Here is a 57261-nt window from a genome sequence, read left to right on the forward strand (position 1 = left end):
TGAAGCCGTCGGTTACCACGTTCCGCAACACCACCTCATAGATCGTGCGATCGAGCTGGGTATCGCTGAGTGCAATAAACCGGGCTTCAGAAACATCGTCGCTGGCACCGGGCCAGGTCTTGAAGGCGAACGGCTGGGTCACCCGCTGAATGCCTTCACCATCCTTGGTGAGCACGTAGTATTCGTAAAGGGTATTGGATACCAGCCCGGTGAGCTGAGCCCGATACACCAGGCCATCGCTGGAATGTACTTCACCGCCCACCTTGTGAAATTCCTCGCCGGAACCGAACGGACGGGCCCACACCTCAGGCTCGATGTTTCCGGTCTCGAACATCACAGTCATGGTATCGGTGCCTGCAGGTAAGGCCCGACAATGAACTCTGGCGTAAAATCAGCCTGGGGAGCGGGCACAATGACTGGGTCTGGATCACCCGGCAGTTCGGTGGGCTTTCCACCACCAGTGTCCGGATCCGGGCCAGCCACTGCCTCGGAATCCGAGGAAGAGCCGCCACAACCCGCCAGCACCAGGGCGGAGAGCCCCAGGGCCAGCGCCGCGCGATTAGGGATGAACATCGAAATCTCCTTTGGTCTATACCAGAAGTGGTACGTACCAATCTAGGCACTTAATATTTCAATGTTTTGTATTATTTATTTAAGATTTATTAACAAATTATTTCATCTGGAACGTACCAGTTGCCCAACCTACATATCCGCTAGCCAAGGTGTCATAATTCGCGGAACCATTCATTGATCAGGGAAGCCATGAACTCACTCACCACCTACCACAGCGTGGCTGCCAGACTGCAGTCTTCGATTCACTCCGGGGAACTGGCCTCCGGCAGCAAACTGCCTTCCGAGCGAGGTATTTGTGAACAACTGGGGGTGAGCCGGGTTAACGCCCGGGATGCACTGCACTTTCTTGAAGCACAGGGACTGATCTATCGGCTGAACCGGATTGGCTGGTTTGTCTCACCGGCGCCGTTCATATACGACCCGACACAAACCCACAGTTTGCGGGATGAAGCCAGGGCACAAAATCGCCAACTTGAAACCGAACTGATTTCGGCCAACCGCACAGCGGCACCCGCGGTGATCGCCCGCAAGCTGGAACTCAGTGCAACTGCCGCAGTACTGAATGTCGTCCGCAGGCGATCGGTTGACGGTCGCTGGGTGTTGCTGGAGTCCTGTTATTACCGGGAAGAGGACTTTCCTGACTTGCTCAGCAAGGACCTTACAGGCTCACTGAATGCCTTGGTACGTGACGCCTATGGTTTCAAGAAGCGCCGTCAGGATATCGGCATTTCATCGAAGCCCCTTAATCAGACTCAAGCCCAGCAATTACAGGTTCGGGAAGGTTCACCGGCATTGAAACTGTCGCGGGATCTGATCGTCGATGGACGCTGCATCGTGGCGGAAACCGAACACTGGTTGCACGATGCGATCGAAATGAGTATTCGCGGGCGCACGACCGCCGGGTAGGAAGGACCGTCCCTCCTGCCCGGTGCAGTGGACTGGAGGGGCTCAGGCCTTTTTGACAAACTCGGACTTGAGCTTCATGGCACCAATGCCATCAATTTTGCAATCGATGTCATGATCGCCATCCACCAGGCGGATATTCTTCACCTTGGTACCAACCTTCACCACAGACGATGAACCCTTGACCTTGAGATCCTTGATGACCGTTACGGTGTCGCCGTCCTGCAGCTCATTTCCGTTGGCATCACGAACCACCTTTCCACCGGATTCTGCTGCATCGGACTCGTTGGCAGACCACTCGTGGGCGCATTCCGGGCACACCAGCAGGGTGCCGTCTTCATAGGTGTATTCGGAACCACACTGAGGGCAAGGAGGAAGGTTGGACATGGGCGACCCCTTTTAGTTGAACAATTTTCGGGCAGCCATCATACCAGCATTCATCCTTTTCGGGGCGAAATACCCCAAATATTTTGTGGCACTCATCAGCACATCGCCCTGAAAATAACACCTGATTCCCAGAGGAAACGCCAGAGCCACTACTATCAGGCACTACTGGACCAGTCTGTTCAATAAAACTGGATCAGTTTTTCTGATCGAAAAATCGCTCAATCTGTCGGGCGTGGCTCTGGGCATCCTGGTAGCCCAGCTTGATCAACTCGGCAGAGAAGCGGCGATCAAACAACAGGTAACTGGCCAGGCTGCCACCGGTGAATGAACGGGGCGCTGCGCCTCCCACAAGGTTTCGCAACACCATCGGCATGCCATCCATATAGCGGGCAGCGATTTCGTCAATACGCTCACTGGGCGAGATTTCGAGCAACTCAATCGGTTTCAGGTCCAGCCCTGACGCCTCGAGCACATCGTTTGGCACCAGGCTCACAAGCTGATTGATTAGCCGCAGGCGGTCAATGTCATAGTCCAGAGTATCCAGGAACATGCCATTGAACACGTGCGCAATGATCTGGGCGAAGGCCGGCGCCTCCTGCCGGCTGGGGCGCTTTGACGGACACATACTGTTGGCGCTGACACCCACCACCATTACCCGGTCCGCCCCCAGCCGCAGGGCCGGGCTGATATGCGCCATCTGACGGGTAACGCCATCACCAAAGTACTCACGGTTGATCTTCACCGGCGGGAACACAGTGGGAATGGCCGACGACGCCAGCACATGCTCCAGCGCCAGCTCAGTGCGGGCGCCCGCCCGCTGGCCGACGGACCAGCTCTTCAGATCGTCGCGGCCATCGAAGAAGCAGATATTCTGCCCGGTGGCGTAACCACAGGCGTTGACACCCACCGCAGAAATCACCCCCTCGCCGATGCGCTGACGGACCGCATTGAAGTCGACTTCCCGTGCCAGCAGTTCACGCAATGGATCGTTATTGAGCAAGGAAAGTGGTGCCTCCCGGTTGCCCCCTGCCAACAACCTGCGAGCGACCGAGGTCATGTTGCGAAGAATATCGTAAGTGTTGCTGCGATACACATGCTCGGTTTCCAGCTCACTCCACAACTGCTCCAGCCGGGAAACGCTGTGACGAAAAATCGCGCCACCGCTGGCCAGAGCCAGGGCATTGATGGCGCCAGCCGACGTACCAATGATCACCTGAAAGGGGAACCCCATATCCGGGTACATATCGGATATCGCCCGCAACACCCCCACCTGATAGGCCGCCCGTGCCCCACCACCAGTCAGTACCACGCCCACATCAGCCATACGCGATTCCTTACATTCCCCTTGCACCATCCCGTGACCGCGTTACCGCCACTTGTCGGGCGGAACGCGCCACCAAACCAACATCACCAGCAGTGCAAACACCGTATAGACCAGGACAAAGAGCCACCCGGGCGCATCGTAGTACAGCAGCCGTTGCAACCAGTGTCCGATAAAGCTCCCACTGTAACCCGGCGCACCCGCCTGCTCCCTGAGCCACATTTCCAGTGTAGTCAAGGGACACACCACGCCAAGCCAGGCCTGAAGCACCACGACCGCGATGGCGACCAGGTGGCTTATGCGAAACCAGCGATTACGAACCCATAACCAGCCCCACACGCCACCGGTCACCGTCAGCAGCAGTCCCAGCACCACAAACAAAACGACGGCAACATGAGCAATCAGCACACTGTCTGCGAGCCATTGGTACAACATCACTCATTTCCCGGGGATCTTTATCACAGCATCGCATACCCTGCCCCAAGTGCCAGTTTTCCCTCACCTCTGCCGTTGGCCCCACCAGACATTCCCGTTGCCCCTTGCATCCGTCTAAATTGGCTGAATGAACATTCATTCACACAAGAATGCCGATGAGTTGATGCCATGACCACCAGCCCTGACCGACCCTCACAAGCCGCCACGGACAAACGTCAGCGCATTCTGGATGCCGCCCTCAAGGTATTCGCCAGTCGCGGCGTCCATGGCACTCCGGTTCCGCCCATCGCCAGGGAAGCAGGCATCAGCGTCGGCAGCCTTTACCGCTACTTTGAGAGCAAGGAAGCCCTGGTGAATACCCTGTTCCGGGAAACCAAACAGTTATTGGCTGAACACCTGCTGGGAAACCTTCCCATACAGCCCCCCAGCCGTGCCCTGTTCAATGAAATATGGAACCGGTTGTGCACCTTTGCCCGCCAACAACCGGATGCTTTCCGTTTTCTGGAGATGCAGGACCACCACAGTTACCTCGACGAAGTCAGCCTGGCAAGCGAATACCAGTTGCTGTTGCCGCTGCGCCAGTTCATTGAGCTGGGACAGCAATCCGGTGTGCTTGGCACCCACATGCGACCGGAAGTTGCCATGGCCCTGTTTTGGGGAGCGATCGTCGGCCTGTTCAAAGCGGAAAGGCTGGGCTATCTCACCCTATCTGACCATGACCTTGAGCAGGCCTGCACAGCCTGTTGGAGAAGTATCACCAACGACGCAAACACAGAGAGCAAAGCATGAACCCTCAACACATCCTCATTACCGGTGCCGCAGGCGCCATTGGCAGCATGCTGGCAGCGCAATTCCGTAACCATCACCCATCGGCGAAGCTCACACTGGTCGACATGAATGAGTCCAGCCTTGCGGATATCGCCAATCGATACGGTGGCCACCCCGAACGATGCGACCTGACCGACATCGAGGCCCTGCCCCGTTGGTGGCACTCACTGACGGAGCGCCAGGGTCCGGTCGATGTGTTGATCAATTGTGCCGGCATCATGGACATCATGACCATTACCGGCACCGGATGGGAGCGGGGACAGCGATCGCTGGACATCAATTTAATCGCGCCCATGCGGCTGATGGATCTGGCGCTGCCTGACATGCTTGCGAAGCGTCAGGGCTGCGTGATCAATATCGCCAGCATGGCCGGGCGGGTCCCCATCCGGGGCTGCAGCTACTACGGTGGCGCCAAGGCGGGCATCGGTATGGCGTCCGAAATCGCCCGGCTCGACCTCAAGAAACAGGGCATCAATGTCATCACAGTCTACCCGGGCCCCATCTTTTCCGGGCTGGAAAACCACGCCCGCAGCCAGGTAAAACAGGGCCCTATTTCCCGACTGATCCCGACCGGAAAGCCGGACGTACTGGCCCAACGGATTTACCAGACCTTCCGAAAGGGCGGCGCTCGGGTGATCTACCCGGATATCTACCACCTGGCCAAACAACTCGCCAACCTGGAGTTGACCACCCATGTAATGGACCGCTTCAGTCCGCAACCCAATCGATAACAAGGTGAATGCCGTGACGCAAAAAACGCACCCTCCAATTTATGACGTTCTGGCCATTGGCGCAGGCATCAGTGGTATCGGCCTGGGTATCCGGTTACTGGACGCCGGGATCGATAATTTCGTGATCCTGGAAAAAGCCAGCGGATTGGGCGGCACCTGGCGAGACAACACCTATCCGGGCTGTGCCTGCGATGTCCCTTCTGCCCTGTACTCCTACTCCTTTGCCCAGAAGCCGGACTGGACCCGGGCCTTCGCCGGCCAGGCAGAAATCCTGGACTACGTACGCGGCGTTGCTGAACGGTATGGTATCGATAACTACATTCACTACGATCAGCCGGTGGCACGGGCCCAATGGCGGGAAGCCGACCTGTTGTGGGAAGTGCAAACCCCTGACCGGCTCTATTTTGCCCGCACCCTCGTCGCCTGTTCCGGCTACCTGCATGAGCCGATCATCCCCGATATCCCGGGGCTCAGAGACTTCCCTGGCAAGCTGTTCCACTCCTCCCGCTGGGATCATGGCCACGACCTGACGGGTGAGCGGGTGGCGGTCATCGGGACCGGGGCGTCAGCGATCCAGTTCGTGCCGGAAATTCAACCGGCGGCAAAACAACTGACCCTGTTCCAACGTACCCCCCAGTGGATATTGCCGAAACCAGACCACACCATTCCCGATATCGAAGCGAAGTTCTTCCGCCTGCCCGGAACCCTCAAGGCCTGGCGCAAGATACTCTATGCCGGCTTTGAAGCGTTCGGCATCGGCTTCCGCCAACCCGCCATGCTGCGCCACATTCAGAAATTGGGGCTTGCCCACCTCAGAGTCGCCGTCACGGACCCCGACCTCCGAGCCAGGCTAACCCCGGACTACACCCTGGGCTGTAAACGGGTTCTGCTCAGCAACAACTACTATCCGACCCTGAACGAGCCAAACGTGGATGTACGTGCAACCGGCCTCAAGGAAGTCCGCGGACAAACCGTTGTAGGCCAGGATGGCTCGGAACAGGAAGTGGATACCATCATTCTGGGTACCGGTTTCCATGTGACCGAACCACCGATTGCCGAGCACATCTACAACGATGCCGGAGAGTCCCTGTCCCAACTCTGGGAGAACGGCATGCAAGCCTATCGCGGAACCACCATCAGCGGGCTGCCCAATGCCTTCATGGTGCTGGGACCGAACCTCGGCATTGGCCACAATTCCGCCTTCATCGTCATCGAGTCCCAGCTCAACTACATCGTTGACGCCCTCACCACCATGCGGGACCGACAACTGGCGCGATTCGACGTACGCCAGGACGTTCAGGACCGATATAACCGCAAGGTGCAGCGGGATCTCCAGAGTACCGTCTGGAATACCGGCGGTTGCTCCAGCTACTACCTGGACAAAAATGGCTTTAACAGTGTGGGATTCCCCTGGAATACCCTGAAAATGCAGCGTTTGCTCAAGACATTCGATGCCGACAGCTACCACCTGACACCGGCCACCCAACCCGTCATTGGAGAACAGCCATGAACACCACCAACCCCAAACGAGCACTGGTGCTGGGATGCGGGGGCGTTGCCGGCGGCGCCTGGACCATCGCGATGCTGGCCGAACTGGAGAAACAACTGAACTGGGACGCCCGCAAAGCCGATGTCCTCGTCGGCACGTCGGCCGGCGCTGTCATCGCAGCGCTGTTGGGGGCGGGCACGCCGGTATCGGCCCTGCTCGCCTGCCAGCACGGCACCTCCAAACAGTGTCAATGGAACCACGACACCGACACCGGGGGCGCACTACCGCCGTGGCCGGCGGCACAGTTCACTGGTAGCCGGCTGATGACCCGAGCCTTGCAGGGCAAGGCTTCCGCACTCACCGCCATCAGCGGACTGCTGCCCACCGGCCAGTTCAACATGGCGCCGTTCCGGGCGCTGATTAACCAGGTCGTCCCCACAGGAAACTGGGTTCCCCACCCTGCTACCTGGATCATGGCGGTGGACACCGACTCTGGCGAGCGGGTGGCCTTTGGCAAGGAGTTCGCACCGGCAGCGGCGCTGAGTGACGCCGTTTGCGCGTCGTATGGCGTACCAGCCTGGTGCCCACCGGTGGATATCAATGGTCATCGTTATATCGACGGCGGCGTGGCGTCCCCCACGTCGGCCGATCTGTTGACCCACCAGCCGGTGGACGAAGTCATCCTCCTCGCCCCCATGGCCTCACGCCAACCGGATCGTCCGCTGTCACCGCTGAAACTCGCAGAACGACAGATCCGCCGCTACATGACGGCCATCGTGGATCGGGAGGAGAAACAGCTGAAAGCCGCAGGGAAACGGGTCATTCGTGTGGAACCGGGGGCCTCCGACCTGACGGCTTTCGGCTATAACATGATGGACCCGAGCCGGCGTCAGAGCGTGCTGACCAGGGCATTGCTGAATGCGCCCGAGGCTGTGGCGGCCGCCATCGCGGCTGCCTGAGATCAGCTCACTGGCCCATCACGTCTGGACGCGGGGCCTGTTACCGGAACGCGCCCGAAGTGCCGCTTCAAAGGCGCGACGGGCCCAAACCACGGTCTGATCGGGATCTTCCAGCAGCTCTTCCGGGGCCTGGTAATAGGACATTTTGACCAACTGCCCATTCCTCGGGTATTCAAACGGCGGCAATCCCGCCTGTTCGAACGCCCCACGACTGTGATGATCCGCCTTCAGGTAGAGCACATCATCAACCACCAGCGCAAACATCAGCCCGTCGTGGTAGAGACCATAACCGCCGAACATGCGCCGGGCACGGACCGGGCCGAACGGCTCGAACACTTCCTGAAGGTACTCGATGTATTCACTCACGATGCCACCCCGCGCTTTTGGAACAACGCCACATTCTTGACCGGCACCACCAGTGTCCAGCCAAACCGTCGGGCAATATGAGCCAGGGTTTGCTCGCGGTAGAACACCACGTGGGTCGGATCACGACGATAATGCCAGTTGGCAAAACGCTCATCATCGGTCTGGAAACAGGTCATCACTCCCAGCCAACCGCCCGGTTTCAGCAGGCGATCAAGCTGGGCAAACACAGACCAGGGGTCGTGCAGGTGCTCGACCACTTCAGTACAGGTGATGAAGTCGTAGGATCGAGACAGTGCAGATTCATCCGGATGAAAAAACGGATCGTAGAGGGATACCCGGAATCCCCGCTGTTGCAGGATATCGGCCAGGGCGGGGCCAGGACCACAACCGAACTCCAGCCCCTCCGAGCCCGTGGCCAACCGCGCAGCTAACGGCTCGCCAAGTCTGTTGAGGAATTGGCGATAGCCCGGATCATCCGGGTTGTTATCGTGGAGTTCATAGACCCGCTTTTCACCCTCCGGGTCCAACCAGCACCCAGGGTCCATCAGTGTCGCCTCGCACTGGGGACACCGCCAGTAGGGCACATCCCGCACGGTCAGGAAGTGACGCAACTCCGTCTGGTGGCAGACCGTACAGCGCTCGGGAGGGAACAGGCTCATAAGGGCATCCGGGAACTCATTGTGGGCATCACCGGATCATTGATTCTGCGGCATCGGTTCCATGTCCATACCGGAATGGTCCATGGCGCCGTGATCCATCTGACGTTGACCCATGGGCATGTCGCCGCCATCCAACGGCTCAACCGCCAACTCCACGTTCATGGAAGGCGCGTTGTCGAACTCCAGGGTCAGCGGAACCCGTTCACCTTCCATCAGCTGGCCACTGAGCTGTTCAAGCATGAGGTGGTAACTATGCGGTTTGAGGTTCACCGTGGTACCGGCAGGGATCACCAGGCCCTGTGGCAATGGCTCCATGCGCATGACACCACCGACCATAGTGCTTTGGTGGATCGACACCTGGCCAGCGTTCGCTGACTCAGCGGCGATCAGGGTCACGTCAGTATCGCCGTTGTTGCTGATGGACATATAACCGACACCCACGGTCACGCCGGGCGGTGTCGGACGGCTCCAGGGATGATCCACCCGGACGGATTCCCGGGAATAGTCATGGGCGCTGGCAAGCAACGGCGTCATCAGGCCGGTCACGGCCAGAGTCAAGGTCTGAGTCAGGGCAATCAGGCGTTTCATGGCATCTCACGTTGTTGATGGAACGAGAATTTCCGAAAATGCCGCTAGTCTTGCCTGACTCGGACACAATCGCAAGTGTCAGGGTTTGCCCAACGCCGCCAGCATGGCGGCCATAAACCGGGCCGCCTCCCCCCCGGTTGCAGCCCGGTGATCGAATGTCAGCGACAGAGGCAGTACCGGCCTCACCGCCGGTTTGCCTTCATGAGGAACAACCTTGTCCCGGATACGCCCGGCGCCGACAATGGCCACCTGAGGCGGACTCACCACCGGGTTGGCATACTGACCCGCCATGGTGCCAAAGTTAGACAGGGTAATGGTCCCTCCCTGCATTTCGTGGGGTGGGATGGACCGATTGGCCACGGCCTGACGCAGATTTTCCAGGCCCTGTCGCAAGTCTTTCAGGGTACGGTGGGTCACGTCCCGAAGGACCGGCACAAACAGCCCGTCAGGCGTATCCACGGCAATCGCCACATGGACCTCGTCAAGCAGGCGCCGGCTCAGATTGTCGCCATCGAACCAGGTATTGAGCACCGGGACAGCCTCGCAGGCCTGGGCGATGGCCTGAACCAGGCGCATGGTAATGTCCGCGCCCTTTTTCCAGTCGCCAATATCAACATCCTCGAAAATCGACACCGGCACCACCTGGGCGTGGGACAGCGCCATGTTCCTGGCCATGGTGCGGCGCGGCCCCCGCAGAGCCTCGGCGTCACCCAGTGCCTTCTGGTGGCTGGCCTGGCGGTGTACGTCGTCGTTGGTGACCAGCCCTCCCGGCCCGCTTCCGGTAATCGACGCCAGGCTGACCCCAAGCCGTTCCGCCAATGCCCTCACCCCCGGCGTGGCGCGATGGTGGCGGGCCTGGCGGCTGGAGGCGGCCGCGCCAATAATAAACTGATCCTGTGCGGTTCCGGCGTCAGCTCGCTTCAGCTCCCCAACCACCGTGCCGCTGTCTTCATCCTCACCTTCAAACCCCAGTAACGGCTCGCCGGTGTGGATGATATCCCCGGGGTCGCCAAACAGCTTGGCCACCACCCCAGCCATCGGTGACGGCACTTCAACAATGGCCTTGGCCGTTTCCACCGACACCAGCACCTGATCCACCGCCACGGAATCACCGACGTTCACATGCCATTCGACAATCTCTGCCTCCGGCAGCCCTTCCCCCAGATCCGGTAATCTGAAATGTTTCATAGCGCTATCACCTGTTCCACGGCATGGACCACATCTGCCACCTGGGGCAGATAGCGTTGTTCATTGCGGTAGTAGGGCATGACCGTGTCGTAGCCCGTCACCCGGACCAACGGCGCCTGCAGGTCGAGGAAGGCACTTTCCGCCAGCGAGGCGGCGATCTCGGCACCCACGCCGCCGTTGCGGCAGGCTTCGTGAACAATCACCGCACGCCCGGTCTTGGCCACGGAACACAGCAGGGTCTCCCGGTCCAAGGGGCTGATACTGGCGACGTCAATGACTTCAGCCGATACCCCCTGTCCGGCCAGCTGGTCTGCCGCCGCCAGGGTTTCCACCAGGGATGCCCCCCAACTGATCAAGGTGACGTCGTCACCTTCCCGCAGCGTGAAGCAGGTATCCAGGGGCAAGGCTTCACCGTTGTCCTCCACCGGTTGGGTGACTGCCCGGTAAATGCGCTTCGGCTCCAGGAAGACCACAGGGTCCGGGTTGCGGATTGCAGCCAGCAGCAGGCCGTAGGCTCGCTGGGGTGAGCTTGGAATCACCACCCGCAGACCGGGGATATGAGCAAACAGCGCCTCGGTACTTTCGGAATGATGCTCCGGAGCATGGATGCCGCCCCCGAATGGCGCCCGGAATACGGCCGGACAATGCAATCGACCACGGGTACGGTTACGCATTCGTGCGGCGTGGCAGATGATCTGGTCCATACCGGCATAGATGAAGCCCATGAACTGGAACTCCGCTACTGGCTTCATACCCTGTACCGCCAGGCCCACCGTCGTCCCGGCAATCAGGTTTTCCGCCAGCGGGGTATCCATCACTCGCTTGCAGCCAAAACGTTCCTTAAGCCCGACCGTCGCCCGGAACACCCCCCCATTGGTCGCAACGTCCTCACCAAGGACCACCACCGATTCGTCGTGGGCCATTTCCCAGGCCAGCGCCATATTGACGGCTTCGATCAGCGTGACATCGCTCATTGATCACCTCCTGGCTTGCCCTCGAGACGGTCCCTCTGTTGCTGCAGGGCCACCGGCAGGGATTCAAACAGATAGTCAACAATGGCCGTGGCCGGCTCCGGTTCGGTGGCCAGATACGCTTTCACCGCGGTTTCTACAAACCCCTTGCAGTCGGCCTGCAGTTTCTGTTCTTTTTCGGCATCCCAGAAGCCTTCCCGGTGGAGGTAGTTCTGCATCCGCTTCACCCCGTCCCTCTCCCAGGCATGCTTGAGTTCATCGGCGCTGCGGTAACGGGTGGCATCGTCGGCGGTGGTATGATCACCCAGACGATAGGTGACAGCCTCGATCACCGTTGCCCCTTTGCCATGACGCGCCCGGTCAAGGGCCTGCTCCAGCGCGGAGGTCATTGCAAAGAAATCATTGCCGTCCGCAATCACCCCGGGCAGGCCGCCACTGATCGCTTTCTGGGCAATGGTTTCACAGCCACTTTGCAGGCTGCGTGGGGTGGATATCGCCCATTGGTTGTTGTTGACCACAAACACCACGGGCAATTGCCAGGCGCCGGCCAAGTTCACACTCTCGAGAAAATCGCCCTTGGAGGTGGCACCGTCACCCAGACAGCACACCACGGCCCGGTGCTCACCACGGATACGAAATGCAGCTGCCACACCGACGGCATGGCAGCATTGCGTGGCAATGGGCACCGCAATTGGCAGGTCTTGCGGACAGTGAGCCCAGGCACTGCCCCGCTCATCCCCTCCCCAGTAAAGCAACAGCTCCGTGAGCGTTACCCCTCGCTGGATCTGGGCGGCCTGGTCCCGGTAATAGGGTACCAGCACATCATCCCGCGCCATGGCCTGGCCAATGACGGTACCAATCACCTCGTGCCCGAGGACCGAAGGATAGGTGCCACACTGGCCGGTGCGCTGCAGGGCAATGGCTTTGGCATCGAAGGTACGGGTCAGCACCATATTGGCATAGGCGGCCAGCAACCGCTCGGTGTCTTCGGCGACATCCGGCAGGTCACCCAGGGCGTAACCCTGATCATCGAGATAACGCAGACTGTCCACGCGGAATTCGTAGTGGTCTTTCATCCCAGCCTCCCTCACACCACAACAGAAGTCAGCTTGTGGCGGACCTGTTCGCAGTGCCTGTTGGATCGTTATTATTGAGCGCGGATCACACGCCCTACTTGGGACGTTCTGATTAATTTTTAGTCGCTGCTGCCAAGATATTCAACCTGACGATCTTGCGCTGATCGCGGCGATGGGTATGCTTACAAGCCTCTTTAACTGCCAGGAAACCGCACCATGTCTATCTGGGTCGATGCCGATGCCTGCCCGGTAGTGGTCAAGGAAATTCTGTGTCGGGCCGCCGACCGCTGGAAGATCCAGACCACCTTTGTGGCTAACCAGTCCATCCGGGTACCGCCGAGCCCGTTCATCAAAACCCGTCAGGTCATGCAGGGATTTGATGTCGCCGACAACGAGATTGTCGAGCAGCTCAGCGCCGGAGATCTGGTGATTACCCAGGACATCCCGCTCGCGGCCGATGCGATCGACAAGGGTGCCGATGTGTTCAACCCACGAGGCCAGGCCTTCACCCGGGAAAACATTCGCCAGCGTCTGGCAATGCGCAACTTCATGGAAGAGATGCGTAATGCCGGCCAGGTCACCGGAGGACCCGCGGCCTTCTCCCAAAGTGATCGCAAGGAGTTCGCGGACCAGCTTGACCGCTGGCTGCAGAAGAATGCCCGATAAAACGATAATGATTCTCTTTTAAGGTCAATGAAAATCGCGTAACCTTGCCGGTTTCCGCCCGGACCGGAGACCCTCATGCCCATCACCCCCAGGCCTTCCACCAGCAGCTTTGCCGCCCTGGCCCGTTTACTGCGCTATGCCCGTGGCTACCGTCGCCAGATCCTTGCGGCCACCAGTTGCTCGATCATCAACAAGCTGTTTGATATCGCCCCGGAGATCCTGATTGGTATCGCCATCGACGTGGTGGTCAATCAGGAAACCAGCTTCATGGCGTCCATCGGTTTCGACTCGGCCCAATCCCAGATCCTGGCACTGGGTGCCCTGACCTTCTTCATCTGGGCCGGGGAATCCCTGTTTGAATACCTGTTCCAGATCCTCTGGCGCAATCTCGCCCAGCGCCTGCAGGCAGACCTGCGTCAGGATGCCTACGAACATGCCCAACGGCTGGACATGAGCTTTTTCGAGAGCCGCAGTTCCGGGCAACTGGTGGCCACCATGAATGATGACGTCAACCAGCTCGAACGTTTCCTGGATGGCGGCGCCAATGCCATGATCCAGGTGGTGGTGACCGTCCTGGCGGTCGGCGCGGTGTTCTTCATCATCTCGCCACTGGTAGCGCTGCTGGCCTTTACCCCCATTCCGCTGATCATCTGGGGCGCCTTCTACTTTCAGCGCAAGGCCGGCCCACTCTACGCCGACGTCCGGGAGAAGGTAGGCGACCTGGCCACGCGACTGGCCAACAACCTGGGCGGCATCGCCACCATCAAGAGCTTTACCGCTGAGGAACGGGAGGCGGAACGCCTGCGCGCCAGCAGTGAGGCCTACGTCAGCGCCAACCGCAAGGCGATCCGTGTCAGCTCTGCGTTCATTCCGGTGATTCGCATGGCCATTCTGGCCGGTTTTCTTGCCACCTTTACCGTAGGCGGCATGATGGCTCTGGAAGGCACCCTCAACGTTGGAGCCTACGGCGTGCTGGTGTTCCTGACCCAGCGCCTGCTTTGGCCGCTGACCGGTCTGGCCGAGGTGGTGGATCTGTTCGAACGTGCCATGGCGAGTACCCGACGCATCCTCGACCTGTTGGCCGAGCCGGTACGGGTCATCGACAACGCCAGCCAGAACCTGCCCGAGACGGTGTCCGGCAACGTGGTCTTTAACCGCGTGTCGTTCAGCTACCCCAATGGGGTTACCGGCCTTCGCGACATTTCCCTCGACGTTTCAGCCGGGCACACCCTGGCGCTGGTTGGGACCACCGGCTCGGGCAAGTCCACCCTGATCAAGCTGCTGATGCGCTTCTACGACCCCCAGCACGGTGACATCACCATCGACGGCCAGTCCATTTCGGCCATCAGCCTGAAATCCCTGCGCCAGGCGATCGGGCTGGTCAGTCAGGATGTTTATCTGTTCGAGGGCAGCATTCGCGACAACATTGCCTATGGCCGCCCGGAGGCCAGTACAGAAGAAATCATTGCCGCCGCTCAGCAGGCGGAGGCCTGGAGCTTCATCGAACAACTGCCAGAAGGGCTGGATACCCCGGTTGGCGAGCGCGGCGTACGGATGTCCGGAGGCCAGCGGCAACGATTGTCACTGGCCAGGGCGCTACTGACGGATCCCGCCATCCTGATCCTTGATGAGGCCACCAGTGCCGTCGATAACGAAACCGAAGCGGCCATCCAGCGTTCGCTGCGTCATATCCGTCACAACCGAACGGTGATCGTGATTGCCCACCGGCTCTCCACCATTGTTGACGCCGACACCATTGCGGTTATCGACAATGGCCAGGTGCGGGAATTGGGCAGCCACCAGCAGCTGCTGGCCGAAGACGGCCTCTACGCGGCCCAGTGGCGGGTACAGACCGGGCGGGCGGATGATACGGTAACAGGCTGATGGCTGACGGTTGACTATACAGCTGCTAAGGTGACTGACAGTGGAGTGTGCACGGCACTCCCCCCGTCACCTGGAGACTCAGCAACATGCTGAACGCCCTCAAACTCACCGCCATGGCCTCGGTGCTTGCCATGGCTACCGCCTGCACTGCTGCCCCGGACGTGTATCACTCGGCCCACGCCAGCTTTCGTCTGGAAACCATCGCCACCGGACTGGAGCATCCCTGGAGCCTGGCCTTTCTGCCGGATGGCTCCATTCTGGTCACCGAACGGGCCGGTCGTCTGCGCCTGATCCGCAATGGCCAGTTACAGGCTGAACCCATGGCCGGAGTACCAGAGCTGGTGGTTGCTGGCCAGGGCGGACTTCTGGATGTGATCCTTCACCCGCAGTTCAGTGACAACCAGTTGCTGTTCCTGAGCTACGCCCACGAAAACAGCGAAGGCAAAACCACCCGGGTCAGCCGGGCCCGCCTTGATGACAACCAGCTGAGCGACGGCCAGGTGATATTCGAAGCCCGGCCCCGCTCCGGCACCTCACACCACTTTGCCGGACGCATGGCCTTTGATCTCGAGAACAACCTGCTCATTGCCGTAGGCGATCGTGGCGACCGCGACCGTGCCCAGGATACCAGCGACGACGCCGGCTCAGTCCATCGCATCACCGTTGAGGGAGCAGCGGCGCCGGGCAACCCTTTTCTCGGCAGCCCCGATCACAGCCCCACCCTGTTCAGCTACGGCCACCGCAATATCCAGGGCATGACCCAACATCCCGTAAATGGCGAGATCTGGACGCACGAACACGGGCCCCGGGGTGGCGATGAGATCAATATCCTGGCACCGGCGACCAATTACGGCTGGCCGGCCATTACTTACGGCATCGGCTACTCGGGACTGGCCATCAGCGATGAGACCGCCCGGCCCGGCATGGCGCAGCCCCTGCACTACTGGGCCCCGTCCATCGCCCCGTCTGGCATGGCGTTTTACACCGGCACCGAGGTGCCAGCGTGGCAGGGCAACCTGTTCGTTGGCGCACTCAAGATGCAGAAGCTGGTCAGACTGCGGATTGAAAACGGCAAGGTATCGGAAGAAGAAGATCTGATCAGCGATTTTGGCCGACGCATCCGTGATGTCCGTATGGGACCGGATGGCCGGCTCTGGCTACTGACCGACGACAGCAATGGTGAGGTGTTACGGCTGATACCGGAGTGAGTCCAGTCGAGTCGGCCGCCGCGTTTTTTTGACGTTAGTGAGGATCGTTCGCTCGCTGTGTTTTCTCGTACTGGGGCAGGTCATCAGTGATGGCATACCAGTCAGATTTCGAGCCAACGAAGATGTGTGACTCCGGCCCTTTCCCCAAGGGCTCATTCACAACCCCTACCTGCAACCGCAGGATACCGGGTATCGCGTCGACACGACTGTACAACGGACTGCCGCACTGGCCACAGAATGCCCGGAACTTACCCGGACGGGATTCGAATTCACGAATCTGCTGCTCGCCGGATAACCATTGGAAATGCACCTTCTGAACGGGCGCAGACGCAGAGAAAGCACCGCCCTGGGCTCGCCGACACTGGCTGCAATGACACAGGGAAATGGGCCCCATCGGCCCCTGATATTCAAAAGTGACTGCGCCGCACAGACAGTGACCGGTGAGCATAACTAACCTCAGAAATAAACCACGTGAAAATGCTCACCATGACCGCGGTGAGCCGGACAGAGACGAAATGATACCGTCCCGCCCCTTGAAGAACCAGCGCACTGGGTCCACGGTATAAACAGACACCAGCGACGGCTGACAGCGGCTCAAGGAGATAACTTCATGGCATTTGATGCGCTTCCCCCTATTGGTCTCGGCACCTATCGCCTCAAGGGCGATCTGGCCAGAAACGCTGTCAAGAGCGCACTGTCCCTGGGTTATCGGCATATCGACACCGCCCAGATCTACGACAACGAAGCGGAAGTGGGCGACGGCATCACCTCCAGCGGTATCCCGCGGCGGGAGATCTTTGTCACCACCAAGATCTGGTATGACAACCTGCATCCGGACCGGCTGATCCAAAGTTTGCAGCAGAGTCTGGAGCGCCTGAAAACCGATCACGTGGATCTGACCCTGGTTCACTGGCCCTCCCCTGAGAGCGCCGTACCCATGGCCGACTATCTTGCTGCCTTGAGCGAAGCCCAGCGGGAAGGAATGACCGACCACATCGGCGTATCCAATTTCACCGTTGCCCAGCTCAATGAAGCCAGGGCTATCCTCGGTGATAACCGTATTTTTACCAACCAGGTCGAAGTCCATCCATTCCTCGCCAACCGCAGGCTGGTGGATCACAGTCAGACTCTGGGCATTCCCGTGACCGGCTATATGCCGTTGGCGGTTGGCCGGGTGATGGAGAATGAGGTACTTGCCCACCTGGGCAGGAAGCGCAATAGGTCGGCGGCGCAGATAGCCCTTGCCTGGGTGGCCTCACGAGGTGTGATCCCCATACCGTCGTCGACCCGGCCGGATCACCTGAAGGCGAACCTCAGCGCACTGGAACTGCAGCTGACACCAGAAGAGATGAACGCCATAGACGCTCTGGATCGGGGCGAACGACTGGCCAACCCATCGTTCGCCCCGGACTGGGACTAGCCCGGACGCCTCAGGCGCCGTAGGTCTCGTCCAGGTAACGCAGGATACGGGCTGACTCGAACAGCTCGGCCCCAGTGTTAGGATCTTCCAGATAAGGCACCTGCACCCGCTGGTGGCGGGCAAAGAAACTTTCCCGTTTGCCACCGGGCAACGGCTTGTAGACTCCCGGTTTGAGTCGCTGTTTGGCCGGCCCGACTTCGGTCCAGTGTTCCTTTCCGATGTTGTGCAAGCTGTAGGGGATTTCATATTCACACAGCTTTTCCCGCACGAGCCGGGAGAACGGACTCCCCTCGAAACTCCACAGCCGTAACGTCTGCTCCGGCACCTTGGCCGGCTTTGCCCGCAAACCTCGAAGCCCACTCGCAGCAGATGCCAGAGAACTCAGAACCGGCTGATAAACACGGGGACGGTACGTTTTTGGCACATAACCCTTGCCATATTCCTTGAACAGGTACTCGACAATGTCATTGGACTCGTAAAGCACCTTGCCGGTGTTTTCATCCACCAGCAACGGGAACAGCTGCTTGCCGCCAATGGCCGCGGCCTCGTCACGGAACCGCGTGCCCCCCTTCGGACACGGACGGATCTCGACATCGAGGTGCAGCGCCGACAACACCTCCCGCACACGCCTGCAGTAAGGACATGCTTCCATGTCGTACAGCACCAGTGGCTTGGCCGGCTGATCCACATGGCTGACCACCATGCAACCGCGCCAGCCCGTCAGCGAGGAAGTGGCGACCGAAGCCAGTACGTGCAGGTTGTGGGTGACTACATTGGGCATGAGTTTGTCCTGTTGTAAAAAACTTGTGATGGTCATTATCACGCCAGCTGGCGATTTTCCATTGGCTCACGGGTCCCCAGCAGCTGGTCAAACCAGGGCTTGGTGACACACCAGTTCGCGTTGGGGTTCTTCCCCATGTGGTGGTCGTAATGCCAGGGCAGGTGTTCCCTCGCCCACTCAGGGTCAAGGTGAGCCCGCTTATGAACCCGGTAATAATTCCAGGCGCAATAATAAAGCGTACCGACATAGAAAGGCGCCACCGGCATCAGCGGCGTAACCACGGCCGCACCGGCGACCAACGCGGCCACTTCCTTGGTCTGGGCGTTCCAGGTCAAAGGCGGTTTGCGATAATCCTCATCGAGAAAGCCGTTCTGGCGAACATGGCGATGATGATCGTGCCAGTGAAAGGCCCAGAAACTGTTTCGGTTACGCCCCAGACCATGAAGCACATGCTTGTGGAACACCCATTCAACAGCGTTGGCGGTCAGCAGACCCAGCGGAATTCCGATCATGGCGATCTCCCATCTCATTGTTATTGTCGGGTAAATACTGTGCGTGGACAGACGTCGCGTTTGCCACACCATTCTATGGAACGGCAGATAGCCCTCCAGTTCCATGGCCCTGACGGCTAAAAAATCGCCAAAACCATGCCAGTCAGAGTCATTGACATTCAGGAACAACCGGAAGCCCGGGTAACCTACTGATTCCCAAGAGCACTTACAGGCCGAAACAAAAATGCAATATAAACAATGACACTGCTGGCATTTTTTAACGTCATGTAGAAGTTTTCCACATAGTACAACGAGGGATTTTCGGCTAAGGTTAGAGAATTGATAATAACCAAGAACCTACTCTGGCTAATCACTATGCTGCGCACCGGACTTGAATGCACCACACCGGCGGCCGTTCCCGGTCCTGACGTGACTCCAAGGCCCCTCAAACGCTGGCTGGCTCCGCTTGTCGCCTCGGTATTACTCGGCTCAGCAACCGGCGTCAGTGCGGAGGAAGCATCGGCCCGCAACTGGAGCAGTCAGGTCAACGATTACGCCCTGCGCGCCCTGAACCATGACGATGCACTCAGCGTCGCGGCCATTCCTCTGAATGGCCCCGGTATCGAGCAATACATCAATGCTGACCAGATGATGAGCCCGGGCTCAATCATGAAACTGGTCACCACCTACGCCGCCCTGGAAATTCTCGGCCCTACCCATCACTGGAACACCAATTTCTACACTGACGGTATGCTTACTGGCAGCACGCTGGATGGCAACTTCTACGTCAAGTTCGGTGGCGATCCCAAGCTGACCATGGACGAACTCTGGACCACTCTGCGTGAACTCCGCAGCATGGGCATCGACACCATCACCGGTGATCTGGTGCTCGATGGTGACGTGTTCCAGCTGCCCGAGGGCCTGCCAGCGTTCCAGGACAACGGCGACAACCCTTTCGCGCCCTTCCTCGTCGAACCGTCGGGCTATCTGACCAACCTCAACCTGCTTCACTTCCAGGTGCGTGCCGACGAGCGCGGTACTCAGGCATGGAGCGCGCCAGCACTGGCCAATGTGGTCATCGACAACCGCGTCACCGCGGCCCCGGAAGGGCCCTGCCCGTCCCGGCGCCAGTTTAAATGGCAGCCCGTTTTTGATGAAAACAACCGGGTCACGGTCCGGGTGACCGGCTCTCTGCCCCAGGGCTGCCGCACGACCGCTTATCTGTCGCTGCTGCCCCATGAGCAGTACAGTGCAGAACTGATTCGTTCGCTACTGGCGGAAACCGGTGTGACGCTGCAGGGGGCTGACCGCCTCGATACCACGCCAGAAGATGCCCGTTTGCTGCTGCGCATGACCTCACCGGACCTGGTCAGCACCATCCGCGACATCAACAAGTGGAGCAGCAACGTCATGGCCCGCCAGCTGCTGCTGACCATTGGTGCCGAAAACCGCATCGAGGGAGAAGAGGATGACCGGGTAGCCGGTATCCGCGCCATCTATGAATGGCTGGACCGCAAGAACATCAATACCACCGGCATGGTGATCGATAACGGCGCCGGCCTGACCCGCCATGGCCGGATTACGGCCCGCCAGGGTGCCCAGATTCTGGTCAGCGCCTGGAACAGCCCGTTCTCCGCCGATTTAATGGCCTCCATGCCGCTGATTGCAATGGATGGCACCATGGCCCGCCGGCTTCGCAACGCCGGGATGGACGGCGAAGGCCGTATCAAAACCGGCTACCTGGAAAACGTTCGCTCCATCGCCGGTTTCACCCGCGATGCCGATGACAACACCTGGGCCGTCGTTGGCATGGTCAACAATGATCCGGCCTGGAATGGCCAGGCCGTGCTCGACCGGGTTCTGTATTCCCTGCACCATCGGCCGCCGGTGGGAACCACCCTGTCACGGGCGCCGTAACCCCTGTCGGCCTGACGCAATCCGCACAACAAAAAAGGCTGCATGACTCATCATGCAGCCTTTTTTGGCTCAGGGACGGGCGACAATCAAACCGTCAGGTAGCCACCGTCCGCGTTGATGCAGGCACCGGTGGTGTAGCTGGACGCTCCGGACACCAGGTACAGCACGGTACCGGCCATCTCTGACGGGTCAGCCACCCGCTTCATGGGTATATGGGCCATGGCCTGCTTCTTGATGGCCTCGTTTGTTGTCAGGGCGCTGGCGAACTTGGTGTCGGTCAGGCCCGGCAACAGGGCATTCACCCGGATATTCTGCTGCCCCAGTTCCATCGCGAAGGACCGGGTCATGGAGATCACCGACGCCTTGGTGATCGAGTAGATGCCCTGGAAGTGGCCGGGGTTTACGCCATTAACGGAAGCCACGTTGACGATGGCGCCGCCACCGTTCGTCTTCATCAACTGGGCGCCACGGGCACACATAAAGAAGTAGCCACGAATGTTCACATCCACGGTTTTCTGGAACGCGCCCAGATCGGTGTCCTCCACCGGGCCGAAATAGGGGTTGGCGGCCGCATTGTTCACCAGGATATCAATCTTGCCGTGACTCTTTTCAATATGAGCCCAGATGCCCTCAATCTGCTCCATTTCACCGATGTGGCAAGCATAGGCCTCAGCACTCCCTCCCCCGTTGCGAATGCTGCTTGCAACGGTTTCGCAATCGTCGATCTTGCGGCTGCTGACAATCACATGGGCGCCGTAGTCCGCAAGGGTGCGGGCAATGCTTTCGCCGATACCCCGACTGGCACCGGTGATCAGGGCTACCTTGCCACTCAGGTCAAACAGATCGTTGTTGCTCATTGGATTACCTCAATCGTTATCGGAATGTCACCAGGGCGGGGTCTTCCGCTTCCAGGTGGCTGTAATTATTGAACACCGCCAGGCTGCGGCGGGGGCCGGAATACAGAATGCGGGAGACGCTGGTGTTGGCAATGACGTTATTCATCGCCAGGGCCTTCTCATCCGACAGTTCCAATAAATGCTGAGCGATGACCGCAATCGGCCCGCCGGAGGTAGACACCAGGACATCCCCGCCATCGGCATAGCTGATCAGTTCGTCCAGGGCGGCAATGACCCGCTGCCTGAAGCCGGCCCAGGTCTCGGTATAGTCGCTGTCGTACTCGCCACCAACCCAGCGGGCCATGGCTTGCTCGAACACCTGCTGGAACAGCCGCAGAGGTTTGGGAAAGGCCATCATATCCCGGGCCATGACCTGACGGTCGGCCCACTCGGGTTTCAGGCGTTCCACCACCTGCATGTGGTCAAATTCGTTCAACCCGGCCACCGCCTGCATGTCCGGCAGCGCCTGGCCAAACCCCGTGGTGATCGCCTCAACGGTTTCCCGGTGGCGTTCCATGTTGCCGCCAAACACGGCATTTGGGGCGACTTTGCCCGCCAGCCAGCGGCCAAGTACCTGCCCCTGCTCCCAGCCCCGGGGCGAGAGCTGATCGTAATTGTCCTTGCCAAAACTGGCCTGGCCATGGCGGATCAGGTAGACGGTGGCCATTACAGGGAACCCTCCATCAGAGTGAACTCGCCGAGATCAACCGCTGACAGCGTTTCTCAAGGTAGTTGGCCGCATGCCCAAAGGCCGCAAAGCGTTTGTCCCTGGTTTGGCCATGGTAATAGCGGTAGTAAATCTGCTGGATAATCACAGCCAGCCGGAACAGCCCGTAAATTTCATAAAAATCAAAGTTATCGGCATGAAAACCGGACGTCTCCATGTAGTAATCGACCACTTCCTTACGGCTCAGCATGCCTGGCCGGTGAGTCGGCTGGCGACGCAGAATCTGGAACGGGCCTTCGTCGTCGGCCTGGATCCAGTACGCCAGACTGTTACCCAGATCCATCAACGGGTCGCCAATGGTGGCCATTTCCCAGTCCAGAACGCCGATCACTTCGAATGGGTTGTCCGGGTTCAGCACGACGTTGTCGAAGCGGTAATCGTTGTGGATGACCACCTGGGCGATGTCTTCCGGCATCTTGTCATTGAGCCAGCCCATGACCGCCTCGAAGTCACCCACATCGTCGGTGCGCGCCTTGCGGAAGCGATCGCTCCAGCCACCGATCTGGCGCTGAACATAGCCGGCACCCTTGCCCAGTTTGTCCAGACCGGCCGCCTGGGCGTCCACCTTGTGCAGATCCACCAGCTTGTCGATCACGTTCAGGCACAGCTTGCGGGTGTCCGCCTCGTTCAGCTCGAAGCCTTGCGGGAAATCCTGCCGCAGGATGATGCCTTTCAGGCGCTCCATTACATAGAAATCGCACCCCAGCACCTCATGATCGTCGCAGATTGCGACAATATTTGGCACGTACGGGTAGGCTGGCTTGAGCGCCTGCATCACCCGGGCTTCACGGAGCATGTCGTGGGCAGACTTGGCAATCTTGCCGAACGGCGGCCGGCGCAATACGTAGGAGTTGTCGCCGTAGTCAACCTGATAGGTCAGGTTGGAAGCGCCCCCAGGGTACTGCCTGATCGTCGGTTCGCCTTCAAGGCCTGGAATCGCCTGCTTCATGAACCGGTCGACGACGGCGATATCCAGCTCTTCGCCCTCACGGATATCCACGGCCTGGTCGATCTGTGTCATTCGTTATCTCCTGTCATCCTGCGGTCAGAATGTTCTGGCCTGTCAGGCGTTCGCCTTGCCGCCCATTTTACCCATCCAGCGTTTGCTCTCCTGATGCATCAGCCAGTCAAATGCCCACGGTGCATGGCGCTTGAGTATCCACATCCGGCGCTCCTTAGCGTGGGGCAGCACCCAGAAGGCGTTGTCATTCACACTTCGGAATATATCTTCGGCCACATCGTCGGCAGTGAGGTTTGAGCGCTTCATCAGTTTGTTGACGTTCTGCTGCACACCGGGAATGTCTGAACGCATGGAGCTGGTCAGGTTGGTCTGGAAGAACGCCGGGCAGACGCAGCTGACGTGAATCCCCGAATCGCGAAGTTCCTGGCTCAGGGTTTCAGAAAGCGCAATCACGCCCGCCTTGGAGACATTGTAGCTACCCATCAACGGCGCCAGCATCAACCCCGCCATGGAGGCGATGTTCACAAACGCCCCGGCGCCCTGCTGCTTGAACAGTGGCGTGAAAGCTTTGCAGCCCCGCACCACGCCCATAACGTTGATATCGAGAATCCACTCCCAGTCGGCGATGGTGGTGTCTTCAATTGAACCTGCAGAGGCTACACCGGCGTTGTTGACGACGATATCCACACCGCCCCATTTCTGCACCAGATCGTCCCGCACTTTCTCGAAGTCACTCAGTCGGCGCACATCACACTCAAGGAAATGGCCTTCGCCGCCAGCCTTGTTGATCTCAGCCTCGACTTCAATACCCTGCTCAGGGCTGATATCCCCGATACAGACCTTCGCGCCCTCTCTGGCATAACGAAGCGCAATCGCGCGCCCAAGGCCTGAAGCGCCCCCGGTGATGAATACTCGTTGTGTCATTCTCTTGGTTCTCCGTTTTGTTTGGAGTTTTTTTGAGCCGCAATCACTGGTACTTGCGCAGTTCCAGGCGAGCCACCATAGCCCGGTGAACTTCATCCGGCCCATCCGCCAGCCGCAGTACCCGGGCATAGGCAAACAGCTGTGTCAGCGGGAAGTCATCGTCACTCACACCGGCACCACCGTGAATCTGGATGGCCTGATCCACAATGGTTTGCAGCATGGACGGAATCACCGCCTTAATCATCGACACTTCCTGCAACGCCCCCAGGATGCCCTTGTTATCCAGTGCCCAGGCACATTTCAGGGTAAGCAGGCGAGCCTGTTCGATGGACATACGGGCATTGGCAATGATGTCCGGGTTACCCCCCAGCTTGGCGATCGGCCGACCAAAAGCTTCCCGGGTCATGGCGCGCCTGATCAGCAACTCCAGGGTACGTTCTGCGGCACCAATGGCACGCATGCAGTGGTGCACACGGCCAGGCCCGAGGCGCCCCTGGGCAATTTCAAAGCCGCGGCCTGGACCAGCGATGATCGCGCTCTTGGGCAGGCGCACGTTATCGAACAGCACCTCACCGTGACCGTAAGGCTCATCGTAGGCGCCGAATACCGGTAGCATGCGTTCAACCGTCACGCCCGGAGTGTCAAGCGGTACCAGAACCATCGAATGCTGGCGATGCTTGTGAGCCTCAGGGTCCGTCAGCCCCATGAAAATCGCGACCTTGCAGTCCGGATGACCAATACCGGTGCTCCACCATTTCCGGCCATTAAGGACAACCTCTTCACCCTCAATCGTCGCCGTCGCTTCCATGTTGGTGGCATCCGACGAGGCCACCGCCGGCTCAGTCATACAGAATGCGGAGCGAATCTCACCGCTGAGCAAACGAGGCAGCCATTCGGCTTTCTGTTCCTCAGAACCATAGTGAATCAGCACTTCCATATTGCCGGTATCGGGGGCATTACAATTGAAAATTTCCGGAGCGATAAAGCTTCGGCCGGTCTCCTCGGCAATCAGCGCGTAATCCGAGTTGAGCAAGCCACAGCCATAGGTGTCGTCAGGGAAGAACATGTTCCACAGCCCCTGAGCCTTTGCCTTCGCCTTAAGTTCACGAATAATCGGCAGGACCACCCAGCGATTGTCCTGTGCTGCCAGTTCCCGGTGGTATTGTTCTTCTATCGGAAAAATCTCATCACGCATGAACGCTTTCACGCGCTCAAGATAGTCCTGACCCTTCTCAGAGATGCTGAAATCCATAACTCATTCCTCACTATTAAGGCTGAAGGCATTACCGCATTGAGGACAGTCTAGATTCGCCTAATGTATTACGCGACTGAATTATTCTAATCAATTACTATAAGCAGCACTTATTCACAAAAAGGACAGCTGCCTTGGCCCTGAACCGCCTTGATCTCAATCTCCTCTATGTCTTCGACACGATCTACCGGGAAGGCAGCCTGACCCGCGCAGCTCATGCGCTGCACCTGACCCAGCCGGCCATCAGCCACTCCCTGGCCAGACTCCGGGATCACTTCGACGACCCGCTGTTCACCCGTCAGGGCAACCAGATGGTGCCAACTCCGCTGGCGCGCCGGTTCCTGGAATCCATGCGTCCCGGTCTGACCCAGATCCAGGGTGCGGTCAACCAGTTCCACGCCTTTGACCCCGCCAGCCAACGCAAAACCTACACGCTGGCACTGCGGGATATTCTGGAGTCCACTTTCCTGCCGCAACTGGTGGCCAACCTGCAGGACTATCCAGAACTGGAGATCGCCAGCCAACGGGTGGCAAGGCGGGAAATGGAAACCCAGCTGGCAGCGGGCAAGCTGGACTTTGCTGTCGACGTACTGTTGCCCGTGTCGGACCAGACCGCCCACGAGTTACTGCGACAGGACCGGATGGCGGTGATTGTCCGTAAGGGGCACCCGTTAACCCTGGACACCATCACCATGGAACGCTACCTGGAGCATCACCACGTACTGGTCTCGTCGCGGCCCCAGGGCCCAGGCATAGAGGATTTTGAACTGTCCCGCCTCGGGGTTCAGCGGAAAATACGCTTGCGTTGCCAGCACTACTACGCGGCCTGCCGGGTGGTGGAAAACAGCGATCTGGTGCTGACCATGCCGGAAACCTACGCGCAGATTATTGCAGAACGTGCAAACATCGAATTGCTGGCTCCGCCAACGGAATTACCCTCAATCGATGTCCAGCTTTACTGGCATAAAGCCTATGAAAAGGAACCGGCGCTGTTGTGGCTTCGCGAGCAACTGCACCGGATCAATCAGGAACGTAACGCCCCCTAGACCGCACCAACCGCAATCAGAAAGGCGCCGAAGCCAATGCCGGTAATCGCCAGTGCGGCGACGACGATGGCCAACCCCCACAACACCGCTGCGGCGTCAGATATCGGCACGTCGTGACCACGAAGTGTGCGATAGAAAGCCCAGGGGCCGAGGACAAACGCACCCACAACAGCAAACAGCAGGCCGACACTGACCCCGGCAAAGGTCCAGGTTGCCAGGATGGTGGCCCGGTCGGTCACCATGTCCGTCACGCCATGACGCTCCAGGAACTTGCGGCAGAAAAACCAAAGCAGCGCAAACAGCACCGCGACAAAAACAATACCGCCAATCAACGTGACAATCCGATAGAACACTGTACGACGTCTCCTTCATTGTCCGGAAAACGGGGCCTCCATTCGCCCCCCAAGCAGACCGAGGGTATTTACCCACCCGTCATTGCCAACATCATAGACAGCCGGAAGTTCCCGGTAAACGACGGGGGCTGGCGCGCCCCTCAACGATGTCTACACTTTAGGCAGGATACCATCAGTCGCCGTTCAGGATTACCAGAGTCAAAGGAGGGCCCTAGTGAACCAGAACATCCGTATCGCCATCACACCGGGCGATGGTATTGGCCCGGAAGTCGTCTCGGAGGCCGTGCATTGCCTGGAGGCCCTCAGGGACAAATACCACCTCCCCCTGGAATGGATCCGCTTCCCCTGGCCGTCCCACGCCTGGCATGAGAAACATGGAGAATCAATGCCGCCAGACGCGTTGGAACAACTGCAGCGTTTCGATGCCATCCTGCTTGGCGCCTTGGGCGATCCGGGGCCTGCCTACGACAACGCACGTTACCTGCTGCCCGACAGTGTCTCACTGGCGCCACTCTTACAGATACGCAAACATTTTGACCAATGGGTATGCGAACGGCCTGCACGCCTGCTACCCGGCGCTCATCAGTACCTTGCTGATGTCCGCGCCCGCAACGTCGACATGCTGGTGATCCGGGAAAACAGCGAGGGCGAGTATGTTGGCCAGGGCGGACGTTTACGCCAGGGCACGCCAGACGAGATTGCCACCCAGGTCGAGATCTTTACCTACCGGGCCAGTGAGCGGATCATCCGCTATGCCTTTGAGCAGGCGCGCAACCGGGCCCAGCAACGGCAGGCATCAGGCCAGCCACGCACCTTCCACGGCCAATCCGGTAGCGAGTCGACCAGCCAGGTCTGTCTGGTGACCAAGCGCAATGCCCTGCGTCACTGGGGAGATCTCTATACCGAGGTGTTTGCCGCCGTGGCCAGGGACTACCCTGATGTTGCTCTCCACCACGAGCTGGTGGATGCCGCCTGCATGAAATTTGTCCAATGCCCCTGGGCCTTCGATGTGGTGGTCGCCAGTAACCTGCAGGGCGATATCCTGACCGATCTCGCGGCCATCCTGTCCGGCGGCATGGGCGTTGCGCCCTCCTGCAACCTGAATCCCGACAACCTGGAACTGCCCTCCATGTTCGAGCCCACCCACGGCAGTGCGCCGGACATTGCCGGCCAGGGCCTCGCCGACCCCACGGCCATGCTGCTTACCACAGCCCGAATGCTGGAATGGCTGAGCCAGAAAACGCCGCAACTGGGCGTTGCGGCTGAAGCCCTGTTTAACGCAGTCACGGCTGATCTGGCGGACTATTCGGGACAGCAACGGGATACCCAGAGTATTGGGCACTCAGTCCGGGAACGACTGCGATAGGACGGGTGATCGTTCAGTTTCCGCTGCCTGACCCTTTCAATTTCCACGTCCTGACGACTAGGCTGGTAGATACACTCACTCCGGGAGATTCATCCATGACTGATCCCAAAGGCAAACTGTCCCCCCTGCTCAAGCAGGCAACCGGCATCACGGCCGCTAAAGGCCGAGGCGCTTACATCATCGACCCACAGGGCAACCGCTATCTCGACTTCACCTCCGGCATCGGCGTGACCAGCACGGGGCATTGCCACCCCAAGGTTGTGGCCGCCGCCCAGGAGCAGGTCGCCACCATGATTCACGCCCAGGCCACCACCGTGATGAATCCACGCCTGCCTGAACTGGCGGAAAAGCTTGGAGAACTGACACCGGGTGCCCTGAATGCGTTTTTCTTCTCCAACGCCGGCACCGAGGTGGCCGAGGCCGCTATCCGGCTGGTGCGGCAGGCCACCGGACGCCCTAATGTCATTGTGTTCCACGGAGGCTTTCACGGCCGCACCATGGGCTCGCTTTCGATGACCACCTCCAGTGTCGGGCTTCGCGCCGGCGTCAGCCCGATGATGGGCGGTGTGGTCGTCGCTCCCTTCCCCCACACCCATCATTACGGCTGGAGCGAAGCTGAAGCCACCGACTTCTGCCTGCGCGAACTGGACCGCATCTTTGTCACCTACTCCTCACCGCAGGAAACCGCAGCCATGCTGGTGGAACCGATCCAGGGAGAAGGCGGCTATGTCCCCGCCAACCAGCGATTCATGGAAGGCCTGAGAGAACGTGCCGACAAACACGGCATTCTGCTGGTGTTCGATGAGGTCCAGGCCGGGTTCGGGCGCAGTGGGCGTTTCTGGTCCCATGAGCATTTTGGTGTCACTCCGGACGCCATCATGATCGCCAAGGGACTGGCCAGTGGTTTTCCGATATCTGCGCTTGCGGCTTCCGAGGATCTGATGGCCCGCGGCTGGCCAGGCTCACAGGGCGGCACCTATGGCGGCAACGCGGTGGCCGCAGCGGCGGCCATGGCCACCATCGAGGTGATTGAGGAAGAAAGCCTGGTGGCCAATGCTGAAAAAATGGGTCAACACCTGCGAAGAGGCCTGGATGCGCTGAAGAAAGACTACCCGGAAATGGACGATGTCCGCGGCATGGGCTTGATGCAGGGCGTTGAAATGCGCAGGAACGGCGAACCCGACGGTGCCCGTGCGGGCAACATTCTCAAGGAATGCGAGAAACGGGGGCTGCTGATGCTGCGCTGTGGGCCGTATCAGGAGATCGTCCGCTGGTTGCCGCCGCTGATTGTCGACAAGCCGCAGATTGATGAGGCGTTGGGGGTTTTTGAGGAAGCTCTGAAGGCGACAAAAGATCAACGCCCGGCATAACCCAGTCGCTTATCGACCGGATTAAACAGCGCTTCGCCCCGATGCCAGCGATCAAAGTTCTCCAGAAACTGATCGGTCAGCGCGCGTTGCCAGCCAATAAAGTCCCCTGCCATGTGGGCCGTCATGATCACATTCGGCATATCCCACAACGGATGCTTCTGCGGCAGGGGCTCCTCCTCAAACACATCCAGGGCCGCTCCGGCAATGCTCCCCTGCTCCAGCGCCACGATCAGATCATCCGTTCTGACAATCGGACCGCGGCCAATATTAATCAGGCGCGCAGTGCTCTTCATCGCGGCAAACGCTTCCCGGCCAAACAAACCCTGGGTTTGTGGCGTTAACGGTGCAGCAATCACCACAAAGTCCGCCAGCGCAAGCTGCGACATCAACTCGGCCTGGGGGTGAACAGCGATGAAATCGGGGTCATCGTGGCGGGCGCTGCGGGCCACACCGTGAACCAGCAACCCGACCGCCGACGCCAGGCGGGCGATCTGCCGGCCAATGGAACCGGCGCCCACCACCAACACCCGCTGCCCTTCGAGGCGCTCACTGTCACGGTGCTGCCAGCGGTGCTCGCGCTGATAGCGGAGCGAGCCCGCAAAATCCTTGGCGAACATCAACAGGGTGCAAAGCACATACTCGGCAATCGTCCGGTCAAAGATGCCACGGGCGTTGGTCACCACCACGTCGCTTTCGACCAGCGCCGGAAACATCAGGGCATCCACTCCCGCACTGGTCGCGTGAATCCACTGCAGCCGGTCAGCAGCCGGCCAGGCCGCCACCAGGGCCTCAGTGCGAAAGTCCGTCACCATCATCACATCCGTGCCGGGCAACGCACTCCGCAGGCTCGCTTCGTCAACCGCCACCCGAACCTCGGCCCGGGTACGCAGAATATCGGTCCCCGGAGGTTCCGGGTCTCCCGGAGCGGTCAATACAGTGACCACCGCACGCCTGCTCGACATTGCCAACTCTCCGTCACACAACTGAATACCCTAACAGTCTGGAGCCTTGCCCGGAGCGGGTCAAATCCCGCGGCTTGTAGCCCTGAACAATCGTTACTAGGCTGAAATGGTGGTCACACCAACGCGAACAGGAGGACTTCCATGGCCGAGGTAGCCAAGGATCAGGGCAGCACCCCCCCCCGCAAAGTCAGCTACCGCAAATCCAAGGCCCGCTGGCATCCCTCCATGCAGGCAATCCCGGTGCCGGGCATCCGGCGCATGGTAAACCTGGCGGCGACCATGAAAGACGTCATCCACCTGTCCATCGGACAGCCAGACCTACCCACGCCCAAACACATCATTGATGCCTATATCGATGCCCTGAATGCCGGACAGACGGGCTATACCATGGACGCAGGCCTTCCGGAACTGCTGGTTGCCCTGCGCGACTACTATGGCAAGCGCTACAACCGCAAACTCACCCGCGACAACATCCTGATCACCAGCGGCGCGACCGAAGCCATGTACCTGGCGATCTCCGCCACCTCAACCCCTGGCCGCCAGTTCATCATTACCGACCCTTCCTTCCTGCTGTACGCCCCGCTGATCCGGATGAACGGCGGCGAGGTCAAGTTCATCCCCACCCGGCCCGAGAACAACCACCAGCTGGACCCGGACGACGTCATCAAGGCCATGGGCCCGCGGACCTTTGCATTGATCCTGAATTCCCCCAACAACCCCACCGGAGCGGTCTACCCCCGCAGCACCATTGAAACCATTGTGGAAGAGTGCGCGTACCGGGGGGTCCAGATCTACAGCGACGAGGTCTACGACCATCTGGTCTTTGACGACGACGATTACGCCAGTGTGCTGAGCTGCGCTGTCGATCTCGACAACATCATGTGCATCAGCAGTTTTTCGAAGACATACAGCATGGCGGGCCTCAGGGTGGGCTGGGTCATTTCCAGCCAGGCTGCGATCAAGTCCCTGCGGCGCTATCACATGTTCACTACCTCGGTTGCCAACACACCCGCCCAGTTTGCCGGCGTGGCCGCACTGACGGGTAATCAGCAGTGTGTCAGGGACATGGTCAACATCTACCGGGAACGCCGGGACCTGATCATGAAACTGATCGATGAGACCCCACACCTGACCGGGTACAAGCCCGGCGGAGCCTTTTTCAGCTTCCCGAACCTGCCAGCCCACGTTGACGGGTCTGACCTGGCCCTGCGCATGCTCAAGGAGACCGGCGTGTGCGTGGTGCCCGGCGATGCCTTTGGCGAAGACACCGCCAACGCTCTGCGTTTCAGCTTTTCCACCTCATGCGAAAACCTGGAGGAAGCCTTTGGCCGGATCATTCCCTGGATGGCCAAACAGGGCTTTTGAGGAGAAAGGAGAACACTGTGTACGCGCTGGAACATGCCACTATTCAATGCCCCTATTGCTGGGAGCGCCTTAACATTAGCGTCGATCCCGGCGAACAGCAGCAGACCTACACCGAAGACTGTCAGATATGCTGTCAGCCCATGGTCATTGATGCGTACTTTGATGAAAACCGTGAACTGCATGTGACTGTAAGGCGGGAAAATGACTGAGCATTCCTCCGGGCACTGGCCCAGATTAACCGATGATTAATGGCACTGCCGCCACCCAACCCCGCTACAATGACGTCCACTCTGAAACTGCCGTAAACAATCTCAGGAGACGGTTATGTACCGAACAGTCATCATGTTTTTACTGGCACTCAGCCTCACTGGCTGTGCCGGCCTGTCACCCTATTCCATCAGCGAAAACACCCTGGAAAACCATCTGATGGACGCCATTGCCGATTTCGATCGTCAGCAGCTTCAATCCGGCTCGCCACTGAGTGTTGCCCTCAAGGACGCGGACATTACCCTCGGCCCGGATGGCCGCGACGTAGCGGTGATCGATGTCAGCGGAGAAGTCGCCCTGAATATTCTGATGGCGCGGCTGCCCGTCAATATTGCCCTGAAAGTGGAAGGCTCGCCGGTTTACGACCATGAAGACAGGGCCGTCTACATCCGTCGGCTTCAATTGCTGGACAGCCGGGTAGAGTCATCCCTTTACAACCAGGACCTGACACCGCTCACTGAAAATGTCATGCGTTCGCTGTCTCAGTTGCTGGAAACCTTCCCGGTTTACCGGCTGGACGAATCCGATCCCACCCAAGCCCTATTCGGGCTGGTACCGATGGACATTCGTGTGGCGCCAGGCCGGCTGGAGTTTGTCATGGCGGATGAGTAAGCGTACGCGGCTCGAGAACTGCCGCGGGCTCCTCCTCTGACGAGTCTGCAACAACGAAAAAAGGCACGCGTGGCGTGCCTTTTTTCGTTGTCCTCCAGCCCATCAGGCCTTCTGGTAGTTGCTCGCGGCGTACTGACTTTGCAGTGGCAGCAGGTCAAAGGTCCGCTCCGGATGGATCGGATCCACCAGTTCGGTTGCCGATTTGTAGACCCGCGGCGTGGTGTACAAGTACTTGATGGCGGTGGAGTGTGGCATCGCCATGTACCGCTCACCGTGATTTTCCTCCAGCCACTGACGTACCCGCGGCGCCTTGTTGGACGACATCTTCGGGAAGAAGTGATGCTCCACGTGATGGCTGAAACGATAGTGCAGACGATCCAGAACCGGGTTTGAGCGCAAGCTCATGGAGTTATCCAGCGGGTTGTTGGAGACGGTCTGTGGGCGCAGGAAATGGTTGGTCAGGATGTAACCCTGGCCCAGCGCATTGGCAACCATAAACGGAATCAGCACGGTAAACAGCGCCAACGGTCCGGATACGATAGCCAGAGCCGCCCACAAGGCAACGCAAACATAGGACTGACGGATGGCCTTCTTGCGATCAAAGCCCTTGAACTGCTTGCGACGACGCGCCTGCACCTGCAGCACCAGTTGCGCATGCATGGTGAAGGAGTAAGTCAGGAAAAGGTAGCTGTACCAGGTACGCGAACCCGGAGCCAGCTTGGTAAATTTCTTCTGCTTGGGGTCAGTTTTGTAGCGACGCAGGGTACCGAAGCTGTCGGGATCAATATCACCGATGTTGGTGTTGCCGTGATGCACCACGTTGTGCCAGCGACGCCAGAACTCAGGCGGCACAATCAGCGGACCGAAGCCCAGCCAGCCAAAGAAATTCTGCCAGCCTTTGCTCATACCCAGGGCGCCGTGCAGCACCTCGTGAGCCAGCAGTGCCTGGGAACCAATGGTGTGTCCCACCACCAGGCCCAGCAACAGATTGGCGTACCAGGGCAGCCCTGCCATCAGGATGGTCGCAATGCCTCCCCAGATAACCAACTGCAGGGGCAGGAACCAGATCACACGCCAGGTCTGTGGTTTAAAGGTATCGGCGGGCAGCTCCTTGCGCATCTGATCGCGCAATTCACGTTCATCGGTCTGACCGAAGCCACCGTTCTTGAGAGTCTGAGGTTGCACCGCTGCGTTCATCATTCACCTATAAATTTCAGCGTACATTTGTAAGCTGAATTTACATAAAGGCGGATGACAAGGCAATGGCAGATTTATAAATTTTTAGTGACACCTCATTGATCTGCGTCAAAAACAACTTTTAAAACCTTTATAAACATAAGGTTAATAAATCACACGACAGATACCCCCTGATAAACATTTAATTAATTTTTTGGAAAATTTGCGCACACCTGTGTTTTTATAAAAACTTTATATGTACTCCGAGCATTTTTCGGGCACAAAAAAAGGGCCCCGAGGGGGCCCTTGGATTCCTTGTCCGGCTCAACTGCCAGACAGTGAGGTATCGGACGGGTCAATCTCCATCTGCTGTATGGCAATCACTGCCTGAGTCCGGTTACGAACCCCCAGCTTGCGGAAAACCGCAGTGATGTGTGCCTTGACCGTTGCCTCAGAGACATCCAGATCATAGGCGATCTGCTTGTTGAGCAAACCTTCAGCCAGCATGCCAAGCACCCGGAACTGCTGCGGCGTCAAGGACGCCAGCTTCTCGGAGAAATCGGTGGTGTCGGCATGCATGCGCTCAATCTTGTCTGCTACACCTGGCGGCAACCAGACGTCGCCTTCAAGAATTGCCTGAATGGCTTCAGTAATGGTCGGCAGAGGCGCCGATTTCGGGATGAAACCGGACGCCCCGTAGTCGATCGAGCGCCGCATGACCTGTAACTCCTCGGATCCTGACACAACCACCACAGGTAATCCCGGATACTGGCCTCGCATGAACACCAGCCCGGAAAATCCATGGGCCCCCGGCATATTCAGATCCAGCAATACCAGATCCGCGTCCGGATGGGACTCCACCGCTGCCTGCAGCGCTTTGATGCTTTCAACTTCTACCGTTTCCACATCAGAGACCGCCTGAGTGACCGCCTGTTTCAATGCCGCCCGAAACAGCGGATGGTCATCAGCGATGATGATTTGTTGTGTCATTCAACAAGTCCTTACAGATGTTGGGCCCGTCACCAGACCTTACTGAAACGCACGATGGCTGATGAGTTCATCAACAACGCTGGGATCAGCCAATGTGGAGGTATCTCCCAGTTGATCGTGCTCGTTAGCAGCGATTTTACGCAAAATTCTCCGCATAATCTTGCCCGAACGGGTTTTCGGCAGACCCGGCGCCCACTGGATGACATCCGGCGAGGCAATCGGACCGATCTCCTTGCGCACCCACTGCACCAGCTCCTTCTTCAACTCGTCAGTCGGAGTCTCACCCTGCACCAGGGTGACATAGACATAGATGCCCTGCCCCTTGATGTCATGGGGATAGCCAACCACCGCTGCTTCGGCAACCAGCTCGTGGGCAACCAGGGCACTCTCAACCTCAGCCGTGCCAAGGCGGTGACCGGATACGTTCAGAACGTCGTCCACCCGACCGGTAATCCAATAATAGCCGTCCTCATCACGACGGGCACCATCACCGGTAAAATACATACCTTTATAGGTGCTGAAGTAGGTCTGGATGAAACGCTCGTGGTCACCATAGATGGTCCGCATCTGGCCAGGCCAGCTATCCAGAATCACCAGGTTACCCTCGGTTGCACCGTCAAGGATGTTGCCATCATTGTCGACCAGCGCGGGCTGAACACCGAAGAACGGCAGAGTTGCAGAACCCGGCTTAAGGTCAAACGCACCCGGCAGCGGGCTGATCAGGATGCCGCCAGTCTCGGTCTGCCACCAGGTATCTACAATCGGGCACTCGTTGTTACCGATGACCCGGTGGTACCACTCCCAGGCTTCGGGGTTGATCGGCTCACCCACCGAGCCCAGCAGTCGCAAACTGTCACGGGTTGTGCCGGCCATGCAGGACTCACCTTCCGCCATCAGGGCACGGATCGCAGTAGGCGCGGTGTAGAGGATATTCACCTTGTGCTTATCGACCACCTGCCCCATGCGGGAGCTGTCCGGATAGTTGGGCACACCTTCAAACAGCAGGGTGATGGCGCCATTTGCCAGCGGACCGTAGAGGATGTAACTATGACCGGTCACCCAGCCGAAGTCGGCGGTACACCAATAAACATCGCCTTCTTGATAATCAAACACATACTGATGGGTCATGGACGCATAGGTCAGGTAACCCCCGGTGGTATGCAGAACCCCTTTCGGTGCGCCGGTGGAGCCAGAGGTATAGAGCATGAACAGCGGATCTTCCGCGCCCATCGGCTCCGGCGCACAGTCTGCAGAAGCCTCTGCCAAAAGCGCCTCATAACGAACGTCACGCCCCTCACTCCAGGGCACATCGCCGTTCGTGCGACTGACGACCACCACCTTCTCGACGTCGTCCAGCTGGCTGCCTGAGATGGCCGCATCAACGTTCTTCTTCAGCGGAATCTTACGGCCACCGCGCAGACCTTCATCTGCAGTAATCACGAAGCGGGATTTGCCATTCTCGATGCGGGCGGCCAAGGCCTCCGGAGAAAAACCACCAAACACAACCGAGTGGATAGCACCGATACGGGCACAAGCCAGCATGGCCACAGCCGTTTCGACGATCATCGGCATGTAGATGGTTACTACATCGCCTTTCTTGATGCCCAGAGACTTCAGGGCATTGGCAAACTTGCAGGTGTCTGCATGCAGTTCACGGTAAGTGACGTGACGGGACTCGGAAGGGTCATCGCCCTCGAAAATAATGGCGGTCTGATCTCCGCGGGTTTCCAGGTGCCGGTCCAGACAGTTGGCGGACGCGTTAAGCACGCCATCTTCAAACCACTTGATGGACAGGTTGTTGTAATCGTAGGTGGTGTCTTTCACCTTGCTGTACGGTTTGATCCAGTCCAGCCTTTTACCGTGTTCACCCCAGAAGGTGTCTGGATCGTCGACTGACTGACGGTACATGGCGTCGTATTGTTCCCGGTTAACCAGCGCCTTTTTGGCAAACTCCGGATTCACCGGGTATACATGCTTCTCAGTCATATTGCTCCCCTTATTTTATTGTATGCCTGTTAAGTCGTTGTCAATATTGTAAAAACAGATCGTTATGCTGGCCTGAACAGCCACGAAGACGGTTACCCTATAGTTCAACACGTGAACAGTTCACCGATGAATTAGACGAACGTACTAAGGTCGTGACACTTCAGGGCCGATTCCCGCGACGCCTTGCAAACAGTCGACAGATTTGCACCAGCAATTCCGACACCAGGGCAGGCTAAGCATAGACAAGATCAGAAGGGATGAACTAAACAGCCCCGGCCCATCCCTGTAAAGGACGAACCGGGGCCAAATGGGGCCAATCAGCCGTTAGGCAGCCTTGCGGGCCCGGCGGGATTTCAGGCTGTAGAACTTCCGCTCCTTGAGCGCGTACTGGTTCAACCCTGCCAAATGGATTTTGCGAAGGTAGGTTTCCCAATCCACCAGCGCCGAATCAACCGGGAACAGCGCCTTATCCGCGGCCCCCATCCGGTCTGCCAACCCCAGCAACTGAGCATTGCTGAAAATGTAATCCGGAGCGGTGTAGAAGCCGAAAATGGTCGCCAACGACTGTGTGGTGTCCAGATTCTTCAGCAACTTCAGTTCACGGGTATGACCAATCATCTTCAGGGCGCGCCCCGCCAGCGAGAGCGGCAGACGTGCACCCTTGACCATGGTGTTAAACAAGGTCCGGTTGACGGCAATGAACGGTTTGGTGGGCTGACGATAAAACAGCTGGTCGTAGGCCGCGTAGTTAACCCGCGCCTCTTCCATCAGATAGTCGATGAACTCACCGAGGGAGATCGGGTTCCGTGAGCCACTGCAGCACTGATAGATCCGGTGTTCGCCCGCTACCGCCAGCGCCTCGGCCATGGACAGGATGATGCTGTTGGCGACAAGATCGACCGGGATGACATCAATAATACCGGAGCGCTTGCCCGGGAAGACCGTCACTTTACCCCGGGCATAGGCAAGAATGATGGCATCGGCGACCTTGACGCCTTCAATCCACCCGGGAGCAGGTTCCTGCAGTGCGCTTTCGATGATGGACGGCCGGAGTATGGTGAGTGACTTTCCAGCCAGGGATTTCAGCAACAATTGCTCTCCCAGCCACTTGGTAAAGGTATAGGTGTCACTCCAGCCGTAACGGTTGGCTTCCTGAATCCCCAGGTCAACCAGTTTCTTTTCGAGGGTCTTGCCGCTGTACCGGGAACGGACGTCCGAGATCTTGTCTTCCAGCAGGTGAATCAGTTCGTCGATTTCGTAATAGCCCTGCTCGCTGCGAGGGATCGCGGCGCCAGCAGGCTGAACCACAGCCTCTTCCGCCATGCCAGAGTTCATGCCGTTCACATAGCAGGTGGAGACCTGGATCACCGGGATATCCCCAGCCGCGACCGCAAAATCAACAATACTGTTCAGGCTCTTGGTGTTAATGGCGAGCGCCTTGTCGAGCTCCTCACGGAAATTGACGCTGGCCGCAGAGTTGATCACCACATCCACCTTGCCGGCCAGAGAAGCGAACTCTTCCTGTGACAGACCAAACCGGGGCTCGGTCACTTCGCCGGTGATACAGAACACCCGAGCGTCCAGAAAGTCGTCAAAGGCGTCACCGTTCTCCGTTCGCAAGTGTTCAAATACAGAGGAACAGGCAATCTCGTTCAGGAACCGTTCGCGGGCCTCCGGGTGACGCTTGTTTCCCCGTATCAGCAGGTAAATACCCCCAATATCCGGTACAGCACGAATCAGCTTCTCGACCACCACCTTCCCGAGAAATCCGCTGGTACCGGTAATCAAGACTCGCTTGCCGCCAAGTTCTGCAGTCACCCTGGACTGCGACTCACCAAACTCTATCTGATGCTTTGTCATCGCGTGGAACTCCTTCTCTATATGGCATATCTGTGATCAATCGTTGTAAGAGGCTCGGCATTCCCTGGGGACCTCCCCGGCCGAAGACACTCAGGCCGCAAAACGCGGTTAAAAACCACACTGCATTTACCAGGCCAGCAGGTCATATGGGGCCAATATTTGCACAGTGTGCATGACAAGTCGGTGACATGCAGCAAAGAAATGTCACAAAAACAATTAAATTTTTTACAAAGAGAATTGGGTCCGGAACGACCCGGAGCGCGGCTAACGCGGACTGCGGTCCGATGCCAGTCGGCGAAGAAATTCATCGAGGGGTATATCGTCAGGCTGATCCCGTAACGCTTTGATTAGGCTGCTTTGCTCACCAAAGCTGACCCGGTCGTAACGGGGTTCTGGGTCACTGGCAAGCGGCGCCCGGTCCACGGCGGCAGAATGAGGTTCTGCTGCAACCTGATCCGCCAGTTGTCGCAGATGGCGAGCAAAGTGCTCACGCTGGGGCAGCGACAGCGATTCCCACCCCAGCGAGGCCAGACCCGTCTGGACGATCTCGATGGTATCGTTATCCAGGGTGCGCCCCAACAGTGCAAAAATGGCATTAAACGCTTCATATCGAAGCATCGTCGCCTCCGGGTTTGCCGCCAGCAGCTTGCCCAGCTGTTGCACCAGACCCTGACACGTCGCGCCGACATCCTCCCCGGTTGAGGCGGATTCCGGAGAGGGGTCCGGCACCTGCGCCCTGGCACGCATTGAAACCCGGTGCCAATAGGCCGCGATACCCGCCTTGCGGGGAGGTAGCTGGCCAAACCGAACACCGAGCATATCTGCAAGGGTATGAAACTGGCGGCAGGAGGGGTCGGACTCCGGCATCAGCGCCACCGGGCGCTGAGCAAGTATTGACTGCTGAATGGTTTCATCACGCCAAACCGCGCCGAGGTAATGCAGACGCGTGCCCAGATGACGCTGGGCCGCGCTGTCCAACCGCTGGAAAACCGATTGCGCCTGGCTTGCACCCCGGGCCATATTCACCACCACGCTCGGGGTCCGACGGTACCCCCGACGCTGCAGGACCTTGATCAGGGAAAAGGCATCCGTGAGGGAGGTGGGATCGGGCGTCACCACGATGCAAGCCATGGCAGCAGCCGCAATCATGTGCAGCCCCACCGGCTGCAGGCCCGCAGCAGTATCGATCAGCACGTAATCGTACTGGCGCTCGAGTTGCGCCAGCGACTTAAGCAGCACCATGCTGTCTGCATTGCCCAGATCCATACAGCCCTGGACACCGGAAGCTCCAGGCACGATATCCAGGCCATGGGGTGCTGACATGATGACATCCGCCAGCTCACACTCCCCTGCGACCACCTGGGCGAGATTCCGTTCCGGGTACTGGCCCAGCATGATGCTCACATTGGCCAGATCGGTATCCCCATCCAGCAGCAACACACGATACCCGTCCCGGGCAAGCGTCAGGGCGAGGTTCAGCGAAATCGACGTTTTGCCTACACCGCCCTTGCCACTGGAAATGGCCAGAATACGGGGCTGCCGGGTACCGGCCCGGGAACGATGGCCCGAATCGTGCTTTGACTCAGGACGCTGATGATTGACGTTTCTGTGTTGATCCATCATGACTCAATGCGGCGGATAGGCGTCGTCCGTAACAGCGCAACGTGAAGGCATCGCTCATGCACTCACCGCGCGTGCAGGCGTAACCATGCACTTTGCACACAGTTTAGCGTGAAGGTATTCGGGGGAGGTAGGTATGAACAGGCCCAAACTGGCCCGATCAGATAAGAATTGACGAGATTTTACGGTTACAAAATCATACTTTGGTCACAATTTAACCTAAATCGGACCTGAAATATGGGTAATAAATATTTAATAAATGTAATTTATTGTCTATGCTCGTGAACATATAACAAAAATGAATACCCCGTCATAAGAAAAAGATCAGCCACGATTCGGATGTATGTATATGACCAGGCTGCGACTATAGTGACCAGACACCACCAAGTTCCATCCCCGGATCTGCAACTGCCCAGTCTTCCGGAGGTGACGTTAAGAGCGCTGGAAGCCTGTCGCAAAGACGAGAGCTATCGCCAGATCGGTGAAATCGTGTCGTCTGATACGGGTCTGATGGTGCGCGTGCTTGCCTTGGCCAATTCCGCCATCTATGGCCGCCCCGGTGAGATCCGGTCCATTGAACACGCCCTGCTCAGACTCGGCACCGACTGCGTCCGCACTCTGATCCTGACCGCCGCCCTGCGCCAACTGCTGTTCGATCTCGGGGCCGATCAGTGGGGGCAATTACGTGATTTCTGGCGCCATTCCCTGACGACGGCCCTTACCGCCCGCGCGCTGGCGACTCTGACTCGCTACGCTGACCCCGATGAAGCCTTCCTGCTCGGCATGCTGCACAATATCGGCGAACTGATCGCCATCAAGACTGAGGATGAAACGCTTAGGCAGCAGTATCTCGACCAGCAGGCCGACATCAGCGCCGCTCTGACCCTGTCGTGGCGGTTGGGACCGATTGCTGCCGATGCCATGCGATATCAGGCAGCCCCCCCGGCTGACATCCAGGATGCCAGCCATCTGGTCAAACTGATCAATCTCGCCTCTCGCCTGGCCCAGTCAGATGCGGCTGGTATTGCCGCTGCGGTGCGGGTCTTTGACCTGAGCGAGGAGCTGACCCGTGAAATCCGGCACCGCATAGACAGGGAAGTCGAAACCCTGGCCCGGTCGCTCAGCATCCCGCTGGATCAAGAATACAACGCAGCCCCGGCACAACAGGTACTGCGTCACACGCTGGTCAGCCGGGCACTGACCAGTGAAGCGTTATCGCTCTCAGACCACGCCGATATAAAGACAGCACTCAGCCATGGAGTCGCCAGCCTGACACTGCTCACCGGCATGCCCTGCCTGAGCTTTGGATGCGGCCCTGAGGGTTTGACGTTACTGGCCTGCAGCCATGGCGAACGGCCGTCCATGGTGGTCGCGGCCAGCCCGGCCAACAGCGTGTTGACCAAAGCACTGGCCAGCACCGATCCGGTCCTGGCGGGCGACACCCCGCCCACCGTGCTCGACCGACAATTGCTCAACCTGCTGGGCACACGCTCTCTATACGCCATACCGGTGCATACAGACGGCGCAGTCGTCGGCGTCATGGTGATTGGCTCCAACACCACCCTGGAGTCGGCCGCGGAGCTGGCCGTCTTGTATACCCGTGAACTGGCGAACAGCCTCGCGCGGCGATCAACACCGGCGCATGGTGACGAACTCGCACAGACCGCCAGACAGATTGATCTTCGGCGTCAGGTGCACGAAGTCAGCAACCCGCTGACCATCGTTCGCCAATACATTTACCAGTTGCGCCAGAAGATGGAAGACAAGGACGTTCAGGGCGATCTGGACCTCATTCGTGATGAGCTGGAGCGAGCCGGCAACCTGCTCCTCCAGATTGGTCACGAGTCTGCGGTCGATTCCCGTGAGGAGCCGTCGCTCAAATCACTGAACGAAGAGCTGAAGCCACTGGCCGAGCTCTTTGAAGAGACCCTGTGCAAGGACAGCAAACTGACTCTGGATCTGGAGTTGTGCGCCAGTCCCACGTGGATTGCCGCCACCCGGGGTACCATACGGCAACTGGTGATCAACCTGATCAAGAATGCCGTCGAAGCAATGCCGCAAGGAGGGCGGGTAACTTTACGGACTTCAGCGCCAGTGCTCCAGAATGGCCGCCCATGGGTAGAGCTGGCCATTCAGGACAACGGACCCGGCCTGCCGGATGACGTCCAGAAACAACTGTTCAGACCTGTGCAGTCAAGCAAGGGCTCACGCCACTGCGGGCTCGGTCTGAGCATCGTAAAACAGCTAATTGATGACATGGAGGGCATCATCAGCTGTCAGACCGGGGAGACAGGAACACTGTTCCGTATTCTGTTCCCCATGACAGCGAACCAAAAAGACACTCAAACCTGATAAAAGGCACGGGCGTACAACGATGACCATGGACCTCCAGCACCTGCATCCTGCGACTGGCCGCCCCGCAGAAATTCTTGTTGTGGACGACGATCAGCGCCTGTTAACCAGCCTGGCCACGCTGCTGCGGCAAGCCGGCTATCAGGTCACCGAAGCCCTGGGAGGACACGTGGCCTGCCAGACACTCAAGGAACAGAGTTTCGACCTGGCCATGCTGGACTTGAGAATGCCCGGCATCGATGGGTTCGATGTCATGTCCTACGCCGCCTCGGCCCGGCCTGAGTGTGGCGTCATCGTGGTCAGTGGCGAGAGCGCCTTTACCTCCGTCAGCCGCGCACTTCGGCGAGGCGCGCTGGATTACATCAAGAAGCCGTTTGACCCGGAAGAGCTGCTGGAAACCGTGCGCAACGTGCTTGGCCAGCAATCCCTGCTGCGAGACCATGCCGATGTCCAGACCCGGCTCAAGAAGTCGGAAGCCCTGCACCGCTATATCGTCAACAGCTCTCCTGACATCGTGTTCATGCTCGACCAGGATGGCCGAATCTGCTTTATCAACAACAAGGTCAATACCCTGCTGGGCTATCTGCCCGCTGAACTGATCGGGCAGCATTTCAGCATCATTCTGGATGACCAGGACGTGGCTCGCGGCACCTACGCCATTCTCGACACCAGTGTCTCGTCGGATAATCCCCGTACCCTGGAACTACGGATGAAAACCCGCGGCAGTCGCAAGGCCAACCGCCACTTTGAGGTAACGGCCTTCCCGATCGCTCCCGATACGTGGCCCCACATCAAGGATGGCAGCGACCGTATGTCTGGCCAGAAGGCAAGATTCTACGGCACGGCCCGGGACGTAACCGAGCGTAAGGAAGCCGAGGCTTTCATCAATTTCCAGGCCTACCACGACCTGCTGACCCGGTTGCCCAATCGGGCGCTGTTTAAGGACCGCCTCAACCTGGCAATAACCCATGCCCGCCGCAACAACCAGAAGCTGGCGGTTATGTTCCTCGATCTGGACCGTTTCAAGGTGGTCAATGACACCCTTGGGCATGCTATGGGCGACCGCCTGTTGCAGGCGGTGACCCGACGTCTGGAGGGTTGTCTGCGCAAGGGGGACACCCTGTCCCGTTTTGGTGGCGATGAATTCACCCTGCTGCTGCCGGCCATTCATGGCGACGATGACGCCAAACACATTGCCCAGAAACTGATTGACGCCCTGACTACCCCGTTCACGCTCGGCGAACATGAAGTCTTCGTCGGTATCAGCATCGGCATCGCGGTGTTCCCTGAAGCCGGCCAGTCCATGGACCAGCTGATCCAGAACGCCGACATTGCCATGTACCACGTCAAGGGCAGGGGCAAAGGCGACTACCGTTTCTTCTGTGACAACATGAGCATCGATTCCGCCAACCGGCTGAGTCTGGAGCGGGACCTTCGTCTGGCCCTTGACCGCGATGAGCTCAGAGTTTACTACCAGCCCCAGGTCTGTACCCAGACCGGGCAGATTGTCGGCATTGAAGCCCTGGTGCGCTGGCAACACCCTGATCGGGGCCTACTCTACCCTGGTGACTTCCTGCCTCTGGCGGAAGAAACCCGGCTGATTGAGGATCTCAGTGAACGGGTAATGGCCAAAGCCTGTGAGGATGTCGGCCAATGGATAAAGGCAGGTCACAAGGATTTGCGACTGGCGGTTAACCTGTCCCCGTCCCAGGTTGAGCATCCCCGGTTTGTGGAAACCCTGATCCAGCAGTTGCAGGCCTGCGATTTTCCCGCCGGAAACCTGGAGATCGAGATCACCGAAAACGTCATCATGAACGACCTCGATCAGATCAGCCAGAAACTCCGCGAGCTGGCGGATCATGGTGTCCGCATTGCCATCGATGATTTTGGTACCGGCTATTCGTCTCTGAATTACCTGCACCGCTTACCAATTCACACCCTCAAGGTGGACCAGTCGTTTGTTCGCGACATTCGCAACGGAGACGACGGAGCCTGCATCGTAAACGCCATCGTCGCCATGGCCCACGGCCTGAAACTGGACATTGTCGCCGAAGGGGTGGAGACCGACGCCCAGCTTCACTACCTTCGCAAACTCGGTTGTCATCAGGTTCAGGGCTTTTTCTATGGCCCACCCCGACCTCCCGAGGCCATCCAGCAAGCTCTCAAGCAGACCCACCTGCAGATGGCGGCCATCTGAACCGGCCGAAAGACGGATGTGGGCTGTCAGTGGCCGGTCTTGACCTGTATCTCTGAGGGAATCTGATCCGGTATGTAGATTCGCCAGATCCTGTCGATATCCCCTGAACTTCGCATCGACCTCAGGCGATCGTTGATCAGCTGCTTGACCGGCTCCGGCATGCGCCGGTCCATCGCCAGGTAGAGCGAATAGTTCGGAATCACCGCACTGACATCCACCTCTCGCATGCAACGGGTGTCGCCGGCAAACCCTCCGAGGTGAAACCGTAAGCGGGATTGCATCTCAACAAACCCATCCACCCGGCCAAGAGAGACCAGAGTCAGACCCGCGTTGAAATTATCCACCGGCACCGGCCGAATGATATCGTTTGCGGCGGCCTCATCAAGCTGGAGGTATTTGAAGCCACGCAAGGTGGCAATCGAAAGGCTTTCAAGATCGCGGACACTGTCTACCGGGTTGGGAATGTCGGTTCTGCAGGTGAGCATGACGTGACGGGTCTCAAACAGCGGTACACTGGCGTACTCCCCTTCATCGCCGAACGAATGCCAGACCGGGGCATCAAAAGCCACCCAGTTGGGGTAGGTCTGATCTGCAACATCCCTGGTTAACCGGTTGACAGGGCGAACCAGGTGCTCGACCGTATACCCCGTCCCTCGAAAAATCTCATCAACGATGTCCGAGATGATACCGCCACTGCTGCGGTCATCCTGAATAATCTGAAAAGGGCCAACCTTGGAGTCCACCACCAGGTAATTGACCTGCAACTCCTGGGCGACCAACGCTGCGGGCAAAACTCCCCACCCCACCATGGCGGCCAGTCCCAGGACCTGAAACAATCTGATCATTCTCGCCCCCACGCCCCTACATTCACAGACTTGTCTCTAACACTATAGGAATGCTCTCACACTTCCTCTTGGTTGCACCGCCTAAAACGGTCAATTCCCACACAAAAATGCGACCTGCGGCACCTTAAAAGCAAAAACAATAACCGGATTGTCCGACACTCAGGTTACGTTTATTGATCCAGTTTGCAAAGCGTAGCGGAACGTTACTTTATGTATCTGGAAATGCGGCCTACTGCACATATTTCGCCCGCCCTCTTCTCTAAGCTCGGACCATCCCCTGTCGCCACCCGTGGAACTTCGGTGACCACCAACAATGACAACAACGGCGGCAGGCAAGCAGAATCCGACAGGCGGTATGAGATCATGCGCGATAAATATAAGTACATTGGCCCCGTATACGATTTTCTGAGCAACCTCTACAGCGGCAAGAGCATTCATCACTGCAAAACCGCAATGCTGGATGTGGAAACCGTCAAACCCGGAGACAGGATCCTGTTCGCTGGCGTTGGCCATGGCCGTGATGCCATCCGCGCCGCTGAACTGGGTGCCGATGTCACCGTCGTCGACCTGTCTGAAACCATGCTGCGCAAATTTTCCGATGCGCTCGCCAAGGAAGCCCCGCAACTCGCCATCCGCCAGGTCCACAGCGACATCATGAAAGTCGCAGAGTTCGAGCAGTACGACATGGTCGTCGCCAACTTCTTCCTCAACGTTTTTGACGAAGACATGATGGTCAGCGTTCTGGAACACCTGATTCGGCTGGGCAAAGCCGATGCCAGAGTGGTCGTGGGCGACTTTTCCTATCCCAATGGCAACCTCGTGGCACGGCTGTTCAAGAAGGCCTACTGGTATGTTGCGGTCTTTATCTTCTGGCTGTTTGCCAACAATGCCTTCCACAAGATCTACAACTACCCGGAACACATGCAGCGGCTGGGCCTGAAAGTCACTGAGAAGAAGCACTTCAAGCTGCTCAACATGAACTGTTACTGGTCCATCCTGGGCGAGAAACAGGCCCAGAATTAACCCCTGAAAGCCCAAACAACAATCGATAAATGGGGAGCAGGTAAGATGACGAATCAGAGCATTGCACTCAACCGCCTTGACCTGGTGACTAAAGGCGCGTTCAGTTTTTCGGAACGGATCGACTACCTGAAGAAGTTCGGCGTTCACTCACAATCGTTTTCGACCCTGCAACCGGGAATGGCCTACTTCGACCTGCCCGGTGTTGGCTACATCGGCTACATGAAAAAGTGGGGCATGACGTTTGTCCTGTCCGATCCGGTCGCGGCGCCAGAAAACTTCGAGTTCATCCTGGAGCGCTTCCACCTGCAGCATCCGAATGCCTGTTATATTCAGGTCTCAAAACCGGTCGTTGATTTCCTGCACCGCCGCTTCGGTCTGTTCGGCACCCAGTTTGGCAGCGAGTCCCGTATTGACCTGGGCAGCTGGACATTGAGCGGCAAGAAGAAGCAGATTCTGCGCACGGCACTGAACCAGGCAGAAAAAGGGGGAATCACGGTCAAGGAACGCTTCAGTGACGACCATACCCGTGAAATTTCCGAGGCCTGGATCCGTACCCGCAAGTGCAAGAGCAACGAGATCCGCTTCCTGATCCGTCCCATGCAGATGGATTACCGGGAAAATGAACGGCACTTCTATGCTTACCAGGGCGGCAAGGCCGTTGGTTTCATCTACTTTGATCCGATCTACCACAACAATCAGATCATTTCCTACGTCCCCAATATCTCCCGGGCCAATGCCAATTTCCGTCAGGGCATCTTCTATACCCTGATGGCTCACGCCATGGAGGTGTTCAAGGAGGAAGGGGTACCTTATCTGGATCTCGGTCTCATTCCGCTCTCCCTCGACAAGACACCAGAACCCCAGGAAGCCCGCCTGCTGAAAGGCTTGATGCACAAGCTCTACGAGCACGGCAACTTCCTGTATAACTTCAAGGGACTGGAGTTCACCAAATCCCGTTTTCGTGGGCAGTCGTTCAAGACCTATTGCTGCCATCGTCGCAGTTTGCCGGCCCTGGAGTTCATTGCCATGTTCAAGCTGACACGGTTACTGTAACGCCCTCTGCAGCTGTCCCGGGCCAATGAGCCAGAACGCGGGCGGGGGCAAGCCCCCACTGCGCCAGGAATGACTCAATCCCGGGTGGAACATCGCCGCTGAACATCACCGCTTGCATCATCGCTTCATCAGACTTCCCCAGCGGCAGTGAATAGCCGCCCTGATGCAGTAGAAAAGCCGTCCGGCGGGCAATGGCATCGCCCGAATCCACCCAATGGCGAACCTGCGGCAAGGCGGCCCTCAACGCCTCCACAATCAGCGGGTAATGGGTACATCCAAGCACCACTGTATCCACCCCGTCCGCGCGGAATGGCTCCAGTGCAGCATCCAGCTCGGCCATGGGTAACGCTTGCCCGGCGACCCAGTCTTCAATCCAGCGCACCAGCCCCGGATGCCCTACCCGACTGACGGCACAATCAGCAGCGAACTCATCAACCAGACCCTGCAGATAGGGGCGCCGAACCGTGGCGGGCGTGGCCAGCAGACCTATTTTGCGGTTGCGGGACAGCTGCGCAGCCGGTTTGACTGCCGGCACGACACCAACCACCGGGATGTCCGTCATCGCCCGCAACCGAGGCAGCACCACCGTGCTCGCGGTATTGCAGGCGACGACAACCGCATCCACCGAAAACGCCTCCAGAGCCTTCTCGACGAGGCCGCAGCAGCGTTCGATAACCACCGACTCCGGCTGGTCACCGTATGGGAAGCAGGCATTATCAGCCAAGTAGATCAGACGAACCGCTGGCAAGGCGTGATGGATACACCGGGCCACGCTCAGCCCGCCCACCCCGGAGTCAAAAACCAGAACGGCAGGCGCCTTCAACCGCGAATCTCCTGCTGCATGGCTTCAATCAGACGACCGGCAATGGTCGTCTCCGGCGGTACCGGCGGCAGTTCATCAGGCAGGAACCAATCCGCTTCGGCGATTTCATCTTCCTGCAACACCAGTTCACCACCGGCGTAGTCAGCAAAGAAACCGAGCATCAACTGGCTGGGAAACGGCCAGGGCTGAGAATCGTAATACCGGATATTGGTCACCTTGAGCCCCGTCTCCTCAAGGACTTCTCGCTGCACCGCCTCCTCCAGGGATTCACCCGCTTCTACAAAACCGGCAATCAGACTGAAGAAATTCCTCTTCACTCGCGATGAACGGGCCAGCAGCATTCGCTCCCCGCGCCGGATCATGACGATCACGCAGGGCGAAAGCCGTGGATACCAGGAGAGACTGCATGGATCACAGCGACGGGCCCGCTCGCGGGGGTGAATGGTGGTCGGCGTGCCGCAACGGCCGCAAAACCGGTGGTCCAGCCACCACTGCTGCACCTGGTGCGCCAGCCCCAGCAGCTCCGCGGGCACATCCTCGCCAAAGATCAGGGCATCACGCAGCGTTATGGATTGCACGGCGCCAGCCAGCTGGTCCGGCTCCAGACCGCAAACATACACGGCACGCTCGCCCCAGCGGCCGACGTAAACCGGCTCCTGTCCCTGAGCGACGGCGGAGCGAGCAGCTGACCAGGGCATCAGCCAGTCATCGCCCGGTTTCAGGATAACGCCATTGGAGATGGCCAACACAGCATCGTCGGGCTGCGGCGGGGTATCAATCCAGCCTGGAAGCCATTGAGGCATAGCTTGCTCCTTCTGTTAGCAGGACTGAAAATGTACCACACCACCCGGCCGGGCCATAAGCCGGTGTCGGTCTTTGCGACGGCGCTTCCAGCAAGTACACTTAGCGACACTTTTACGAACCGGAGTCTCCACATATGCATCTCTTCCCGAACTTTTGGGGCCTGTTCCTGACAATGTTTCGGAAAATCCTGTTTCTATGGGTCCGAACCGATGTCAGCGGTGCAACCCGGGAAGAGCTGGGCCTGGATCCCGACAAGCCGGTCTGCTACGTCCTGCAGTACAGCTCCCTGTCCAGTCGCCTGGTGTTAGAACAGGAGGTACGGCGGGCGGGACTTCCCGGCGCGGAAGCCCCGCTGCCGGTCGACAATGGCCCGAGACAATCGTTCTTCTTTCTTTACCGCCGGGTCGGCGGCCTGTTCAGCCGCCGCCAGACCCCGAAACTGACCCCTCTGGTTCACGACCTCATTCGTTACGGGATTGACCATGAACAAGGGGATGTTCAGATTGTGCCTGTATCCCTGTTCTGGGGACGCTCCCCGGACAAAGAAAAATCCCTGGTCAAACTGCTGCTGTCCGACACCTGGTCAGTGGCTGGCCGCCTGCAGAAGCTGCTGATCATTTTGGTTCATGGCCGCAATACCTACGTCCAGTTCAACAAGCCGGTGTTGCTGCAACAGGTGGTCTCTGAATATCGGGACAATGAAGAACGCGCCACTCGCAAACTGGCCCGCATCCTGAGAACCCATTTCCGTCGCGTCCGCCAGGCGGTCCTCGGCCCGGACCTCTCTCACCGCCGCACACTGGTACAGGGGCTTGTACGCACCCAGGCGGTCAAGGAAGCCATTCGGGAAACGGCGCGCAAGGACGATATCCCGCCAGAAAAAGTCCGCGCCAAGGCCCGCAAGTACGCCGATGAGATTGCCGCCAGCATGTCCATCGTGACCATCCGGTTCCTGGAAGTCGTCCTGAGCTGGCTGTGGAACCGGATCTACAACGGCCTCTCCATCAACAACATCCAAGTGGTCAAGGACGTCGCTCAGGACAATGCCGTCGTGTATGTCCCCTGTCACCGTTCCCACATCGACTATCTGCTGCTCTCCTACGTGCTTTACAAGAACGGTCTGGTTCCTCCGCACATCGCGGCCGGCATCAACCTGAACATGCCCGTGGTGGGACCGATCCTGCGCCGGGGCGGCGCCTTCTTCATGCGCCGGAGCTTCCGCGACAACCCCCTCTACAGCACGGTATTCAACGAGTATATGCACGTCATGTTCACCCGTGGCTACTCCGTCGAATACTTTGTCGAAGGTGGCCGCAGCCGCACCGGACGTATGCTCCAGCCACGCCCCGGGATGCTGGCGATGACCATTCGCAGCTTCCTGAGAGATCACCGCAAGCCCATCGTGTTTGTGCCGGTGTACATCGGCTACGAGAAAGTCATGGAAGGGCGTTCCTACCTGGGCGAACTGCGCGGCAAGAAAAAGCAGAAAGAAAGCGTGCTTGGTCTGGCCAGAACCATGCGCAAACTGACCAACTCCTTTGGGCGTGTCTCGGTCAACTTCGGTGAGGCCATCCACCTGTCCAACGTGCTCGACAACTGCCACCCGAGCTGGCGCAAGGAAGCCTATGACAACGAATACCGCCCACCCTGGCTGAACACCGCCGTGGAGGATCTGGCAACCCAGGTCGCTACCCGCATCAACGGTTCAGTGGCGGTTAACCCGATCAACATGACCGCCACCGTGCTACTGAGCACCGAGCGGCTGGCCATGGATGAGCGTCAGCTGGTGGGCATGATGGACCACTTCGCTTCGTTGCTTAAGGCCCTCCCCTACTCAGAAACCATGACCCTGCCCGAAGGCAACGGCAAAGACTGGCTGACGTACTGTGAAGGTATGGGGCTGGTCACCCGACAGCCTCAAAAGCTCGGCGATATCATCGGTCTGGAGGGCAGCAACGCCATTCTGATGACCTACTACCGCAACAATATCCAGCACCTGTTCGCGATCCCGGCGCTGATCGCCTGCCTGTTCGAGAACAATGAGTCCCTGACACGGGACAAGGCGGTGTTTCTGTGCAGCGTTGCCTATCCCTACTTGCAGTCTGAGCTGTTCCTGAAGTATTCGGCTGATGAGGCCGAGAGCATTATCGACCGCTGGATCGATGTACTGGTGGAGAGCAAGCTGCTGCGCACCGACGGCGACCGCATTTGCCGACCACAGGAAGGCACCGATGCCACCGTGCGCCTGCGCAGCCTGTCACGCTTCGTGATTCAGACCCTCGAGCGCTACCATATCGCTCTGGCCATTCTGCGCAAGAACGGTTCCGGCAAGATCAGCGCTGCCGAACTGGAAGAACAGAGCACCATGATGGCCGAACGCATGTCGATCCTGTTCGGCCTTAACGCACCGGAGTTCTTCGACAAAAGCCTGTTCCGCAACTTCATCGCCAACCTGCAGAAAAACGGTGTGTTGAGCGCCGACGAGGATGGCCAGCTCTGTTATACCGATGCGCTGGATGAAGTGGCCGAAGATGCCCGGCTGGTTCTGAACGTGGAGAAGCGCCAGGCCTTACAGCAGGTCACCATGCTGGGAGCCTGAGAGCCTCTGAGGGGCAAGAGAAGTGATGCGCGGCGCCTGACTGAGCTCAGGCGTTCACCTGCCGGTCAGCTGTTCGGCAGGGCCCGAATGGAATAGATGTCGTAACGGCTGCTCTTGCCTTCAATTCGGGCAGCCGGTTCCGGTCCCTCGATCGCAGGGGCCTTGCGGGACCGTTTAACCACAACCCGGTAGGTCGCGGCGTTCAGCGCCGCCGCCAGCAATGCCGGCGCATCATCGTCATCCCCCACCACCGGACGGAACAGCTGCATTTCCTTTTTGACCGCCGCCGACTTGTCCCGGTGCGGGAACATCGGATCAAGGTATATGACATCGGCCACGTCCGTGCCGGCATTCGCCAGCCAGTCGATGCTGCTCCCCTCATGCAGCGTCATCCGCGCCACAATGTCGGAGATGGCCGGATTCAGAAGCCCCCGTGCCAGACCATCCGCCAGCAGCGCATGAATTATCGGAGAACGTTCAAACAGCGTCAGCGTGCAGCCCAGTCCAGCAAGTACAAAGGCATCCTGTCCAAGCCCGGCAGTGGCATCCAGCACGTGCAGCTTTGCCCGGGTCTTTTGCAGGCCAACGGCCCGCGCCACCATTTGCCCGGTACCACCGCCATGCTCTCGGCGATAACCCGCCTTGCCACCACTGAAGTCGACCCTTACCGGCCCTGGCGCGCCCTTTCCGGTTGCCTGCAGGGCCAGCCCCTGCTCGTCGGAAAACAGCAACAGCTCGTAGTCACACACTTGCCGGGGTTTGACCGTCCCGATAAATGGTAGGGCCAGGCGTTCTGCCAGCGCCTGGGCGCCGGCACGGTCACCGAGCGCACTGCAGGCGACGGCCAGTGCTGAGGAACGTTGGGGGGAAGTCATCAGATACGGATGTCGATACCGGCCAGTTCGGTGTCATGACCACTGCCCTGAGACGCCACCGCCGAGAAGGTGGACAAGGCACGGGCCGTTGATAAGGGCAGCTCATCGCCACTGAACCGCTCGAGCCGGACATCGGCTGCGGCCTGACGTGCTTCTACCCGACGTTGCAGCTCTCGATCACTGAGGCTCTCCGGGCGGCGGAAATCCTCGGTACCGTTATCGGACGGGGCTCGAGCCAGGGTTTGCTCGACATCAGACGGTGTTTTTTCCGGACTGGCGGCTGGGTTGCGGGCACCATCGGAACGCTCACGCACAACCCCACTGCCATTTTGCAGGGGATAGCCGCCATTAGAGCCGATGCCATTAATCATTGCTGTCGTTCCGAATACCGCTGAAGAGAAATAAACCAACGTTGGAATAGTACCTGTGGAAAAGTGGAAACAACATAGGTTACGTTCACTTTTTAACCAATCGCTACCCAATCACCACAATAGCAGGACCAGCAGAGCACCTAACCCCAGCCGATAGATCACGTAAGGCATCAAGCCGATACGCTCAAGAAACTTCAGAAACAGGTGTATGCACAGCAGTGCAAACACAAACGACAGGCTGGTTCCCAGAATAATGGATCGCCAGTCAGCCGCCTCACCCTGCTCAAGCAGATCGAGCGTTTTCAGCAGGCCGGCTGCAGCAATGAGAGGAATGGACAACAGGAACGAAAAACGTGCGGCTGCTTCGCGGCCAAAACCAAGAAACAGTGCGGCCGTCATCGTGATACCAGATCGTGAAGTGCCCGGAATCAGCGCCAGGGCCTGAGCCAATCCAATCACCACCGCATCCTTCATGGTCAGACCAGGCAAGCCCCGCTGCTGGCGCCCAACCGCATCCGACCACCACAGCACCAGACCAAAGCCGATGGTGGAGGCGGCAATCACCAGCCCGGACCGGAGATGGGCCTCGATCAGGTCGTCGAGCAGCAATCCCGCCAGCCCCGCGGGTATCGTAGCGGCAATGATCGCCCACGCCAGCCGGCTGTCCGGACTGAGACGACGGTGGGCGGTATCACCCACCCAGGCGGTTGTAAGCCGCAGAACGTCCTTGCGGAAATACCAAGCGACCGCCGTCAGGGTCCCAACATGAACCGCGACATCGAATGCCAGCCCCTGGTCAGGCCAGCCAAGGAGCTGGGACGGGAGGATCAGATGGGCAGAGCTGCTGATTGGCAGGAACTCGGTCAGCCCCTGAATGATCGACAAGACAATGATGTGCCACAAATCCATGGCGTACGATTCCGCGACTGGGTGAAGAATTAGGTTTACTGGCGGCCAGGCAGCTTTTGCCAGGTGACCGTGTTACGCAGGTAGACCGGCTGGGCCTGTTCCGCAGGTACGCCACCGCCAGCACGAAATATCTGCTCGGCCAGTACGGCGACGTAACGGGCCCTGGGGACTCCGGAGCTTTCACAGGAACCGACGGCGGCGGTCACCGCCTCCGGCATCTGCTCACGATAGCCCCAGCCTGAGCCCACCGCCAGCCAGCGGGAAGTCCCTTCAGGCAGCGCGACCAACTCTGGCGCGCAAACACACTCTTCAGCTGCCGCCACCGGGACCCCGTTTCGGTTGTTGAAGCAGCCCCAGTAAACTTCCCCCATCCGGGCGTCAAAGGCGACGGCAACACCATCACCTTCACTGCACTCTGACGAACCGCACACTTCAGCGGCTACGGTCGCCAGAGACGACACCGGAACTACCGGGATCTCCAGTCCGAAAGCCAGGCCCTGGATAACACCGGTGGCAATGCGCAAGCCGGTGAACGAGCCAGGCCCACAGGCGAATGCGAGCGCATCCAGATCACCCGGCACCAGCCCCTGACCGGCAAGGAGCTCCCGGACCATAGGCATCAGCAGCCGGGTATGACCGCGGGGAGCCACCTCGAATCGCTCGTGGATCTGTCCATTCACCAGCAAGGCGGCAGAACACCCCTCAGAGGACGTATCCAGCGCCAGCAATGTTAGCTGTGAGCGCACCAGGCTTACTTCAGCAACTCGAAAATCTGGCTGCGGATGTCATCCAGGGAGCCAACGCCTTCAACCCGCACATACTGGGGAGCGGCAGCGGCATCCTTGGTCGCCCAATCCTGATAGTAGCCAACCAGAGGCGCAGTCTGCTGGTGATAGATTTCCAGACGCTTGCGGATGGTCGCTTCCTTGTCGTCTTCACGCTGGATCAGCGGCTCACCAGTCTCATCGTCCTTGCCCTCAACCTTGGGGGGATCGAACTTGATGTGGTAGGTACGGCCACTGCCTTCGTGAACCCGACGGCCAGACAGACGACCCACAATCTCTTCATCGTCTACAGCGATCTCAACCACGTAGTCGATGCCGATACCCTGGTCTTTCAGGGCTTCGGCCTGGGGAATGGTGCGCGGGAAGCCATCCAGCAGGAAGCCGTTTTCGCAGTCGTCCTGCTTAACGCGCTCCTCAATCAGGCCAATGATGATGTCATCAGAAACCAGGCCACCGGTCGCCATGATTTCCTTGACCTGCAGGCCAAGCTCACTTTCGGCCTTGACCGCTGCGCGCAGCATGTCACCGGTGGAAATCTGGGGAATACCGAAGCGTTCGGTAATGAACTGGGCCTGGGTACCCTTACCGGCGCCGGGTGCGCCTAACATGATCACTCGCATAACGTTGTGCTCCCATTTCTATGATTATATTGAAAAAGCTGTTGCAAAACGGTGGCGCTTTGCGACAGCTTCTTGGCGGACTCACGCAAAAATCGAGCGGGCATTATACGAAGTCAGAGGGGTTTGAGAAAGTGCACCTCAGTAGCATGCCCTTCGAGCGCACAGGGTAGTAGGCTCGAAGCGGCCGGAATCCCCCGGAATAGCCGCTTCGACAGCAGTCTGGAAAGCCCGGAAATGAACCGGTCAGGCTGATAGGGAACGGGCCAGATCGTCGATATCGCTGGCAACCCGCTCCATCTGCTCCTTCAGTTGCTCCACCTTGTCAGCGGTCAACCCCAGGCGCTGGGCCAGAATCTCAATATCGTCCGGGTTGAATTCGTCACCGACACCTTTTTCCTTAAGCAAGGCGTTGGCCAGCTGAACCATCAAGACATAGTTTTCGTGCTCACCACGGTAATCGAGCTGCTGATGAACACCTGCCGACTTGACCACCGCATCAGGCAACTGCCAGAGCCGGTGCAGGATTCCGCCAATCGCTCCGTGGCCCACCTCCAGCACGTCATTACCCTGGCCACCCCCAAACACCTGCTGTTCCAGTGAGCGCATACTCACCTCCGGATTCGCCTCCCGCAGGCTGTTCAGCTCCTCAAACTCTTGTGGAAACAGGTGTCCGATCAACAGCAGACCAAAGTTGTGCAGCAACCCGCACAGGTAGGCCAGCCCCTTGTCGGCACCGGTCATCGCGGCCATATTCTGGGTCAGAAAGGCGGCATAAAGCGAGTGCCGCCAGAATTCGTCCATGCCCAACATGCCCTTGCGAGGCACGTCAAACGCCCTCACTGAGGCAATACCGAGAGCCACATGCGCCACCCGGTCAAACCCCAGAACCCGGGTCACGGCCTCCTGGACCGACTGGATCTGCCCCTGGTAATTGAATAAAGCGGACCGGGCATAGCGCAGGATCTGCGCCGTCAGGCTGGGATCAAATTCAATCAGTTCGGCCAGTTCCCGCGCTGTCGCCTCCGGATTCGAGGTTAATTTCAGGATGCGCAACGCAAGCGCTGGCATCGGCGGCAACCGGTACAGTTTCTGCAATTGTTCGGCTACCTGGTCGAGCGTCAACGCAGGACGCTCTCCCCCGGCCTGCCCCCGGATCACGACATTGCCCTTGCGAGAGCCGGCCAATGCCAGGCGGAGGCTCCGCCCGTCAAGGCGCACCAGCGCTCGATCGGTACCACTGGCGATGACGGCCCGATCCAGGTCCTCGATCGCACTATCCACCAGCACCGGCACCTCGTAGGCGCCACCGACGGCAGGATGGAAACCCGGATCACAGTCGCCAAACAGACGATCAGCCTGACGCGCCGTCAACGGCTGCAAACGGCGCCCCGTCAGCTGGTTTACCGCATTCAGATCGAGGGTCGTGTTAAA

56 protein-coding genes (2 of these 56 only partly in view) are annotated in these 57261 nt (G+C 58.7%); 21 read left to right on the top strand and 35 right to left on the bottom strand.

What is annotated here, in order from left to right:
• Together BLV11_RS12065 and BLV11_RS18410 are read right to left on the bottom strand one after the other, a co-directional pair.
• Positions 1–343, bottom strand: the beginning of a protein-coding gene (locus BLV11_RS12065; RefSeq protein ID WP_217634569.1) for a metallophosphoesterase family protein. The gene continues 1871 nt to the left of window position 1, outside the view; only the first 343 of its 2214 coding nucleotides appear in the window; it begins with the start codon at positions 341–343; its stop codon lies off the left edge, out of view.
• Positions 340–573, bottom strand: coding sequence for a hypothetical protein (locus tag BLV11_RS18410; protein WP_217634570.1), 234 nt, complete (start codon positions 571–573; stop codon positions 340–342). The genes BLV11_RS12065 and BLV11_RS18410 overlap by 4 nt, the downstream gene beginning before the upstream one ends.
• A 189-nt stretch (positions 574–762) precedes the next feature.
• Here BLV11_RS18410 and BLV11_RS12070 point away from each other — a divergent pair, with 189 nt between their 5' ends.
• Positions 763–1479 (top strand): UTRA domain-containing protein, encoded by a 717-nt coding sequence (locus BLV11_RS12070; protein WP_091814406.1) that lies wholly within the window; start codon positions 763–765, stop codon positions 1477–1479.
• Between the two features lie 42 nt (positions 1480–1521).
• Here BLV11_RS12070 and BLV11_RS12075 read toward each other — a convergent pair whose 3' ends face one another.
• From BLV11_RS12075 to BLV11_RS12085, 3 genes are all read right to left on the bottom strand, one after another.
• Positions 1522–1863, bottom strand: a complete 342-nt coding sequence (locus BLV11_RS12075; RefSeq protein ID WP_091814409.1) for a zinc ribbon domain-containing protein YjdM — start codon at positions 1861–1863, stop codon at positions 1522–1524.
• Between the two features lie 193 nt (positions 1864–2056).
• Positions 2057–3187, bottom strand: a complete 1131-nt coding sequence (locus BLV11_RS12080) for a patatin-like phospholipase family protein (RefSeq protein WP_091814412.1) — start codon at positions 3185–3187, stop codon at positions 2057–2059.
• A gap of 42 nt (positions 3188–3229) precedes the next feature.
• Positions 3230–3619: a DUF2784 domain-containing protein gene (locus tag BLV11_RS12085; RefSeq protein WP_091814415.1), complete on the bottom strand. Its 390-nt coding sequence runs from the start codon at positions 3617–3619 to the stop codon at positions 3230–3232.
• A gap of 168 nt (positions 3620–3787) precedes the next feature.
• Between BLV11_RS12085 and BLV11_RS12090 the strand changes: the two genes are divergently transcribed.
• From BLV11_RS12090 to BLV11_RS12105, 4 genes are read left to right on the top strand one after another with little or no spacing between them, the layout of a single operon-like run.
• Positions 3788–4408: a TetR/AcrR family transcriptional regulator gene (locus BLV11_RS12090; protein ID WP_091814419.1), complete on the top strand. Its 621-nt coding sequence runs from the start codon at positions 3788–3790 to the stop codon at positions 4406–4408.
• Positions 4405–5178, top strand: coding sequence for an SDR family NAD(P)-dependent oxidoreductase (locus BLV11_RS12095; RefSeq protein ID WP_091814422.1), 774 nt, complete (start codon positions 4405–4407; stop codon positions 5176–5178). The genes BLV11_RS12090 and BLV11_RS12095 overlap by 4 nt, the downstream gene beginning before the upstream one ends.
• Positions 5179–5191: 13 nt before the next feature.
• Positions 5192–6688, top strand: coding sequence for a flavin-containing monooxygenase (locus BLV11_RS12100; protein ID WP_091814425.1), 1497 nt, complete (start codon positions 5192–5194; stop codon positions 6686–6688).
• The gene (locus BLV11_RS12105) at positions 6685–7626 is read left to right on the top strand and encodes a patatin-like phospholipase family protein (RefSeq protein WP_091814428.1); all 942 of its coding nucleotides are present in this window, start codon (positions 6685–6687) and stop codon (positions 7624–7626) included. The genes BLV11_RS12100 and BLV11_RS12105 overlap by 4 nt, the downstream gene beginning before the upstream one ends.
• An 18-nt stretch (positions 7627–7644) precedes the next feature.
• On the opposite strand, the gene BLV11_RS12110 is transcribed toward BLV11_RS12105, so the two are convergent.
• From BLV11_RS12110 to pdhA, 6 genes are all read right to left on the bottom strand, one after another.
• On the bottom strand, positions 7645–7992 hold the full coding sequence (locus BLV11_RS12110) for a TfoX/Sxy family protein (RefSeq protein ID WP_091814431.1): 348 nt from the start codon (positions 7990–7992) through the stop codon (positions 7645–7647).
• On the bottom strand, positions 7989–8651 hold the full coding sequence (locus BLV11_RS12115) for a class I SAM-dependent methyltransferase (protein WP_245726016.1): 663 nt from the start codon (positions 8649–8651) through the stop codon (positions 7989–7991). The genes BLV11_RS12110 and BLV11_RS12115 overlap by 4 nt, the downstream gene beginning before the upstream one ends.
• A gap of 36 nt (positions 8652–8687) precedes the next feature.
• A complete protein-coding gene (locus tag BLV11_RS12120; RefSeq protein WP_091814434.1) occupies positions 8688–9239 on the bottom strand; it encodes a copper chaperone PCu(A)C in 552 nt (183 codons plus the stop codon).
• Between the two features lie 78 nt (positions 9240–9317).
• Positions 9318–10427, bottom strand: coding sequence for a dihydrolipoamide acetyltransferase family protein (locus BLV11_RS12125; RefSeq protein WP_091814437.1), 1110 nt, complete (start codon positions 10425–10427; stop codon positions 9318–9320).
• Positions 10424–11401, bottom strand: a complete 978-nt coding sequence (locus BLV11_RS12130) for an alpha-ketoacid dehydrogenase subunit beta (protein ID WP_091814441.1) — start codon at positions 11399–11401, stop codon at positions 10424–10426. The genes BLV11_RS12125 and BLV11_RS12130 overlap by 4 nt, the downstream gene beginning before the upstream one ends.
• Entirely contained in the window at positions 11398–12474 is a 1077-nt protein-coding gene (pdhA, locus tag BLV11_RS12135; RefSeq protein ID WP_091814445.1) for a pyruvate dehydrogenase (acetyl-transferring) E1 component subunit alpha, read from the bottom strand. Before pdhA ends, BLV11_RS12130 begins: the two co-directional genes overlap by 4 nt.
• Positions 12475–12690: 216 nt before the next feature.
• On the opposite strand from pdhA, the gene BLV11_RS12140 reads away from it, so the two are divergent.
• The 3 genes from BLV11_RS12140 (at position 12691) to BLV11_RS12150 (ending at position 16232) form a co-directional block, all read left to right on the top strand.
• Positions 12691–13140 carry a YaiI/YqxD family protein gene (locus BLV11_RS12140; RefSeq protein WP_091814448.1) on the top strand — a complete coding sequence of 150 codons (450 nt, stop codon included), beginning with the start codon at positions 12691–12693 and terminating at the stop codon, positions 13138–13140.
• 75 nt (positions 13141–13215) lie between these two features.
• Positions 13216–15024: an ABC transporter ATP-binding protein gene (locus tag BLV11_RS12145; protein ID WP_091814451.1), complete on the top strand. Its 1809-nt coding sequence runs from the start codon at positions 13216–13218 to the stop codon at positions 15022–15024.
• Between the two features lie 86 nt (positions 15025–15110).
• On the top strand, positions 15111–16232 hold the full coding sequence (locus BLV11_RS12150; RefSeq protein ID WP_091814454.1) for a PQQ-dependent sugar dehydrogenase: 1122 nt from the start codon (positions 15111–15113) through the stop codon (positions 16230–16232).
• Between the two features lie 34 nt (positions 16233–16266).
• Here the strand turns inward: BLV11_RS12150 and BLV11_RS12155 are convergent, their stop codons facing one another.
• Positions 16267–16680 (bottom strand): GFA family protein, encoded by a 414-nt coding sequence (locus tag BLV11_RS12155; RefSeq protein ID WP_091814458.1) that lies wholly within the window; start codon positions 16678–16680, stop codon positions 16267–16269.
• Between the two features lie 162 nt (positions 16681–16842).
• On the opposite strand from BLV11_RS12155, the gene dkgB reads away from it, so the two are divergent.
• A complete protein-coding gene (dkgB, locus tag BLV11_RS12160) occupies positions 16843–17652 on the top strand; it encodes a 2,5-didehydrogluconate reductase DkgB (protein ID WP_091814461.1) in 810 nt (269 codons plus the stop codon).
• Positions 17653–17662: 10 nt separating this feature from the next.
• Here dkgB and BLV11_RS12165 read toward each other — a convergent pair whose 3' ends face one another.
• Together BLV11_RS12165 and BLV11_RS12170 are read right to left on the bottom strand one after the other, a co-directional pair.
• The gene (locus tag BLV11_RS12165) at positions 17663–18433 is read right to left on the bottom strand and encodes a glutathione S-transferase N-terminal domain-containing protein (protein WP_091814878.1); all 771 of its coding nucleotides are present in this window, start codon (positions 18431–18433) and stop codon (positions 17663–17665) included.
• Between the two features lie 38 nt (positions 18434–18471).
• Positions 18472–18945: a sterol desaturase family protein gene (locus tag BLV11_RS12170; protein ID WP_091814464.1), complete on the bottom strand. Its 474-nt coding sequence runs from the start codon at positions 18943–18945 to the stop codon at positions 18472–18474.
• Positions 18946–19299: 354 nt separating this feature from the next.
• On the opposite strand from BLV11_RS12170, the gene dacB reads away from it, so the two are divergent.
• On the top strand, positions 19300–20841 hold the full coding sequence (dacB, locus tag BLV11_RS12175) for a D-alanyl-D-alanine carboxypeptidase/D-alanyl-D-alanine endopeptidase (RefSeq protein WP_091814467.1): 1542 nt from the start codon (positions 19300–19302) through the stop codon (positions 20839–20841).
• 86 nt (positions 20842–20927) lie between these two features.
• Here the strand turns inward: dacB and BLV11_RS12180 are convergent, their stop codons facing one another.
• Genes BLV11_RS12180 through BLV11_RS12200 form a run of 5 tightly spaced genes read right to left on the bottom strand, consistent with a single transcriptional unit; the run spans position 20928 to position 25601 of the window.
• Entirely contained in the window at positions 20928–21698 is a 771-nt protein-coding gene (locus BLV11_RS12180; RefSeq protein ID WP_091814470.1) for an SDR family oxidoreductase, read from the bottom strand.
• A 16-nt stretch (positions 21699–21714) separates the two neighbouring features.
• Positions 21715–22404: a histidine phosphatase family protein gene (locus BLV11_RS12185; protein WP_091814474.1), complete on the bottom strand. Its 690-nt coding sequence runs from the start codon at positions 22402–22404 to the stop codon at positions 21715–21717.
• A gap of 16 nt (positions 22405–22420) precedes the next feature.
• Positions 22421–23485: a phosphotransferase family protein gene (locus tag BLV11_RS12190; RefSeq protein WP_091814477.1), complete on the bottom strand. Its 1065-nt coding sequence runs from the start codon at positions 23483–23485 to the stop codon at positions 22421–22423.
• A gap of 42 nt (positions 23486–23527) precedes the next feature.
• Positions 23528–24349 carry an SDR family oxidoreductase gene (locus tag BLV11_RS12195; protein WP_091814480.1) on the bottom strand — a complete coding sequence of 274 codons (822 nt, stop codon included), beginning with the start codon at positions 24347–24349 and terminating at the stop codon, positions 23528–23530.
• A gap of 43 nt (positions 24350–24392) precedes the next feature.
• Positions 24393–25601, bottom strand: a complete 1209-nt coding sequence (locus BLV11_RS12200; RefSeq protein WP_091814484.1) for an acyl-CoA dehydrogenase family protein — start codon at positions 25599–25601, stop codon at positions 24393–24395.
• 134 nt (positions 25602–25735) lie between these two features.
• Between BLV11_RS12200 and BLV11_RS12205 the strand changes: the two genes are divergently transcribed.
• The gene (locus tag BLV11_RS12205) at positions 25736–26647 is read left to right on the top strand and encodes a LysR family transcriptional regulator (RefSeq protein WP_091814487.1); all 912 of its coding nucleotides are present in this window, start codon (positions 25736–25738) and stop codon (positions 26645–26647) included.
• Here BLV11_RS12205 and BLV11_RS12210 read toward each other — a convergent pair.
• On the bottom strand, positions 26644–27000 hold the full coding sequence (locus BLV11_RS12210) for a hypothetical protein (protein ID WP_175528347.1): 357 nt from the start codon (positions 26998–27000) through the stop codon (positions 26644–26646). The two genes, BLV11_RS12205 and BLV11_RS12210, sit on opposite strands and share 4 nt — an antisense overlap.
• Before the next feature lie 214 nt (positions 27001–27214).
• Here BLV11_RS12210 and BLV11_RS12215 point away from each other — a divergent pair, with 214 nt between their 5' ends.
• Entirely contained in the window at positions 27215–28366 is a 1152-nt protein-coding gene (locus BLV11_RS12215; RefSeq protein ID WP_091814490.1) for an isocitrate/isopropylmalate dehydrogenase family protein, read from the top strand.
• Between the two features lie 95 nt (positions 28367–28461).
• Positions 28462–29736 carry an aspartate aminotransferase family protein gene (locus BLV11_RS12220; RefSeq protein ID WP_091814493.1) on the top strand — a complete coding sequence of 425 codons (1275 nt, stop codon included), beginning with the start codon at positions 28462–28464 and terminating at the stop codon, positions 29734–29736.
• On the opposite strand, the gene BLV11_RS12225 is transcribed toward BLV11_RS12220, so the two are convergent.
• Positions 29721–30698, bottom strand: coding sequence for a D-2-hydroxyacid dehydrogenase (locus BLV11_RS12225; protein WP_091814496.1), 978 nt, complete (start codon positions 30696–30698; stop codon positions 29721–29723). The two genes, BLV11_RS12220 and BLV11_RS12225, sit on opposite strands and share 16 nt — an antisense overlap.
• Before the next feature lie 141 nt (positions 30699–30839).
• Between BLV11_RS12225 and BLV11_RS12230 the strand changes: the two genes are divergently transcribed.
• The 3 genes from BLV11_RS12230 to BLV11_RS12240 all read left to right on the top strand — a co-directional run bounded on the left by BLV11_RS12230 (position 30840) and on the right by BLV11_RS12240 (position 32942).
• The gene (locus BLV11_RS12230; RefSeq protein WP_091814499.1) at positions 30840–32063 is read left to right on the top strand and encodes a pyridoxal phosphate-dependent aminotransferase; all 1224 of its coding nucleotides are present in this window, start codon (positions 30840–30842) and stop codon (positions 32061–32063) included.
• Positions 32064–32080: 17 nt separating this feature from the next.
• On the top strand, positions 32081–32272 hold the full coding sequence (locus BLV11_RS12235) for a CPXCG motif-containing cysteine-rich protein (protein ID WP_175528348.1): 192 nt from the start codon (positions 32081–32083) through the stop codon (positions 32270–32272).
• A 115-nt stretch (positions 32273–32387) separates the two neighbouring features.
• Positions 32388–32942 (top strand): YceB family lipoprotein, encoded by a 555-nt coding sequence (locus BLV11_RS12240; protein ID WP_091814505.1) that lies wholly within the window; start codon positions 32388–32390, stop codon positions 32940–32942.
• Positions 32943–33044: 102 nt separating this feature from the next.
• Here the strand turns inward: BLV11_RS12240 and BLV11_RS12245 are convergent, their stop codons facing one another.
• From BLV11_RS12245 to BLV11_RS12265, 5 genes are all read right to left on the bottom strand, one after another.
• The gene (locus tag BLV11_RS12245; RefSeq protein ID WP_245726017.1) at positions 33045–34142 is read right to left on the bottom strand and encodes a fatty acid desaturase family protein; all 1098 of its coding nucleotides are present in this window, start codon (positions 34140–34142) and stop codon (positions 33045–33047) included.
• A gap of 300 nt (positions 34143–34442) precedes the next feature.
• Positions 34443–35108 (bottom strand): response regulator, encoded by a 666-nt coding sequence (locus BLV11_RS12250; protein WP_091814508.1) that lies wholly within the window; start codon positions 35106–35108, stop codon positions 34443–34445.
• Positions 35109–35147: 39 nt separating this feature from the next.
• Positions 35148–37094 (bottom strand): acetate--CoA ligase, encoded by a 1947-nt coding sequence (acs, locus tag BLV11_RS12255; RefSeq protein WP_091814512.1) that lies wholly within the window; start codon positions 37092–37094, stop codon positions 35148–35150.
• A gap of 324 nt (positions 37095–37418) precedes the next feature.
• Positions 37419–38954 carry a fatty acyl-CoA reductase gene (locus BLV11_RS12260; protein ID WP_091814515.1) on the bottom strand — a complete coding sequence of 512 codons (1536 nt, stop codon included), beginning with the start codon at positions 38952–38954 and terminating at the stop codon, positions 37419–37421.
• A gap of 264 nt (positions 38955–39218) precedes the next feature.
• Positions 39219–40577: a MinD/ParA family protein gene (locus BLV11_RS12265; RefSeq protein ID WP_245726018.1), complete on the bottom strand. Its 1359-nt coding sequence runs from the start codon at positions 40575–40577 to the stop codon at positions 39219–39221.
• 366 nt (positions 40578–40943) lie between these two features.
• On the opposite strand from BLV11_RS12265, the gene BLV11_RS12270 reads away from it, so the two are divergent.
• Both BLV11_RS12270 and BLV11_RS12275 read left to right on the top strand, forming a co-directional pair.
• On the top strand, positions 40944–42926 hold the full coding sequence (locus BLV11_RS12270; RefSeq protein ID WP_245726019.1) for an HDOD domain-containing protein: 1983 nt from the start codon (positions 40944–40946) through the stop codon (positions 42924–42926).
• A gap of 28 nt (positions 42927–42954) precedes the next feature.
• A complete protein-coding gene (locus tag BLV11_RS12275; protein ID WP_425433832.1) occupies positions 42955–45123 on the top strand; it encodes a putative bifunctional diguanylate cyclase/phosphodiesterase in 2169 nt (722 codons plus the stop codon).
• A 26-nt stretch (positions 45124–45149) separates the two neighbouring features.
• On the opposite strand, the gene BLV11_RS12280 is transcribed toward BLV11_RS12275, so the two are convergent.
• Positions 45150–45968, bottom strand: coding sequence for a substrate-binding periplasmic protein (locus tag BLV11_RS12280; protein WP_091814527.1), 819 nt, complete (start codon positions 45966–45968; stop codon positions 45150–45152).
• 363 nt (positions 45969–46331) lie between these two features.
• Here BLV11_RS12280 and BLV11_RS12285 point away from each other — a divergent pair, with 363 nt between their 5' ends.
• Both BLV11_RS12285 and BLV11_RS12290 read left to right on the top strand, forming a co-directional pair.
• Positions 46332–46991 (top strand): class I SAM-dependent methyltransferase, encoded by a 660-nt coding sequence (locus BLV11_RS12285; RefSeq protein ID WP_091814888.1) that lies wholly within the window; start codon positions 46332–46334, stop codon positions 46989–46991.
• Positions 46992–47036: 45 nt separating this feature from the next.
• Positions 47037–48044 carry a DUF2156 domain-containing protein gene (locus BLV11_RS12290; protein WP_091814531.1) on the top strand — a complete coding sequence of 336 codons (1008 nt, stop codon included), beginning with the start codon at positions 47037–47039 and terminating at the stop codon, positions 48042–48044.
• Here the strand turns inward: BLV11_RS12290 and murI are convergent.
• Positions 48022–48867, bottom strand: coding sequence for a glutamate racemase (gene murI / locus BLV11_RS12295; RefSeq protein ID WP_091814534.1), 846 nt, complete (start codon positions 48865–48867; stop codon positions 48022–48024). The genes BLV11_RS12290 and murI overlap by 23 nt on opposite strands.
• Positions 48864–49670, bottom strand: coding sequence for an NAD(+) diphosphatase (gene nudC, locus BLV11_RS12300; protein WP_091814537.1), 807 nt, complete (start codon positions 49668–49670; stop codon positions 48864–48866). Before nudC ends, murI begins: the two co-directional genes overlap by 4 nt.
• Positions 49671–49804: 134 nt before the next feature.
• Here nudC and plsB point away from each other — a divergent pair, with 134 nt between their 5' ends.
• Complete coding sequence (gene plsB, locus BLV11_RS12305; RefSeq protein WP_091814541.1) at positions 49805–52270, top strand: glycerol-3-phosphate 1-O-acyltransferase PlsB; 2466 nt, start codon at positions 49805–49807, stop codon at positions 52268–52270.
• Positions 52271–52335: 65 nt separating this feature from the next.
• Here the strand turns inward: plsB and BLV11_RS12310 are convergent, their stop codons facing one another.
• The 6 genes from BLV11_RS12310 to BLV11_RS12335 form a co-directional block, all read right to left on the bottom strand.
• The gene (locus tag BLV11_RS12310; protein ID WP_091814543.1) at positions 52336–53145 is read right to left on the bottom strand and encodes a class I SAM-dependent methyltransferase; all 810 of its coding nucleotides are present in this window, start codon (positions 53143–53145) and stop codon (positions 52336–52338) included.
• On the bottom strand, positions 53145–53516 hold the full coding sequence (locus tag BLV11_RS12315) for a hypothetical protein (protein WP_091814546.1): 372 nt from the start codon (positions 53514–53516) through the stop codon (positions 53145–53147). Before BLV11_RS12315 ends, BLV11_RS12310 begins: the two co-directional genes overlap by 1 nt.
• A gap of 111 nt (positions 53517–53627) precedes the next feature.
• Positions 53628–54425 carry an undecaprenyl-diphosphate phosphatase gene (locus BLV11_RS12320; RefSeq protein WP_091814550.1) on the bottom strand — a complete coding sequence of 266 codons (798 nt, stop codon included), beginning with the start codon at positions 54423–54425 and terminating at the stop codon, positions 53628–53630.
• 35 nt (positions 54426–54460) lie between these two features.
• The gene (tsaB, locus tag BLV11_RS12325; protein WP_091814553.1) at positions 54461–55171 is read right to left on the bottom strand and encodes a tRNA (adenosine(37)-N6)-threonylcarbamoyltransferase complex dimerization subunit type 1 TsaB; all 711 of its coding nucleotides are present in this window, start codon (positions 55169–55171) and stop codon (positions 54461–54463) included.
• 5 nt (positions 55172–55176) lie between these two features.
• Positions 55177–55830, bottom strand: a complete 654-nt coding sequence (gene adk, locus BLV11_RS12330) for an adenylate kinase (protein WP_091814556.1) — start codon at positions 55828–55830, stop codon at positions 55177–55179.
• A 243-nt stretch (positions 55831–56073) separates the two neighbouring features.
• Positions 56074–57261 carry the 3' portion of an HDOD domain-containing protein gene (locus BLV11_RS12335; protein WP_091814560.1) on the bottom strand. The gene runs 183 nt beyond the window's last position, so the window shows 1188 of its 1371 coding nt (coding positions 184–1371); its start codon lies beyond the right edge, outside the window; it ends in the stop codon at positions 56074–56076.

The organism is Marinobacter mobilis (assembly GCF_900106945.1).
In the GTDB taxonomy this organism is placed as follows: Bacteria; Pseudomonadota; Gammaproteobacteria; order Pseudomonadales; family Oleiphilaceae; genus Marinobacter; species Marinobacter mobilis.

Coding starts and splice junctions, on each gene's coding strand:
- BLV11_RS18410 (WP_217634570.1), bottom strand. CDS start 573: ATGTTCATCCCTAATCGCGCGGCGCTGGCCCTGGGGCTCTCCGCCCTG.
- BLV11_RS12070 (WP_091814406.1), top strand. CDS start 763: ATGAACTCACTCACCACCTACCACAGCGTGGCTGCCAGACTGCAGTCT.
- BLV11_RS12075 (WP_091814409.1), bottom strand. CDS start 1,863: ATGTCCAACCTTCCTCCTTGCCCTCAGTGTGGTTCCGAATACACCTAT.
- BLV11_RS12080 (WP_091814412.1), bottom strand. CDS start 3,187: ATGGCTGATGTGGGCGTGGTACTGACTGGTGGTGGGGCACGGGCGGCC.
- BLV11_RS12085 (WP_091814415.1), bottom strand. CDS start 3,619: ATGTTGTACCAATGGCTCGCAGACAGTGTGCTGATTGCTCATGTTGCC.
- BLV11_RS12090 (WP_091814419.1), top strand. CDS start 3,788: ATGACCACCAGCCCTGACCGACCCTCACAAGCCGCCACGGACAAACGT.
- BLV11_RS12095 (WP_091814422.1), top strand. CDS start 4,405: ATGAACCCTCAACACATCCTCATTACCGGTGCCGCAGGCGCCATTGGC.
- BLV11_RS12105 (WP_091814428.1), top strand. CDS start 6,685: ATGAACACCACCAACCCCAAACGAGCACTGGTGCTGGGATGCGGGGGC.
- BLV11_RS12115 (WP_245726016.1), bottom strand. CDS start 8,651: ATGAGCCTGTTCCCTCCCGAGCGCTGTACGGTCTGCCACCAGACGGAG.
- BLV11_RS12120 (WP_091814434.1), bottom strand. CDS start 9,239: ATGAAACGCCTGATTGCCCTGACTCAGACCTTGACTCTGGCCGTGACC.
- BLV11_RS12125 (WP_091814437.1), bottom strand. CDS start 10,427: ATGAAACATTTCAGATTACCGGATCTGGGGGAAGGGCTGCCGGAGGCA.
- BLV11_RS12130 (WP_091814441.1), bottom strand. CDS start 11,401: ATGAGCGATGTCACGCTGATCGAAGCCGTCAATATGGCGCTGGCCTGG.
- pdhA (WP_091814445.1), bottom strand. CDS start 12,474: ATGAAAGACCACTACGAATTCCGCGTGGACAGTCTGCGTTATCTCGAT.
- BLV11_RS12140 (WP_091814448.1), top strand. CDS start 12,691: ATGTCTATCTGGGTCGATGCCGATGCCTGCCCGGTAGTGGTCAAGGAA.
- BLV11_RS12145 (WP_091814451.1), top strand. CDS start 13,216: ATGCCCATCACCCCCAGGCCTTCCACCAGCAGCTTTGCCGCCCTGGCC.
- BLV11_RS12150 (WP_091814454.1), top strand. CDS start 15,111: ATGCTGAACGCCCTCAAACTCACCGCCATGGCCTCGGTGCTTGCCATG.
- BLV11_RS12155 (WP_091814458.1), bottom strand. CDS start 16,680: ATGCTCACCGGTCACTGTCTGTGCGGCGCAGTCACTTTTGAATATCAG.
- dkgB (WP_091814461.1), top strand. CDS start 16,843: ATGGCATTTGATGCGCTTCCCCCTATTGGTCTCGGCACCTATCGCCTC.
- BLV11_RS12165 (WP_091814878.1), bottom strand. CDS start 18,433: ATGCCCAATGTAGTCACCCACAACCTGCACGTACTGGCTTCGGTCGCC.
- BLV11_RS12170 (WP_091814464.1), bottom strand. CDS start 18,945: ATGATCGGAATTCCGCTGGGTCTGCTGACCGCCAACGCTGTTGAATGG.
- dacB (WP_091814467.1), top strand. CDS start 19,300: ATGCTGCGCACCGGACTTGAATGCACCACACCGGCGGCCGTTCCCGGT.
- BLV11_RS12180 (WP_091814470.1), bottom strand. CDS start 21,698: ATGAGCAACAACGATCTGTTTGACCTGAGTGGCAAGGTAGCCCTGATC.
- BLV11_RS12185 (WP_091814474.1), bottom strand. CDS start 22,404: ATGGCCACCGTCTACCTGATCCGCCATGGCCAGGCCAGTTTTGGCAAG.
- BLV11_RS12190 (WP_091814477.1), bottom strand. CDS start 23,485: ATGACACAGATCGACCAGGCCGTGGATATCCGTGAGGGCGAAGAGCTG.
- BLV11_RS12195 (WP_091814480.1), bottom strand. CDS start 24,349: ATGACACAACGAGTATTCATCACCGGGGGCGCTTCAGGCCTTGGGCGC.
- BLV11_RS12200 (WP_091814484.1), bottom strand. CDS start 25,601: ATGGATTTCAGCATCTCTGAGAAGGGTCAGGACTATCTTGAGCGCGTG.
- BLV11_RS12220 (WP_091814493.1), top strand. CDS start 28,462: ATGACTGATCCCAAAGGCAAACTGTCCCCCCTGCTCAAGCAGGCAACC.
- BLV11_RS12225 (WP_091814496.1), bottom strand. CDS start 30,698: ATGTCGAGCAGGCGTGCGGTGGTCACTGTATTGACCGCTCCGGGAGAC.
- BLV11_RS12230 (WP_091814499.1), top strand. CDS start 30,840: ATGGCCGAGGTAGCCAAGGATCAGGGCAGCACCCCCCCCCGCAAAGTC.
- BLV11_RS12240 (WP_091814505.1), top strand. CDS start 32,388: ATGTACCGAACAGTCATCATGTTTTTACTGGCACTCAGCCTCACTGGC.
- BLV11_RS12245 (WP_245726017.1), bottom strand. CDS start 34,142: ATGATGAACGCAGCGGTGCAACCTCAGACTCTCAAGAACGGTGGCTTC.
- BLV11_RS12250 (WP_091814508.1), bottom strand. CDS start 35,108: ATGACACAACAAATCATCATCGCTGATGACCATCCGCTGTTTCGGGCG.
- acs (WP_091814512.1), bottom strand. CDS start 37,094: ATGACTGAGAAGCATGTATACCCGGTGAATCCGGAGTTTGCCAAAAAG.
- BLV11_RS12260 (WP_091814515.1), bottom strand. CDS start 38,954: ATGACAAAGCATCAGATAGAGTTTGGTGAGTCGCAGTCCAGGGTGACT.
- BLV11_RS12265 (WP_245726018.1), bottom strand. CDS start 40,577: ATGATGGATCAACACAGAAACGTCAATCATCAGCGTCCTGAGTCAAAG.
- BLV11_RS12275 (WP_425433832.1), top strand. CDS start 42,955: ATGGACCTCCAGCACCTGCATCCTGCGACTGGCCGCCCCGCAGAAATT.
- BLV11_RS12280 (WP_091814527.1), bottom strand. CDS start 45,968: ATGATCAGATTGTTTCAGGTCCTGGGACTGGCCGCCATGGTGGGGTGG.
- BLV11_RS12285 (WP_091814888.1), top strand. CDS start 46,332: ATGCGCGATAAATATAAGTACATTGGCCCCGTATACGATTTTCTGAGC.
- BLV11_RS12290 (WP_091814531.1), top strand. CDS start 47,037: ATGACGAATCAGAGCATTGCACTCAACCGCCTTGACCTGGTGACTAAA.
- nudC (WP_091814537.1), bottom strand. CDS start 49,670: ATGCCTCAATGGCTTCCAGGCTGGATTGATACCCCGCCGCAGCCCGAC.
- plsB (WP_091814541.1), top strand. CDS start 49,805: ATGCATCTCTTCCCGAACTTTTGGGGCCTGTTCCTGACAATGTTTCGG.
- BLV11_RS12310 (WP_091814543.1), bottom strand. CDS start 53,145: ATGACTTCCCCCCAACGTTCCTCAGCACTGGCCGTCGCCTGCAGTGCG.
- BLV11_RS12315 (WP_091814546.1), bottom strand. CDS start 53,516: ATGATTAATGGCATCGGCTCTAATGGCGGCTATCCCCTGCAAAATGGC.
- BLV11_RS12320 (WP_091814550.1), bottom strand. CDS start 54,425: ATGGATTTGTGGCACATCATTGTCTTGTCGATCATTCAGGGGCTGACC.
- adk (WP_091814556.1), bottom strand. CDS start 55,830: ATGCGAGTGATCATGTTAGGCGCACCCGGCGCCGGTAAGGGTACCCAG.